Below are 57,671 nucleotides of genomic sequence, written 5' to 3'. Positions count from 1 at the left end.
AGTTTGCAGATAAGTAGCGAGTGCAGCCTCTTTTTGTTTGCTAATTTTCCCCCAAATATCTGCCTCCCAACTTAATGCTAAATTGGCATTATAATCTTCGATATGTGTAGTATTCAAAAATTGAGAGGCACTAATACCATTTAAACTGTTATCCGAGGGCCTACTAGAAGTGGCCGTAACTTGTAAATTGAGTTGTGGCAAATTTCCCATTTTGGCTCTGGTTAGCAATAAATTTGCTGCTTCAATATTTTTAATGGCAATTTGCAAATCCAGATTTCTTTCAATGGCACTATCAAGCAACTGCTGAACAGTTTGATGTGCAAAAAATTCTTTAACAGCAATTGATCCGATACTTGTGGTATCTGTGTTATTTGAACCTCGATATTGCGAAGGCACATCTTTGATTGGATTAAGTACGCTTTTCGGAATGCTACAGCCAAAAATCCCCAAAAGGAAGATGATAAAAACGCTATGGATAATATTTTTCATTATTTTTTATGTTGAAATAAGGCTACCTTAATGGTATTACGATAGCCTTAAAATTTTAATCTTGTAAAACTTCAGTGTGCTGGTTATTAATCACCGCAGCAGGTACGCCGGTAACTTTCTCCTGCAGATATTGAAACACCATAAACAGTACTGGAATTATAAATAAACCTAGTACTACGCCAGAAACCATTCCGCCAGCAGCACCAATACTGATACTATGGTTACCTTGCGCAGATGGACCGGTAGCAAACATCATTGGCACTAGTCCAACTACAAATGCCAGGGAGGTCATAATAATAGGACGCAACCTCAGCTTCGCAGCCTCCAATGCAGCTGCCAATAATGGTTTTCCGGCTCTTCTCCGCTGTGCGGCAAATTCAATAATCAGAATGGCATTTTTGGCCAACAAGCCAATAAGCATCACCAAGGCAACCTGCACATAAATGTTGTTTGCAATTCCGGCAAAGCCGATGGCCGCAAATACGCCAAACATACCTACAGGAATGGAAAGAATGACCCCAAGTGGAAGCAAGTAACTTTCGTATTGCGCTGCTAACAGGAAGTAAATGAACACCAAGCACAGTATAAAAATTACAGCCGACTGGCCTCCTGAAGAAATTTCTTCTCTGGTTTGTCCCGAAAATTCGTAGCTGTAACCTGCAGGTAATTCTTTTGCCGCCACCTCTTCTATCGCTTTAATAGCATCTCCAGAACTAAAGCCTGGCTTAGGTATTGCATTTACCGCAATAGAATTGAACAAGTTGTATCTTGATGCCGTTTCTGAACCATAAATTCGGCGTAGGCTAACCAAAGTATTAATTGGCACCATTTCACCCGTTCTATTTTTCACAAACACGCGGTCTATAGCCGATGGATCAGCTCGGTCTGCAACATCCGCTTGTACAACTACCCTGTAGTATTTGCCAAAACGGTTAAAGTCTGAAGCCTGTGCACTACCAAAATAAGCCTGCATGGTTTGTAAAATATCTTTCACATTTACGCCCAACTGGTCTGCTTTTTCGTGGTTGATATCCAGTTCCAACTGCGGGTAATCGGCTTTAAAACTGGTAAATGCCACTGCAATGGCAGGCTGTTTCATCAACTCGCCAATAAAGTGCTGTGAAATACCACTGAACTTATCTAGCTTACCGCCCGTTTTATCTTGAAGTACCAAATCCAGCGCCTCAACATTACTAAAGCCGGGTACCGTTGGGAAACTAAATACGAAGAAACTACCTCCCGAGATGCTTCCTAAAGCGCCTCTCACCTGATTCATAATTTCATCAATATTTTTCACTTTACCTCTTTGTTCGTTGGGCTTGAGCAATACAAAAACAACTGCTGCCGATGGGCTAGTAGAATTGGTTAACAAATTGAACCCTGAAATTGCGGTAACAAACCTCGATGATTCTAATTTTCGCAATGTATTTTCAGCCTCAGTCATCACCTTTTGCGTACCATCTAGCGAAGTTCCCGAAGGTGTAGATACCGAGATTGCGATGAAGCCCTGATCTTCGGTAGGGATAAAGCCCGATGGCGTTGTTTTTACCATCCAAACAGTAACCAAAGTAATTACCGCCAAGCCTCCTAAACTCAACCATTTATTTTTAATTAAAAACCTTAAACTGTTTACGTAACGGTTGGTCATTGCATTGAAACTGCTGTTAAAGCCGCTAAAGAATTTTTCTTTGAAGTTTCTTTGAACTGGTGCAGTGCTATTTTGAGCGTTTGCATGGTGATCTTTCAAAAATAAAGCAGCTAATGCCGGACTTAATGTTAAAGCGTTAATTGCGGATATCACAATCGCGATAGCCATAGTAAAGGCAAACTGACGGTAGAACAAACCCGTTGAACCTTCCATAAAACCTACTGGTAAAAATACCGCAGCCATCACCAAGGTAATGGAAATGATAGCACCAGTAATTTCGCTCATCGCTTCGTGGGTTGCCACTTTTGGTGGGAGGTGTTTATGTTCCATTTTAGCATGCACTGCTTCAACTACTACAATGGCATCATCTACCACAATACCAATGGCTAATATTAATGCAAATAGCGTTAACAGGTTAATTGAAAATCCAAATAACTGCATGAAAAAGAACGTACCTACAATGGCAACTGGCACTGCAATAGCCGGAATAAGGGTAGATCTAAAATCTTGCAAAAAGATGAACACCACAATGAAAACCAAAATAAATGCTTCAATCAAAGTGTGAATTACCTGATCAATAGATTGGTCCAGTGCCACTTTTGTGCTATAGAAAATATTATGCTTTATTTCTTTCGGAAAATCTTTCGAAGCCTTTTCCATCATTTTATTGATGGCAATTTGTATTTCGTTAGAGTTGGATCCGGCTAATTGAATCACACCGATCACTATTCCTTTTTGCCCATTCAAGCGGGTTAAGCTATTGTACGAATAAGCACCAAGTTCAACCCTCGCTACATCTTTTAAACGTAAAATAGAACCATCGCTATTTGACCTGATGGCAATTTGCTCGTAATCTTCTGGCTTAGTTAGTTTGCCTTTATATTTAATTACATACTCAAAAACTTCCTTGCTTCGCTCACCAAATTTCCCTGGTGCTGCCTCTAAACTTTTATCCTGAATAGCAGCCATCACCTCATTTGGCGTAACTTTATAGGTAGCCATTTGCGTTGGGTTTAACCAAACCCGCATCGAATAATCTTTTACACCACCAAAAATACTGGCAGCACCTACACCAGGTATCCGTTTAATTTCTGGTATGATATTAATTTGTGCATAATTGGCCACAAAAGTTTGATCATATTTAGCTTCATCCTCGGTATACATGCCTATTGCCATGATGAAACTGTTTTGCTGTTTAGCCGTAATAATGCCCTGTTGTACAACCTCCGCAGGTAGCTGACTGGTGGCTTGGGCAACTCTATTTTGTACATTCACTGCCGCCTGATCTGCATCAGTACCTAATTTAAAAAATACGGTAATGGCTAATGTACCGTCGTTACTTGCTGTAGAGGTCATATAGGTCATGTTCTCTACACCGTTTATAGATTCTTCTATGGACGGAGCTACCGAACGTAACACCGTTTCGGCATTTGCGCCCGGATATACGGCTGTCACCAATACAGATGGCGGTGCAATATCTGGAAATTGTTGGAGTGGCAATTTCGATAAGCCGAGTACACCCAGTATCACCAATAAAATGGAGATAACCGTAGCTAGCACCGGCCTTTGTATAAATATTTTAAACATTATGATGATGTTATTTTTTAGAAATTAATTGAGCTACTTTTTCTGTTTGTTTATCAGGCTGAATCAGCTGTCCCTCTTGGAGTTTATCTAACCCGCTTAAAACAATTTGATCTCCCGATTTTAACCCAGCTTTAATCAGGTAATTGGTGCCAGATTTTCCGTCGATGGTAATTGCAACTTTGCTCACTTTGTTGTCTTTATCCACTGCATAAACAAAGATTTTGTCCTGCATTTCTACAGTAGCTGATTGCGGTACCAATATTGTTTGTTGGTGTGCTAAGCCCATTCTTACCTTACCTGTATTGCCAGACCTAAGCAAGCCTTTGGCATTGGCAAATACGGCCCTAAGTGTAATGGCACCAGTAGTTTTATCAAACTGTCCGTTAACCATATCAACCTTACCTTTTACCGGATACACACTTTGGTCAGCTAATACCAAACTTACTGCTGGCAAATGACGAAGCCGATCGGCCAACGATTTACCTTCGTAATTTTCATTAAACTTGATAAAATCCGTTTCTGCTAACGAAAAGTAGGCATACACCTCATTCACATCAGATAATTGAGTGAGTGCTTCCACATCATTTGGACTTACCAAACTTCCTTGCTTTTTGGGAAGGCGACCAATGTAACCGCTATTTGGAGCTTTTATTTTGGTGTAACCGAGGTTAATTTGTGCTGTATTTACATTGGCTTTGGCTTGTTCCACATTAGCTAAAGCAATTTGATAAGCGGTTTTCGCAGTTTTCAACTGAAAGTCGGAAACTACCTTGCCCTGCACTAAAGGAGTAAGCTTATCCACTTCTAACTGTGCATTTAGCACTGCTGCTTTTGCCGCTTGCAATGAGGCCGTTGCATTATTTAATTGCGCCTTAAACGGCAGCTCAGAAATTTGGAATAACAATTGGCCTTTGCTTACAAGCTGTCCTTCGTTGACGTAAATTTTATCAATATTGCCTCCAACTTGAGGTCTAATTTCAACGTCGGTAGTTCCTTGTATGGCAGCTGGATAATCAATAAATGTATCTTGATTAGTATTTGCAACTGTTGCTACAGGCAATACAGGCGGTGGTGCTAAAGCCATAGGCTCCGATTTGCTTACGCAACTGGCTAGGAATAATACAACAGTTAAAATTAACAATATTATCCATTCGTTAAATAATTTAACACCGTTAAATATAGGTGCTGATGTGTACATATGTTTCATGATATTGGGATTTTTAATTTGAATACTTTACGTTAATAATTAATTTAACAGTGTTAAATACAAAAGCAAAAAAAAAGTTTTAGTCGTTAATGGTTTTTATAATGGCCTTAATGGCACTTCTTAAAATTTGTTGATTGATATCATCGTTTGCACCTTTCTGTACCAAATTGATGGATACCAAACCGTGAATCAGTGACCAGAAAGTGTAATACTTCAAGCATGAAGCATCCTCCGAAATAGGTTCTTTCAATAATTTTTCGATAGCGTCATAAAATAGGTCAGTAGTATATTCGGCCTCAGGCATTGTTTTGTACATCTCGCAACAGTTAACCTGCACACCGTACATCAGCTGATAGTATTCCTTTTCTTCAAAAGCAAAGTCCCAATAAGCAAGCCACATGGCCTCCAGTTGTTCCTCTGGATCTGTTTTGCTATCCCTTGCTTCTTTAACTTTTAAACCAAGACTAATGTAACCTTGCCTAGTTAACTCAAGTAATATACCTTCTTTATTAGGAAAATACTCGTAGATGATTGGCGCAGTATATTCGATTACATCTGCAATTTTTCTCATACTGAGCGCCGTCCAACCTTCCTGTTTCACAATCTGTAAAGCAGCAGCTAAGATACCTTTTCGGGTATCCTCTTTTTGTCGCTGTATTCTTTCTTTACTTCCCATTGTGACTACGCATTAAAAAATTTAACACTGTTAGACAAAGGTATAAAATGCTTTAAGTATCCGATATCATTTATTTGTCAGAATTTTTTTTAAGCAGCAAAAAGCCCCTTCTGTAAACAAAAGGAGCTTATAAAATATTAATCGTGATGTTTTTAAGCTACTCTTTTTTCGCCAATCAATCTTTTGATGCGAGTTTCGATATAATCCAAATCGAATGGCTTGTTGATGTAATCGTCAGGGCTAGACGCTTCGCTTAAAGCCTCATTTTGTACATTTGCCGACATTAATATTACTGGAATGTGCTTGGTAAATGTATCGTTTTTTAAATCCTTACAAATATCCAATCCATTACCGTCAGGCAACATTACATCTAAAATAAATAAATCTGGAATCGAGTCGTTTAATTTGCTTTTCAACTCTTTAAAAGTTGATGATACTTGAATCTCGTAACCTTCATCTTTTAAGAGAAACTCAATAATGAAAGCGATGTCTTTATCGTCTTCTAAAACGTGGATGCGTTTTTTCATGTGCTTAATTTAAATAGTTCTAACGTTGGCAATAATTAAATTTGCTGTGTTAGGTTAAAACAAGTGTTTCAAAAAAAAGTTTTAAAAATTTTTTAAAATTTAGATGTTGTAAATTAACAGCGCTCAAGATTTGGTTGAACGAAATTTAATCCAGCTTCAGCTTGCTAAAAAAGTAGGCACATCCAAATAGTAGAATGGTAATTGCAATCCAAAGTGTATTGTAGCCAAATTTATCGGCTATGTAAAATCCACTAGCTGGGCCTGCAACCTGAGCAACCGACCAGCTCAAAGTGTAACCTGCCGCGTAAAGCCCTCTGTTGTATTGATTGCTGCGCTTTACCACAAAGGTGTTAAAAAATGGCAGCGAAAACATCTCTCCAAAAGTAAAGAACAAGATACTGAGCACTGCAATTGCCACTGGGAAAGATTTAGGCAACATCAATACACCAAAAGAAAATGAAACTATAATTACGCCCAAAACGATGTAGTAAATTGGTGAGCGTTTATTTTCAATTTTACTGATCATCACCATTTCAAAAAGCGCAATTACAATTCCGTTGATTCCCAATATTAAACCAATTAGCGCTTCATCCAAATGCCATACTTTTTTGTAGAATACGGGCACCACCCTAAACATCATAAAAAAGCAAATGGTAAACATTACTGATAGTACCAAAAATTTGAGATAAGGGATGTCATTCCAAGGTTTTTGCACTTTCAAATCAGAGCGCTCAGCCTTTGCCTTGGCCGTAATTTTTCTAGCCGGTAGCAATAAAAATATCGAAGAGGCTACTAAAATACTTACGCTTCCCTCCACCACAAAAAGTAGTTTGTAGTTGTATGATGCAATGATTCCTGCCATGCTCACGCCAAAAGCCCAGCCTATATTGGTAGCCAAACGATTGAGCGAATAGGATCTTGTTTCCGTACCAGGCGCAGCGTAAGATGCTATTGCGGCATAATTCGCTGGTCTAAATGCTTCTGAAAAAAAGCTGATGATCAATGCTAAAACACAAATCCAAGTAAAATCCTGCACCACTGCGAAAAGCAGAAAGAACAGTCCGCTTATGAGCGCTGCTAAAATTTGAACTGGCCTAAAACCTAACAAATCTGTAAGTTGCCCGCCTACCGCTGCCCCCGCAATTGCACCAACGCCAAACAGTGAAGTTACAATGCCAGCATCCGACTCTGCACGATGCAGCGCTTGCGTAACGTAAAGGCCCATAAAAGGTGCAGCCATAAAACCGCAACGGTTAATTAATATGACGACACTTAAAATCCAGGTTTGGCGACTTAAACCAGAAAAAGATGTTTTATAGGCATTTAGGATACGATGTAACATGGGTTTGGTTTGATGTACGAAATTACTGAATTAACCGTACATGATTGTGCAATAAATCAATTTAATACCGATGGAGCCCTACCAATTGTAGCAATGCAGATATTATTGATGCATGTGTGCATAACAATGCTTAAATTTGATATTCCTTTCAAAAAAATACATTATATGCCAACTGAAATTAAGTGTCCTAATTGCAGCCACTCTTTTCCTATGGAAGAAGTGATGGTTGAAGAGTACAAAAAGGATTTGCGGGAGAAGATGCAATCGTTCACTAAGCAAAAAGAAGATGAGTTCCGTAAAAAAATGGAGGCTATTGAAACTGCAAAAAAACAACAGGAAGAAAGTTTTGAGCAGCTTAGAAAGCAACAGGAATTAGCTTTTGAGCAACGCTTAACCAAAGAAAAGGAAGCTTTACAAGCCAGTGTAAGTGAAAACTTACGCAAATCAATAAGTGCTGATTTTGAAAACAGGCTTAAGATTTTAGACGAGGCTAATAAAGAAAACGAAGAAAAGTTAAAAACTGCTAGACAAAAGGAATTGGAATACATGCAAATGACCAATGAACTGAAACGTAAGCAAGAAGAACTTGACTTGGAAATACAAAAAAAGCTGACCGAAGAACGCGAAAAAATGGCGCTCGAAATCAGAAATATTGAGAACCAGCGCTTGCAACAAGCTGAATTGGATTTCAAAATGAAGCTGGCAGAAAAAGATAAACAGCTGGAAGATCAGAAGAAATTGGCCGAGGAAATGAAGCGCAAAGCAGAACAAGGTTCAATGCAGCTTCAGGGAGAAATACAAGAATTGGCTTTAGAAGAACTTCTAAGAACCTCCTTCCCTTTTGATTTAGTGCAAGAAGTTGGCAAAGGTGTACGTGGTGCTGATTGTATCCAAACGGTTAGAAATAATTTTGGGCAGGAATGCGGCCACATTATTTATGAAAGTAAACGTACCGTTGCTTTTGCCAATGACTGGATTGAGAAGCTAAAAACTGATATGAGAAGCCAAGGCGCTGAAATAGCAGTGCTGGTTACGCAAAATATGCCGAAAGACATGAGCTGCTTTGGTTTGAAAGATGGCGTATGGATTTGTACTTTCGGTGAAGTACAGGCGCTAGCGGCGGTATTGCGAGATGGCATTCTCCGTTTATTTAACGCTGCAAAATCTCAGGAAAATAAAGGAGATAAAATGCACATGCTATACGACTATCTAATTAGCAATGAATTTGCAGAGCAATGGAAAGCTATTAGAGAAGGCTTCATGAGCATGAAATTATCGATACAACGAGAACGAGATGCCATGGAAAAACTATGGAAAGCAAGAGAAAAACAGCTTGATAAGGTGCTCTTGAATGCAGCTCACATCCGTGGATCTATTGAAGGCATATCTGGCAACGACAATATTCAACTGAGCTTAACCGACGATGATGATGATTTGTTTCTAGAATAACTAGCATCGCCCAATAAACGATTTAGATGGTTTTGCGTTTATGGAAACAATAAGTGCTAATCATCCATTAAGTGAAGCATTTTTAAATTAACTAAAGTTCTGACTAAAAAAAGCAATTATGAACGTAAAAATTAAACATTTGGCTTTTACATTTTTGGCAATCCCATTGGCTTTTAGTTGTACGCCATCTGGCAATAGTGGTGAAAAAGCAAGTACAAAAATTGTAAAAGATACCGTTAAACAATGCTATATCTCAAGCTTTGAAGGAGATACCGCAATGATGGACATTAAGATAATTGACAGTGTTGACGTTGAAGGTAAATTGGTAATTAAATACGCTAATAAGCCGCAAAATGATGGAATTGTAAGGGGAAAATTTAGCGGCGATACGTTGTTTGTAGATTACAGTTTTAAAACTGGCAATAACGATACTCAATTTTCAAATCCGTTGGCGTTCTTAAAAAAAGCTGATAGCTTGAAAATGGGAGTTGGCGTAATTCAAACTACTCTTGGTAGGTCTTATTTTGCTAAAGATAAACCTATCAATTTCGAAAAAGGAAAATTTAATTTCCAACCAACTGCCTGTAAATAAAAAAAGGGTTCCAAATTGGAACCCTTTCTTGTTTCATAGGAATTCGTTTTTCTGTAGATTAATATAAGGTGAATTCTACCCTTCTGTTTTGCTGACGACCAGCTGCAGTTTTGTTTGTTGCAATTGGTTGGTCAGGACCGTAACCAGTAGCTTCGATTCTTGAAGCGTTAGCACCTTGAGATACTAAGTAAGCTTTAACTGACTCGGCTCTTTCTTTAGATAAACGCATGTTTAACTCTCTAGAACCAGTGATATCAGTGTGACCAGCTAATTTCAAGCTAAAGTTTTTCTCTACCAATAAAGCAGCAACTCTATTTAATGTAGGGTATGATTTAGAACGGATGGTAGCTTTACCCAAGTCAAACTCTAGGTTATCAATTGCATCTTTTACTACTTTACGGTCAGCTTCAGTTACAATTACTCTCTCAGTTACTTGAGGTGCAGGAACTTTTAATGGACAACCAGAACCATCTACAACTGTACCAGAAGGAGTGTTAGGGCATTTATCCAATTTATCAGCTACACCGTCGCCATCGCTATCTTTTAACATATCAGCCATTTCGCTGCGCAACTTAGCATTCTCCGCTTTTTGTGCATCTAAGTCTGATTTTAGTGAGTTAGAAGTGTTTTTAGCAGCTAAAGCCTCTTCATAAGTAGCAGCTACTGGACTGTAAAAAGCTAACTGTTTACCTTTACCTAACGCAAACTCTAAACCAGCATAAGCATAGTTGTATTTATCGTTGTTACTTCTTGCAGCGTAGCCATCAAATTGATCTCCGTCAACAAAGTTGATTGTCCAACCTAAGTCGAAGTTAACACCTTCCGATAAACGGAATTTAGCACCAACACCTACTGGAATGATTAGCTTGTCTACAGCCGAACGAGTTGTTGAAGCACCTGAACCAGCAGCAACTGTAGTAGTTTCGTAGTTAACAAAACCACCACCTGCTAAAGCATAAAGCTGAGCATTGTTGTGTTGGTTAAACATACTCCAGTTTACCATGTTCAACTGTGCACTTAACGTAGCCGAATAACGTAAATCAGTTTCGAAAGATGAGATTGGGCTTGCATTTACAGTACCATCGTTAAATGGCTCAGCATTATCGCCTTTAACCGTTCCTCTTACTCCATCCAAACGCAAAGCGAATGCAGGACTAATTTGCTTTTTGATATAAAGGCCATAGCCTAAACTTGATTTCCAATTTGAGAAGTCGTTTTGGCCACCTAGTGGAGAAACACCAGTTAAAACACCGCCGTTTAATCCAATTGACCAAGTTTTGAAAGATGGTTTTTGCCCCATGCTATCTTGAGCTAAGGCTGCGTTTCCGATAAACAATCCAGCCATTGCAACTGGAAAAAGTTTTAAGAGATTTAGTTTCATAATATTGATTTATAAGCTTTACTATTTTGCCGATAGTTGGGCAATAGGTATACCAAAAAGGAGTATATTTCAGAAAAAAGCTACATAACAATCTATAAAACAATAAATTACAAAAACAGAAGAAAATTTGGCATAATATTAATAAAGTGTTCAGTTTGCTATACACTTTAAAAAATAAAGCCTAAATAAAACGCCAAAAACTGAATCTTATTTTAATGCCGAACCTAGGTAACGGAGCTTTTACTTTGCTAAAATTTCATGATAGCAGGAACATAAAAATAAAAAAACGAGGCTGTTTAAATTCAACCTCGTTTCTTCTAAATGGCAATAGGATTACCAACCTCCAGCGGTATCATCGCCTCGGGGATCAGCACCTGTTTGGAAAGTACCTTTTTTAGTGAGCAAGATTGCATCCACTCTTCCGATACTTCCTCTCCTATCAAACTTATATCCTTTAGCTTCCAATTTCTGCTGCGTAACCTCATTTAATGCCTCAGGTTCTAAATTGGTAATATCTGGCAACCATTGATGATGAAATTTCTTTGCATTAACCGCTGTCTGCATATCCATTCCAAAATCTACTACGTTAACGATAGTTTGAAAAACAGAAGTAATAATGGTTGAACCGCCTGGAGTGCCAACCACCATGGCTAGTTTTCCATCTTTTTCCAATATAGTAGGCGTCATTGAGCTCAACATTCGCTTTCTCGGTGCTATGGCATTAGCTTCGTAGCCAATCAAACCAAAATAATTAGGTGTTCCTGGCTTTACAGAAAAATCGTCCATTTCGTTATTTAAAAAGAAACCCGCTCCTTTAACCACCACGTAATTACCGTAAGAAGTATTAATGGTAGTGGTCAGTGAAACGGCATTACCATCTTTATCAACAATAGAAAAATGGGTAGTTTCTTCACTTTCTTTTTTAGCAAATTCGCCAGCTTGGATATCGGTACTTAGGGTTGCTTTATTCCAGTTTAAGTTCGACATTCTCGCACTATTGTAAGCTGGCTCTAATAATTCCTTCTGCGGTACTTTCCAAAAATCCGGATCGCCAAGATGTTTAGCTCTGTCTGCGTAAACTCTTCGTTCCGCTTCAATCATCACCTGCACTGTCGAATCAGCGTTATGTCCCCATTTAGACAAAGGATACTGCGATACAGATTGCAGCAATTGCACCAATGCAATACCGCCACTTGAAGTTGGTGGCATGGTAATTACCTTGTAACCACGATATTGACCAATGATAGGCGTACGCCAAGCTGCTTTGTAGTTTTTTAAATCTTCTTTGGAGATTAAACCACCGCCACGTTTCATTTCTTCGGCAATAAAATCAGCCACTTGGCCTTCGTAAAAACCAGCCCTACCTTTATCGCGTATTAAGCTCATTGTATTTGCAAGTTCCTCTTGAACTAACAAATCTCCTTCCTTCCACTCTTCATTTTTAACAAATGCTGTCCCTAGCGGATTGAACTGCTGAAACTTTTGCTTCAACCTATTCAATTCCCTTGCCTGCATTTTGGTAATTTTGAAACCATTTTTGGCCAATTGATACGCAGGCTCAACCAAATCAGCCCACTTCAACTTACCATATTTCCTATGCAGCTCAGCCATTCCGGCTACACTTCCGGGTACGCCAGCAGCTAAATGACCTTCCTTACTTTTTTCAGAAATGGCATTTCCGTTGGCGTCTAAAAACATATCTCGGTTTGCTAAAGCAGGTGCTTTTTCCCTAAAATCCATTGAGTTGATTTCACCTTTGGCAGAGCGATAAATTAGGAAACCGCCACCTCCAATATTACCGGCGTTTGGGTATACCACCGCTAAGGCAAACTGAACTGCCACCGTGGCATCCACCGCGTTTCCACCCTTTTTCAGGATAGCTACTCCAACTTCAGTAGCAGCAGGGTGCGCAGATACTACTGCTCCATTTTTAAATTCAAGTGCCTGTTTGGTCTGTTTATCTCCCTTACTTAAAAATTCAAACGCCTTAACGCTATCTACTTGAGCCTTTGCTTCATTACTTGCAGCAAGCAATAATACTAGCCCAATTAATTTAAATTGCGCTAGTGTTTTACTTATTTTCTGGATGATAATTTTCTGCATCTTTATATATCTTTTCTATTATTTCATTGTTTTTTTCCAAGATGATTTTGCGTTTTAAGCTCAATTTCGGCGTTAGCTCACCTCCATCGATACTCCACTCTTTAGGCAATAATGCAAATTGCTTTACTTGCTCCCATTTTCCAAACTCTTTATTCGCTTCGTCAATCAATTTTTGAAACTTGGCTTTAACTTCCTTGTTTTCTACTATGGTTTCATTGCTGCCAAATTCAATTCCTTTTAGTTTACACCAATTTTTAAGTGCTTCGAAATTTGGCACTACCAAGGCAGATGGAAACTTTCTATTCTCGCCCAACACCATGATTTGTTCCACCAATGGTGCCTCTTTAATCTTATTTTCAACCATTTGCGGCGCCACGTATTTACCACCAGCAGTTTTAAACATTTCTTTCTTACGATCGGTAATTTTCAAATAACCTTCGTTAAGCTCACCAATGTCGCCCGTATGGAACCAGCCTTCGCTATCAATGGCCTCGTCCGTTAATTGAGGTTTGTTGTAATAGCCTTTCATTAAGTTATGCCCCCTCACCAAAATCTCTCCGTCGGAAGCTATTTTCACCTCCACCCCTTCAATGGGCATACCCACACTGCCAAACCTAATGGCATCAAAGTGGTTTACTGTAATTACTGGCGATGTTTCCGTTAAGCCATAGCCCTCAAACACTGGCAAACCTGCTGCCCAAAACACCCTAGCCAAACGAGGGTTTAAGGCCGCACCTCCAGAAATGATCACTTGGATATTTCCTCCCAATGCTTCCTTCCATTTTTTAAACACCAATTTTCTGGCAATTCCAAGTTTGAAATTATACCACCAGCTTTTATTAATGTCATACTTTTCGGCTAAGGCTAGCGACCAAAAAAAGATTGCTTTTTTGATTCCAGTTAGCGCTTTGCCCTTTTCCACTATTTTATCATAGACTTTTTCTAACAACCTAGGGACCGTTGAAAAACCACTTGGTTTTACAAATTGTATGTCGGCAACAATTGTATCCATACTTTCGGCGTAATAAATTGCGATGTTAAGATAGGCATATAAATAGGAAATCATGCGTTCGAAAATGTGCGACAAAGGCAAAAAACTCAATGCATGAGTTACATTATCTGGCAAAAGCACCGCTGATTTCTTAAAATTTTGAACCAGATTATCGTGGGTGAGCATTACCCCCTTAGGCGTACCAGTTGTTCCTGAAGTGTAAATAATAGTTAGGATATCCTCAGGTGCGACCGCCTCTCGATAAGTCTCCAAATCTACAGTATTCAATGTAGCGCCAATTGCTGTAAGCTCCTCCCAATGTTTGGCTCCAGCAATTTGATCAAATGTATAGATATCTACTTGGTGAGTTAACTCGGCACATACCGTTTTAACCTTTTGATAAAGTTGCTCATCAGCCACAAACACTACACTTATTTCGGCATCACCCAAAATGAATTTCACGTCGTGCTCAGCAAGCGTTGGATACAATGGAATTTGATACGCTCCCAGCTGCATAATGGCATAGTCGCAAATATTCCACTCAGGCCTATTTGCCGACATAATTGCTACTCTGGATCCTTTCCCAATGCCAATAGAGGTTAACCCCCTACTTAAATTATCGGTAGTTTCACAAAATTTTTTTGTACTAAATTTGCGCCACTCGCCCTTTATTTTACCGCTAACAAACTCTTCTTTCGGAAATTTTTCCAAGTTATATTTTAGAAGATCAAAAACCCGTGTTACTGAAATTGACATACCTCGAAATTTATATTGGCTAAACCTATCAAATGGCCATTTAGAGCCATTAAACATCCTAATTTAGGTTTTTTAAACGAGCTTTATACTATGCAAGCATAATTTTTTTTCACGTTTACGAACCTCTAAAGCAAAACAAATGAAAAATTGCTTTGTTAACTTCTTGATAAAAATTAGGCATAGAAGTTGTATTGCCGACAATAATTACACAAAAACAATATAATTTTATGAAAAAACTACTTTTTACAATTATCGCTAGCGCAGCTTTCTTGACAATGAACTTATCAAATGCTAATGCGCAGTACAAAAATGCTCTGGGTTTAGGTATCGACTTTGGTAATGGCGCTACTTTAGTGGGACCATCGTTCAAACACTTCTTTAACAGCCAAGGTGCCGGACAATTAGAGCTTTTATTTGGAGGAAACAGCACACGTTTGCAAGCTTTTTACCAACATCACGGAAATATTGCCGGAGCTAACGGCTTAAAATGGTACGTTGGTGGTGGTCCGGGTTTAAACTTTTTCAGTGCTGGCCCTTATGATCAAACTAACTTTTTATTGATCCCTCAAGCTGGTTTAGACTTTAAAATTCCAGGAGCACCTATTCAAATGAACTTTGATTGGAGACCAACTGCTTGGATTGGCGACAATTCAGATTTTGAAGCAGGAAGATTTGGTTTCGGTTTCAGGTTTACTTTCTAACAAACACTACTACCTAACATAGAAAAGTCCCGACAATGTGCCGGGACTTTTTTTATTATTCTAATTTTCTGAGGATCTATTTTACACCCATCCACCTTTGTCTCACCGCTATCTGTTGTGGAGTCGCATCTTCTTGATACGATGCCTTGATTCGAATGTTAGGACTCTCCTTCAAGGTAAGAGAAATTTTTCTTTCCAAGCCATCTCTTCTAATTGTGATTTCTACTACATCACCAACTTGTTTTTTAGCAATAGAAGGCAATGCTTCCAGGGTTAAACCCGGACTTGGAAGTCTTACACTTCTCATCTCATCAACAATAGTAGAACCGTCAATCGCCAAAATATCATCGTTTACATTTAAGCCTTGTACCCACGCTGGAGAATTTCTGGCAACGCCACTCACAGTAACCATTCTTTCCACTTTTAAAGCTGCTCCTGTGTAAGGTTTGTTTGGCGATGCAATTTCTCTGGCAGCATTTATGCCTGCATATGCAAAATACTTTTCAAAATCTACATCATCAGTTCCATCAATGTATTTTGCCCAAAATTTGGTAAAGCTAACGCCACTGATTTTTTCAACCATCGCTTTAAACTCAGCATCGGTATAGCCACGTTTTTGTTGCTTTCCTTGTTCATACATGGCCTTCATCACATCATCTAAACTTTTTGCGCCCTTTGTAGCGTTAGCAATTTCTAAATCCATCAATAAACCAATAATTTCGCCTTTGCTATAGTAGGATATTGAGCTGTTTTTAGAGTTTTCATTCGGACGATATCCGATGATCCATGCATCAAAACTTGAAGAAGATGCCGATTGAACTTTTGAACCCGGCGTATTGATTACCGTTCCCAAGCCACCAATGATATCATTTAAAAAAGTACTCTGATTGGTAACGCCTGCTCTAATCAGCAATTTATTTTCGTAATAAGAAGTAAAACCTTCTGCAGTCCACAAGTTGGTGGTATAATTTTCGTTATCGTAATCAAACGGACCTAAAGCAATTGGGCGCAAACGCTTTACGTTCCATAAGTGAAAATACTCATGAGCTACCAATGAAAGGAATCCTTTATAACCTCTCTCGGTACCGTAGGCATTTCGGCTGGCACCTAACACGGTTGAGTTAAGATGCTCTAAACCGCCACCACCTTGCTCGTAATTATGTACAATAAAGGTATAATGCTTATTCGGATTTTCGCCGAAAATGGCTGTAGCTTGCTCAATTACTTTTGCCATATCAACCTTTAAGCGTTCCTTATCATAATTGCCACCACCATACATGGCAACTTCATGCTTAACGCCAGCAGCCATAAAGTCAAATACATCTTGGTTGCCTACCTCAATTGGACTATCAAATAAGATGTCAAAATCAGTAGCATAGTAAGTAAATTTCTGACCAGCTACAGGTTCTAAACCAGTACTAACTTTATCCCATTTACCAAAAGGAATAATTTTAACGGTACTTGGTGTTTTAAGCATGCCCGCTGGATACATGAAAATTCCAGCCGACGACAAGAAGGCATGAGAATCATCTATAAATGCAGTGCGAACAGAAATTTCAAATGCATAAACACGGTAATTTACTTTAATTGCAGCGGCTTTAGCATTGTAAACTCGCCAAGTGTTTTTGGTAACTTTTTGTACTTTGGCCGGTTTGCCATTAGCGGAAGCAGAAAAACTTTCCACATTCTTACCAAACTCTCTTACCAAATATGAACCTGGTGTCCAAACTGGCATTTTCAAATCTACATAATCCTTTGCGGCAATACCCGATAGGTTCATTTCCACCTCTGCATAATGCGCCTGTGGCTCTTTAAAAGAAACCTCAAAGCCAATTTTTACTTGCGATTTTGCTGCCATTGTTAACGTTAGCAATAATGCTACTCCTAGTATTTTTTTCATTGATTTTTTGTTTATACCACCAAGGCCCTAAGTCGCAAAGTATACTACAGTTTTAAAGGAGAACCCATTTATACAACTATTTTATACTTCGTGGCTTTGTGGTAAAATGTTTAGGCCTCGACACAAAAATATAATTTAAAATAATTTTTGTAAATGATTATGTTCATACCGCTGTAACATAGTTAGTACATCTTTATATATGGAAAAACAAATAGATATTTTTGTTTGTATACACTTGGTTGTTTTCCAAGCGTAGCGAAACTGTAAATATTGCAACCAATTATCAATGAAAAAAAGATATATATTCTACCTTATTTTGGCATTAGGACTTGCCTACTTGGTATATCACCGAATTTCTGAAAACAAAAAGATTGAAGGGCCAGGCGGTGGCGGCGGCAAAGGTGCAAAGGGTAAAGGTGGCGCTCCACTAAATGTAGATGGTATAGTGGTTAACTCAACCGATTTTGCCAGTAACCTAGAAATAACCGGAAGTATAGAAGCTAACGAAGCGGTTACATTACGTAGCGAAGTTGCGGGTTTGGTAACTGGTATATATTTTAAGGAAGGCAGTAACGTGAGCAAAGGAGCCACATTGGTAAAAATCAATGACAGGGACATACAGGCACAACTTAAAGAAGCTTTAACCAAGCAAAACCTTTCGGCAACCAACGAAAACAGAGCTAAACAATTGCTGGAGAAAGGGGCTATCAGTCAGGAAGAGTACGATACTTCACTAGCCGAACTTCAAACCTTAAAATCGCAGGCACAATTGATAAGGGCACAACTGGCGAAAACTACCATTGTAGCTCCATTTAGCGGAAAGGTTGGCTTGCGTAACATCTCAGTTGGTGAGTACCTTACGCCTAACACCACCATTGCCAACTTATTGAGTACAAATCCAGTAAAAATTACTTTTTCAGTTCCTGAGAAGTACGTTTCGCAAATTAAAACCAACAGCAATATTTCATTTAATATTGATGGCAGCAATAAAAACTACAGTGGTAAAGTGTTTGCTATTGAACCAGGAATTAACGAACAAACCCGCACCTTACAAATTAAGGCTTTGGCGCCAAATGCAAATGGCGAGTTGGTACCGGGATCGTTCGCTAAAATAAAACTGCCATTAACCACCATTAAAGATGCCATTTTAATACCAACCGAAGCAGTAATTCCGGTTTTAGAAGGAAAAGTAGTGTATGTTTCTAGAGGCGGAAAAGCACAACAGGTACCTGTTGAAACCAGTACACGTACTGCCGAGCAAATTTTAGTGCTATCTGGATTAAAAGTAGGCGACACAGTGTTGACCACCGGTGCAATGGCGCTGAAACCCGATGCTGAAGTTAAAGTGAAAATAGCTAAAAAGAAATAATGAGCATTTCAACCACCAGTATAAAAAGGCCTGTTTTGGCTATCGTGATGAACCTCATTATTATACTTTTTGGGGTTATCGGCTATAACTTTTTAGGGATTAGGGAATATCCATCTATCGATCCAACCATCATTTCAGTTCGTACCTCTTATCCTGGTGCCAATTCGGATATCATCGAATCTCAGATCACAGAACCTTTGGAGAAATCCATTAACTCTATTGACGGAATTCGAAATATCACTTCATCAAGCAACCAAGGTACAAGCAATATCACTGTCGAATTTAATTTAGGTAAAGATATTGATGAGGCAGCCAACGATGTTCGAGATAAGGTTTCGCAGGCAGCTAGGAATTTACCGAAAGATATTGACGGCTTGCCGACCGTAAGTAAGGCAGATGCCAATTCGGATGCGATTATTTCCATGACTATCCAAAGCGATAGCCGCGGGGTAACCGATTTAAGTGATTTTGCAGAAAACGTAATTGCAGATAGAATACAAACTATTCCAGGCGTAAGTAGCGTACAAATCCAAGGACAGCGAAAGTATGCCATGCGGGTGCGCATTGATCCTAACAAACTAGCATCTTACGGACTTACCTCACAAGATATTGTAACTGCATTAGATAGAGAAAACGTGGAGTTACCTTCGGGAAAATTAACCGGAGCAGCTACGGAACTTACCGTTAAAACGCTTGGAAAACTCACCAATGCAGAGCAGTTCAACAACCTAATCATTAAATCTGATAGCAACAGCGTGGTTAAGCTACAAGATGTTGCCATTGCAGAAATTGGTTCTGAAAACGAAGAAACCGTGTTGCGTGAGTCGGGCAAACCGATGGTTGCAGTAGGAATTATACCTCAACCAGGAGCCAATTACCTTGATATTAGCAACGAGTTTTACAAACGTTTCGATAAGTTACAGGCTGACATGCCGAATGACATTAAGCTTAAAGTTTCGTTAGATACTACGCAGTTCATCAAAAGATCAGTAACGGAGGTAGCAGAAACCATCCTCATTTCATTGGTATTGGTAATTCTCATTATCTATCTGTTTTTCAGGGATTGGGGAATTGCATTTAGGCCGTTAATTGATATCCCGGTTTCGTTAGTTGCCACTTTCTTCATTATGTACATTTTTGGGTTTTCCATCAACGTACTAACCTTGTTGGCCATTGTTTTAGCTACAGGTTTGGTAGTGGATGATGGTATTGTGGTAACCGAAAATATCTTTAAAAAAGTGGAGGAAGGTTTATCACCAATTGAGGCTGCAATTAAAGGCTCCAACGAAATCTTCTTCGCCGTAATTTCTATCTCTATCACATTGGCAGCGGTATTTTTGCCGGTAATATTTTTACAGGGATTTGTGGGCCGTTTGTTTAGGGAGTTTGGGGTTACCATAGGCGCAGCGGTTTTAATATCAGCTTTTGTATCTCTTACCTTAACACCGATGTTGAATGCCTATTTAATGAAAAAAGGCGGACATAAACCTTCAAAATTTTACAGATTAACAGAGCCTTACTTTGTTAAGTTGAACGATGGTTACCAAAGCAACTTAGAGAAATTTCTTAAACGCAGGTGGTTAGCGGCGCCTATCATTTTGGTTTGTGCCGGATTAATCTATTTATTTTGGAACATCTTACCTAAAGAAACCGCTCCTTATGATGATAGAAGTGCCATTAACATGAGCGTTTCCACACCTGAGGGCACGTCATTTGCCTATACAGACAGGTTCATGATGAAAATTAACCAAATGGTGCAGGATTCCGTTCCTGAAAAAAATGTGAACATTACCATTACTTCTCCGGGTTTTGGTGGCGCAGGTTCAACTAACTCGGGCTTTGTACGGATGGGCTTAGTTGCTCCAGATGAACGGGAAAGAAGCCAAAAGGAAATTGCAGACCAGCTTACCAAAATCACAAGAAAATATACAGAGGGCAAGGTAACTGTAACACAGCAACCTACCATTTCGGTTGGTCGAAGAGGTGGCGGCCTACCTATCAGCTACATTATTCAGGCCCAAAACTTTGAGAAACTTCGTGAAAAGGTGCCACAATTCATGGAGGAAGTAGCACAAGATCCTACTTTCACTACATCTGACGTAAACCTGAAATTCAACAAGCCAGAAATTAACCTTACCATTGACAGGGAGAAAGCCAAAAACTTAGGTGTTTCTATTGTTGATATTGCACAAACTTTGCAATTAGGCCTAAGCGGACAACGCTTCTCTTATTTCTTCATGAATGGGAAACAGTATCAGGTAATTGGCCAATTTGATGTAAGTAACAGAAAAGATCCACTTGATTTGAGCTCTGTTTACGTGAGAAACGATAAAAATCAACTGATACAGTTAGACAATTTGGTAACCACAAAAGAAGAAAGTAGCCCGCCGCAATTGTACCGCAATAACCGTTTTATTTCGGCAACGGTATCCGCTGGCTTAGCGCCCGGAAAAAGTGTTGGCGACGGAATTGATGCCATGGACAGGATTGCCGCCAAAGTGCTGGATGAAACTTTTACCACTGATTTAAGTGGTGAATCAAGGGATTTTAAAGAAAGTTCATCGAATACTTTATTTGCGTTTGGCCTAGCCTTATTACTAGTGTACCTTATTCTATCTGCTCAATTTGAAAGCTTCAAAGATCCAATTATCATCATTTTAACAGTGCCAATGGCCGTAGCCGGCGCATTTTTATCGTTGTGGTTATGCGGACAAAGCTGGAATATCTTCAGCCAAATTGGAACAATTATGTTAATTGGTTTGGTAACCAAAAATGGTATTTTAATTGTTGAATTCGCCAATCAGCTTAAAGAACAGGGAAAAACGGTGCAGGAAGCTATCAGAGAAGCTGCCGTTTCGAGGTTACGTCCAATTTTGATGACGAGTTTGGCCATTGCTATTGGAGCATTGCCTATTGCCATGGCTTTGGGCGCTGCCGCTAAAAGTAGAATGAGCATGGGTACGGTAATTATTGGTGGAACAATGTTCTCCTTAATCCTTACGCTATTTGTTATTCCTGCTATTTACTCGCTTTGGTCAAAAGAGCACAAAGAAAACACCGAGCTAAAACAATCTTTGGCGGCGGCAACAGCCGATGAAGAACAATCCAAAAACAAAAGCTAACATCAACAATGAAAAAGTATATTTTTAGGACGCTCACTTTATCGCTCACCATAACGGTCTCTTGCTTCCTATCCATTTCAATGGCTTTTGGACAAGAGAAATTGACACTACAAGAGGCCATTAGCTTAGCATTAAAAAACAACTACGACATCAAATTGGTGAAAAATGATGTTGCCATTGCCAAGAACAATGCCAACCTTGGTAACGCAGGTATGTTGCCTTTAGTTAGCGCTGATTTTAGTACGGGCGGCAGTAGACAAAACACAGTACAAACTCAAGCTAGCGGTACCGAACGCCGAATAGATGGTGCAAGGAACAGCAATATGGCTTATGGCGTGGGTTTAAATTGGACCGTTTTTGATGGCTTTAGCATGTTTGCCAATTACGATAGGCTTAAGGCGCTACAACTTCAGGGCGAAAAAAATGCCACCGCACAAATTTTTAACACCATAACCGACGTACTAAACGCCTATTACAATGTAGCCAAACAGCAGCAGCTAGTAATTGCCGCCGATAGCACTATTGACATTTCTGCCTTTCGTTTACGCATTGCCGATAATAAATTAAAACTGGGCAGAGGCTCTAAATTAGATGTGTTAGCAGCTCAGGTAGATTACAATGCCGACACTTCTGCTTATTTGCAGCAAAAAAACCTACTTAACAGCTACATGGTAACACTTAACCAATTGTTGGCACGAGACGTGAACACGAAATTTACCGTTGAAAATTACTTTGAAATAGATGGTGGACTAAATTACACCACATTAGCATCGCAATTGGAGCAGTTAAACCCAAACTTACAAAGTGCCGTGTTGAACAAAAAAATTGCCGAACTGAACTTGAAACAAGTGCAAGGTAATAGGTATCCTCAAATAAGTATAAACAGTGGCTACGATTTCAACAAAAGCGAATCGCCAACGGGATTTAACACCCAATTTAGGGCCCGTGGTTTTAGCTATGGCTTAACGGCAAGCATTAATATCTTCAACGGATTTTTGCAAAGACAGAATGAACGAAATGCAAAAATAAACATTAGTTCAGCGGAGTTACAAATAAGCCAAACAAAGCAAAATTTGAGCGCACAACTCACCACTGCTTATCAGGATTATACCACTTTTTTAGAATTGGCAAAATTAGAACAAGGAAACGTAAATATTGCGAATCAAAATCTGGATATCACCTTAGAAAAATACAGATTAGGAAATATTACGCCTTTAGAATTACGTGAAGCTCAGAAAAATGCAATTGATGCCAACAATAGGTACCTAGAAATAAAATATCAGGGAAAATTGGCAGAAATTTACTTAAAACAGCTTAGCGGCACGTTAAATTTGCAATAATTTTTTATTTTAGTTGCATGATTTTAGTTGCAGATAGCGGATCGTCCAAAACCGATTGGATGGCCTATAGTCCCGAACAAACTTTATCGTTCAACACCCAAGGAATTAACCCCTATTTTGCGAATGCGCAAGACATTGTAAGAATACTTTCAAAGCATAAGGATATTGCTTCAATTGCTAATGAGGTAAAAGAAGTTTACTTTTTTGGAGCTGGATGTTTAAACCCAGATAAGCACGAAATTGTATCCAACGGACTTTCGTCTTTCTTTAAAAATGCTTTCATTAGTGTTGATCACGATTTACTAGGCTCGGCTTACGCTACCTGCGGTGATAAAAAAGGCTTGGCCTGTATTTTAGGTACCGGCTCCAACATTGCCTACTATGATGGCGAACACGTTTTTGATGGCAAACATGGCTTAGGTTACATCTTGGGCGATGAAGGTTCAGGAACTTATTTCGGTAAAAAAATGTTGATTTCCTATCTACATAAAACCATGCCTGCCGATTTGCGAGAAAATTTCGCTATGGATTTTGATGTGAATAAAGACATGGTGATTGAAAACATCTATCAAAAACCATTTCCAAATTCTTATTTGGCAACTTTTAGCCGTTTTATGATAAAAAATAGGCAGCATCCATTTATCCAAAAAACATTACACGACGGTTTCCAAGAATTTATTGACACCAACGTAAAAGATTATAAAAACTATAAAACCTTGGAGTGCAATTTTGTAGGCTCTATTAGCTATTACTATCAAGATGAGCTTAGGGCTGTATTTGCTGAAAACAACTTGAAAATTGGCAAAACACTTCAAAAACCTATTGAAGGTATATTTGAGTATATCCTGAAAAGAGAAGGAATTTTAGAAAAAGCTAGCTAACTATTGGTTGGCTTTTTCTTTACTTGAATTATTACGTTTATCGTAAGCTTTCTTTAATCCGTAAGCAACACCCGCAGCAATAAGAATGCTGGCACCGCCATCAATCGGCACATCATCAGGGTTGTAGCCTTCACATCCGGGCTGCGGCGGTAGGAAAGGGTCGCAAGGAGTATCTGCTGCATTTACGTGCATACTAAATAAAAGAACTGATAAAACACAAATAAAAGTTGCCCTGTAAATTATCTCAGCTACGCTACGCCTCACGGTAAATGTTTATTTGAAACAAAATTTTTATTATACGGAATATTAATCCAATGCAATTATAGGTGTTTTTTAGCTCAAAAAAGAATTTTATTTTAAAAAATTTCTTTTTTACAACTCTAAAAATCAGAATATTACCCTCCTGTTATTCAATAATTAATATGCCGCCTTATAATTAACTTCAATACTCATTACTGACACCTTATTGCGCTCCACCTTCACCGCATTTATCAAACCATTTCCATCGAAACTATTGGCAAAAAACAGCCCATCTGGCTCCGAGGTAAAAACTGAATAAGTACCTTCAGGCAATTCGCAAGCAAATATTCCTTCAGTGTTTGATTTAACTTTTTTAACAAGCGTAGCGTTTATCTTTTTAAATAAAGGAGCTTGTCCCTCAACCTTATTAAAATTTACCGCTTCATAAATGAACAGTTGCCGTTCTACCCCTCTTCCCTTTGCTAAGTTAGGTTCCTCTGGAGATGGCATCATATTTCCTTCCAACCATTTTACCGTCCCTTTAATCCCTTGATTCACATTTTGAAGCCCGTCTTTTTGAGAAATGCAGCTTGTTAAGATCATTACAAAAAATAAAATTGTAAGCTTTTTTACAGAAGTCATCTAATTATGTTTAAAATTGCTTATAAGTTAAGAAACTATTTAAATTTCGGTAAAACTTTTTACTTGTCGGCACCACTTGTAGAATGCTTTTTATGCTGAGCTATTTCTATAAACTACCGGACAAAATATAATTGCTGGAAAAGCTTTAGATGGTTCTATCTATTATCTGAATTTATATGTGTAAGTCAAGGCATCATTTTTCAGTTTTGTTGTTAGCGCTCTTAAGCTTAGCTATAAGAGGAAGTGTTTTTGCACAAGCCAACAAACTTAACCAAACCAACACCTCATTTTTAAAAGAAAATGCCGTAGCGCTTTACGACAATGAGCAGAAAAGAGTTAGTAAAGCCATAGCTATGGCAGCGGAAAAAGGCTGGGAAGTTTTTGGAACTACTAAGGATGGAAGTACTTTTATTCTTTATGGGGTAGATGGCTTTGGGCTTCCCTTATACAAATACACGGAAAACAATAAGGTTGCTGCAGCCACAATAAACACCAATAAATTGTATGCTGGAGGTGGCCTGGGACTGAGTTTAAATGGCAGCACTTTACCTAACGATAAAATAGCAATTTGGGATGGTGGCGCTGTGTTAACTACCCACGTGGAGTTTCAAACCAACAGAGTGGAAGTAAAAGATGGAACAACAGCAACCTCAACCCACTCTACCCATGTTGCTGGCACAATAATGGCCGAAGGGAAGTACGAAAATGCTAGGGGCATGGCATACGGCCTACCCAAGCTGCTATCCTTCGATTTTAATAACGACAATTCGGAAATGTCGACCTATGCTGCTAATTTATTGATATCTAACCACTCCTACGGTACTATTGCCGGTTGGTACGAAAATACCGGCACTAACCCCAGTCGATGGGAATTTAGGGGGCAATTTGGCGCTAACGAAGATTATAAATTTGGCTATTATGATAGTGACGCTAAAGAATGGGACAGGATTTGTTACAATGCCCCATTTTACTTGCCGGTTAAATCGGGAGGTAATTATCGAAATAGCAATGGCCCAGCCGTGGGCGAACTTTATTACCGATACAATGCCAGCGGCACTATGATTAATGCCGGAGCCAGACCTGCGGGAATTTCAAACAACGATGGCTATGATATCTTGGGTACTTACGCGGTGGCTAAAAACATCATGACTGTTGCCGCAGTTAACCCTCTTCCCTATGGCACAGTAACACCTAATGATATCACTATTTCATCCTTTAGTGCTTGGGGACCTACAGATGATGGTCGTATAAAGCCTGATATTGCAGCAGATGGCGTAAACGTAACCTCAACTAGCAGTGCTGGAAATGGCGCCTATACTACACTATCAGGTACCTCTATGGCTGCTCCAAGTGTGAGCGGATCATTAGCGTTGCTACAGGAATTGTACTTCCAGAAAAACAACAGCTTTATGCGGGCTGCCACTTTGAAGGCCCTTGCATTGGGCACAGCAAGTGAAGCAGGGGCTTTCCCCGGACCAGACTATATTTTTGGTTGGGGATTAATGAACACCGCAAGTGCCGCTAAAGCTATTTTAAATAAAGGTGGCAAAAGCCTGATCAATGAAAAATCACTTACGCAAGGCGGTACAGAAACCTTTACTGTTACTGCCTCAGGAGATGGGCCTTTAATTGCCACAATTTGCTGGACCGACCCGGAGATTGACATTATCCCCATAGCGAATGCACTAAACAACCGCACATTACGATTAGTAAATGATTTGGATATGAGATGCATTTCGGGTACTAACAGTTATTTACCTTGGATATTAGACCCCAATAATCCAGCGGCAGCTGCAACAACTGGCGATAACTTTAGGGATAATGTAGAGCAAATTTACATTGCTGATGTAGTACCTGGCCAATCATATACCTTTACCATATCTCATAAAGGCACCTTGCAACGAGGATCACAGGCGTTTTCTGTAGTGGTTACGGGCGTTGGCGGAAAACCTTATTGCGCCTCCGCACCTAGCTCGGCCGCAGATTCGAAAATTACTAGTTTTAGCTTGTCTGATGTAAACTATACGGCAACGGCCGGATGCACCACCCTGAGTGATTTTAGCAACCGAACAGTTTCGCTCGAGATAGCCAAAACCTATCCTTTGACTATCTCATTAGGCACTTGCGGCAACAACTTTAATAAGGCTGCAAAAGTTTACATCGACTGGAATGCTGATGGAGACTTTGATGATGCCAACGAATTAACAGCAACAACAAACATAATTAGTGGCAACGGAAATTATACAACCAATATTACGGTACCAAACAATGTAAGTGTCAATACTTTTACCTTGTTAAGAATTGTACTTGCCGAAACTAATGATATAAGCACTATAAACGCTTGCGGCAGCTATGCCAAAGGAGAAACGCTAACTTACCGCGTAAAGCTCATCAATTCGAGCACTGATGTAGGGATATCAAACATTATCCAACCGGTAAATAACTGCGCCAACATTCAGCAAACGGTAAAGGTGATGGTGCGCAACTACGGATCACAGGCAGTTGCCAATGTGCCAGTTACAGTAAGCGTTTATGACGGTACAAACTTGATCAGCACCCTTTCCGGAACTTACACCGGCACACTCCAACCAGCAGAGGAAAGGGAGTTTTTGCTGCCCGGAAGTTTTATCGCCCAAGCTGGAAAAACCTATAACATTAATGCTAAAACTACATTAAGTGAGGATGTAATTGCTGCTAATAATGAGTTTAACGCCAGTCAACAAATAGCACTAGCTACCACACTTAGTAATGCAAATGCCATTTATTGCAACAACAGCAACCAATACCAGTTGTCGGCGGCTAGTGATGGCGTGGTATACTGGTACAAGAGCGCTACCGATGTAAACCCTTTCGCTTACGGCAATAACCTTAGCACGGCTAATGCACCTACAGGTGGCAAATACTATGCAAGCGTAAACGATTACAGCAGTGCTTTGGGACCAAAAGATAAATATGACACCCGATTAGGTACAGGAACCTACTTGCAAACTACAGGTGCGGTTAATGTAACGGTACTTGCTCCTATGCTATTGGAAAGTGCTAAATTGTATATTGGCCATGCCGGAACCATCAGGTTTTATGTACAAAATAGTGTGGGCGTAGAGGTATCAAGTACTACGCTACAGGTAACCGCCACAAGAAGTACGCCTGTACTTGGCACGGCTACCAACGATTTAACCGACCAAGGACAGGTGTATACTTTGAACTTGAAGTTTCCAGAAGCGGGCAACTATACCATTTACACCGCCTATGAAAATGATGCTACCATCTTTAGAAATAATGCCTTGCCAAGCTCAATTTATCCTATCAGCTCGGCTTTAGGTATTTTTAATATTGTGGGCAATAATGCTACCACGCCTGGTTCTTTTTACTATTATTTTTATGATATGAAGATAAAGGCTTTAGGTTGCGCCTCCGCTGCCCGTATCGAAGTGCCTTTTGCCAACGCAGGAATTACCCAAATTGGTGATGAACTTGTATCTAATTTCAGCAACAATAACCAATGGTACTTAAACGGCGAAATAATTACAGGTGCAACTTCGCAGCGATACAAACCACTAAAAGCGGGAAGATATGCGGTTCAAACCAATATTCTCTCTGGTTGTACGGTGGTATCAAACGAGCTTTTATATCTTCCAAAAGATAAAGGCGAAAGCAGCTTGAAACTGCAGGTATTCCCATTACCAACTACAGATCGTTTAACTGTTGCTTTTGAAATTACTGAAGAGAAAAATGTCCAGCTTACGCTATTCAACATTGTTGGACAAAAAGTTTTGGAAAGCAAAAAAGATGCACAAAAAGGGGTTATCATCGAAAACTTAGATGTATCTAGGTTACCTAGCGGTACCTATGTGTTAAAAATAAAGGTTGGCGATGACACCTACACGAAGAAAATCATGGTATTGTAGGTCATGGATTGTTAGATTTCGTGCCTTTTTAATATCAGGAACACTTATTTAACGTTCCGTTGCGCTTGTTTAACCCGCGGTTGCGCTTATTTATCGCAACGTTGGCATCCGGAAGCGCAACGTTGGCATCTTGAAGTAATAATTTGCGCTTCCGAAGCGCACCGTTCCGCTTTTAGACCGCAAAGTTCTGCTTCGGAAGCGCAACGGAGCATTAAATTAATGGGTCGGAGCATTGCAGCAGCTCGTTGTTGCGTTAAAACTACTGGACATCACATTAAAACAATACGCCATTTCATTAAAATATTGCTTGATATCCTTAAATTAATGGTTGGGAGCATTACAATAGCTTGAAGTTTGAGTTAGCCTAGCATATTGAGCAAAGGAGGTCCCGAATTGTCCATGCGTCCTTATTGTTCGGAATAAGGTTTTGCATGCGATAGCGCTTCGAATCTTCGCTTCAGCTAATTTTCGGGGCTTTATTTTTTTGCAATCAAAAAGCATTTCGATGATTAGAGATGATTTTTTAATTTGACCTTTGGTTGAGTTAATTGATGCCCAATTAAAACATCAAAACCATTGGGCTTTAAAAAGCAAAAGGGGCTGCAAAAACCACAGCCCCTTTTCTATTTCTTAAAATGAGATTTATTGCTTAGTAACTTTAATTTGCCCTACTCGCTGAGTGCCATTATCGTAAATTTCAACAACATAGGTACCGCGTTCGTAACTCGCAAGGTTAAGGTCATATCCAGCTAGGAGCTGCTCTTTAGCCACTGTTTTGGTAAGCAACACTTGACCACTTACGTTAACAACCTTTAAAGTTTGTTTTGCCCCAGCTAACACCCCATTAAATCTGATGGTTACATTAGCAACTACCGGGTTTGGATAAGCGCTCACTTTTTCAGCGTTATCGCTTACACCACCGCTATAATTAATCACCTTTGGTTCGATTTCGGTCAGTTTGTTATCGTTATCAACTTGAACTAGCTTATAGTAGTTATTTCCAATTAAAGGACTTCTATCTATGAAAGTGTAAACCCCTGCCGTTCCTTTAGAAAGTTCAGTGTATAGCTGCTCATACTTCTGATTTTCACCAGCTCTTTTCAATTCAAATCTATTATTATTGGCCTCATTTAAGGTGGTCCATTTTACCAATACCCCTTGCGCAACTTTAGTTGCCGTAAATGATTGATAAGTTACCGGAAGTGTAGTTGGCGCCTCAAAAGAAACGCTAAACCTATTGGTGCCATAACTTGCGGCTTGCGTTTTATCAATTGTAAATGCATGTACGTAACCCGATGAAACCGCTGTTGAAGTACCTAAGAAACTGTCATTAAGTTTTACCAAATACCCAGACGGTACATTTTGATAATCTACAAATAGCTGATAGTTTCCATTCTTATTGCTTTCGCTTACGTTAAGCTTAACACTTGAACCATTTGCTACTTCAGGCATGTAGTTGATGGTTAAGTTTCTATTATCGCTCGAAAGACTTGACAAAAATAGCTTCTGCTCAGAGGCATCTGACAAATAGGTAGCATCTTCAGTTACGTTGTACGCTGCAGATTTACCCGCTTGGAAAACTACAGCAGTTTCCTCTTTGTAAGGCAAGCCATTTCCAGTTATCGATAAACGCACCAAAGTAAATGGCGTTGATTGAATGCTTGGTGAAGCAACATTAGCTACCGCCACATTTTCTAGCGAAAGTGTATTGTCAACAGGAGTAGACATCAATAAAGGCGATGCTTGAGTGCTGATTTTTGCACCTTCAGTAAATGTTAAACTACCTGAACCACTAGTCTGAACAAAGAAGCCTTGCCCTGCCGGGATGATATTACTTGCCACACCAGCTGGTACGCCAACTGCACCATCATAAGTAGCATAACTTCTAGAAGCTGGGTTCCAAATTCTGATAATATTATTTGTTAATCCTGATTTGGTGATGCCAGCCGAGTTCCAATCAATACTTGAGGCGTAAGGATTACCCACCAAATTTCCGCCGCTTGACAATGAAACCGCAACATTTTGTTGGTTCAATACGCCCACAAAATCCAATACTGAATTTTCTGGATCAACATATGGCGAAGTAAGTTTCCCTGAAATGTTTGACCTATCTCCCCTGTAATAAAGGTATGAGCCTTTCCCTACATTAACTGCGGTATTGATATTTGTAACAGCTACGAAACCTGCATTATAAGTCCACGCACTTGCAGAGTTTACCGAGCTGTTATCGAAGCCGTTGATGCTACCTCCGGTTCCCGTTACGATCATATCATCAATAAATTGGTTGAAACTGTAGGTCCTATTGGAAGGGTTGCCATTATCATAAACTGGCGATGAGAACATTCTAAAAGTTCTATAAGGATCTTGAGTACCTCCGGTAACAAAACGCTGTACAGTAACATTTCCAGTAATTGCTGCCCCTGAGGGGATAGCCGCTACCCTACCCGTACCAGAAGCGCTAGACAGTATGGTTAGGTTACCGTTTGCATTTAATGTAGTGCTTGCCCCCATATTTAATACCCCATCAGTCGCAATGGAGAAACTTCCACTAGTTAGTGTTTTTGTACCACCGTTAGTAAAAGTAACATTACTGAACTGAATTTCTGTACCAGCGTTGCTTAAGCTTTGCGTGGTGCCATTGTAGGTAATGTTTACGGTACCTGCTCCCAAACTGAAAGCACCGCCATTTACCGCAAAGTTTCCAGCTACATTTAAATTTTGAGTGCCGCTAGTTTTGTTCACCACTACTGAACCCGTAGTTTGGGTATAATCTCCTGTGATGGTTGCGGTACCGCCAGTTGACGCTAGGTTTAATGCACCACTACCAGTTGAGGTTACTGTGAAATTTCTGGCAGTAAAATTATTTACCAAAGCAGGCGTACTCGCTCCTGTTTGAGCAGTGTTATTCCACACAAAATCTGAAAACGTTTGATTACTTCCCAGTACGTCACCTGCAAAAGTAGTATAGCCAATTACCTCGCAAATAGCACCCGTGTTCCAAGTAGCAGTAGGGATAGTTCCAGCAGTGGTGGTGAAATTATGTTGATATTTTCCTCCATTATCCACTTGTAGCACACCGCTAACAGTAATTGGTCTGCCGTTATTTCTTAAGGTACCTTGTACAATAAATGCCGGACCGCTAGCTATTGTTAATGTTCCACCAGTAAGGGTAAGCTGGGCATTACTTTCAATTAATACATCGTCCACGGTTGCATTAGCAGTAACACTAATGTTATTTCCCGAACGTACAGTAACCCTAGAAGCCGTATTTGTAGGCACTAAGGTAGACGGTTGCCAGCCCGATACTCCATTAGCGGATGTTTCCCAACTGGCAGATGTATTCCAATTGCCTGTTGCAACGGCACTTCTGAAATAATCAGTAGCGCTACTTGCAGTGACCACCAATATGCCACCAGTAGTGTAGGCCGTTTTAGTGCCGTCGGTAATATCTGTGGCTGTTAAAGTATTGCTATTGCTAATGGTATTTAACCTTACCGTGAAGTTAGCTTTTACACCACTTGCCAAAGGCGCATTTGCTGGCATCACCCCAATAGCATCAGTTGAGGTTATTCCCACCACATCAGTAACAGTTGTTACGGTGTTGAAGGCAGCATCAGTTGCCCTAACCGTGATGTTGAAGTTTACCCCAGCAGCTTGATTTGAAGGCGTACCAGTTTTTCCATTTGGATGTCCAGCAACATAGGTTTCTCCAGGCAAAATAATCAGCAATTTGCTAAAGGTATTGATATTGACCGCGAACAAAGCACTTTGGCTTGCGGTTTTAGTATTGTCTGTTTGATCAGCTACAGTTAATCTTTTATTCACCGTGGCAGCGCCTATACGATAAGTAACTGACGTTGTTAACGTTCCCGCCGATAAAGCAGTAGCAGCCGGAAGCTGTGCATAAGCATCATTTGTAGCTGTAAAATTAACTACATCAGTAACCGTATTTACAATGTTCCAAGCAGCATCTACAGCATTAATGGTGACATTAAATGGCGTACCCGCAAGTTGAGCAGTTGGTGTACCTGTTTTACCTGTAGTTGTACCAGGTGCCGCAGTTTCGCCCGGTAATAAAAGCTGTAACTTCACAAATGCTCCGGTAGCCACATTTACGCTTGCACTGTTAGCCGAACCGCCAGCAGTAACGTTAGTTGCGGTAATTGTTGCAGCTCCAACCGATCTTAAAGTAATGCTGAAATTGTTTTTTGTTCCTGCAACTAAAGGAGCATTAGCTGGAAGTACCGCATTCACATCACTTGATGTAATTTGTACCGTATTAGTATTGGTAGTAATTCTGTTCCAATTAGCATCCACAGCGTTAACTGTAATATTAAACGCTGTACCAGCAACTCTCGCTGTTGGCGTACCCGTTTTTCCGATAAGTGTACCAGGTGCAGCAGTTTCGCCAGGCAGCAACACTTGCAATTTTGAATATGCGCCTACGTTTACCACAACAGTAGGGCTAGTGCTAGCTGTTTTTGTTGGATCAGTAATATCAGATGCCGTAAGGGTCCTATTTCCAGCAGTAACTAAACTCACATTAGTAAGTACCACCTCACCTGAAGGATCCATGGCAAAATCTGCCGGCATGGTTGCATTGGCATCAGTTGATGTTAAGCGAATAGTATGTGAAATTCCTGTAGCAAGATTCCATGCAGCGTCTACAGCTCTGACCTTAACGGTGAACGGTGTTCCCGCTACTTGAGCTATGGGCGTACCCGTTTTACCCGTAGTAGTACCCGGTGCAGCGGTTTCTCCAGGAAGTAATATTTGTAGTTTTGTGAACACCCCACCAATTACGCTAATGGTTGATGAACCGGCACTCACCCCACCAGGATTAGTGGTGTTGGTAGCGGTAATGCTTATCGAACCAGGGGTAACCAAAGTAACATTAAACGCTCTGGCACCATTGGCGGCAAGTGTATTGTTAGCCGGCAAAGTTGCTGATGGATCACTAGAAGTGATATTAATGATATCTGCGTTACCTGAAACCCTATTAAAGTTAGCATCTACGGCATACACCGATGCTAAAACAACTGCCCCTGCATTTACAGCATTAGGCGTACCTGTTTTACCCGTAGCCGTTCCAGCAGCTAAAGTTTCACCTGGAAGTGTTACCAGCAGTTTGCTAAACGTACCGGCAGCTACCACAACAGCTGGGCTGGTGCTTGCCGTTTTTGTACCATCAGTAAAATTGGTAGCAGTAATGGTTCTATTGCCTGCAGTAACCAAGGTAACGGTAGAAGCACCGGAGAAGTTAGCCACACCATTTACCATATTAAGGTTGGCCGGCATGGTAGCATTGGCATCGGTGCTCGTTAAACGAATTTGATCAGTAACTGTAGTAATGATATTCCAAGCCGCATCAACCGCGTTTACTGTTACGTTAAAAGATGTACCAGCAACCTGACCAGTTGGCGTACCAGTTTTACCGGTGGTTGTACCAGGGGCAGCAGTTTCGCCAGGTAAAAGCAACTGCAGCTTAACAAAAGGCCCTGCTACTACGTTTGCCGTTCTGCTATTTGCTGGCGTGCCTAGTGTAACATTACTTACATTCAGCGTAATGCTTCCCAAACTACGTAGGGTAACATTAAACGCTCTTGTACCAGCGGCTAGGGTATTGTTGGCTGGCATAGTACCATTCACATCATTTGATGTAATTTGTATGGTATTGGTATTGGTTGTAATTCTGTTGAAATAGGCATCAACGGCATTAACCGTAATGGCAAACTGCGTACCCGAAGTTCTGTCCGTAGCCGTACCCGTTTTTCCGGTAAGTGTACCGGGAGCAGCAGTTTCACCTGGCAATAATACTTGCAATTGTGAGTAGGCTCCCGTAGCTAAAGCGAAAGTTGGACTAGTACTTGCTGTTTTTGTACCATCGGTGATGTTAGTAGCAGTAACTGTTCTATTGCCTGCAGTAAGCAAAGTAACGGCAGAAGCACCAGAAAAGTTAGCCACACCATTTACCATATTAAGGTTGGCTGGCATGGTAGCATTGGCGTCGGTGCTGGTCAAGCGAATTTCATCAGTAACTGTATTTACCACATTCCAGCCTGCATCAACCGCATTAACTGTTACGTTAAACGCTGTACCTGCCGTTAAACCGATAGGCGTACCAGTTTTACCAGTAGTAGTACCAGGAGCGCCTGTCTCGCCCGGCAACAATAACTGAAGCCTAGCGAAAGGCCCCGTAACTACGCTAACGTTACTACTTGCATTGGCAGGTGCCCCAAGTGTTACATTAGTAGCGCTAACCGTAGATGTGCCAACGGTACGTAAAGTAATATTAAAGTTTCTTGTTCCCGCCGCTAAAGTGTTGTTAACGGGCAAAGTTGCGTTAGCATCACTTGAAGTAATTTGGACCGTATTTGTATTGGTAGTAATCCTGTTCCAATAAGCATCAACGGCGTTAACTGTTACCGCAAATTGAGTTCCTGAGTTTCTATTTGTTGGCGTACCTGTTTTACCCGAAACCGTACCAGGTGCGGCGGTTTCCCCGGGTAGCAAAACCTGTAGTTGTGAGTAGGTGCCCGCAACTTCTGATAAATTGGCTACTACAGTGTTGTTTACGAAACCAGCGATGGTGCCGCTATTGGCACCTGCAGTAGTGCTGCGTCTTAATGTGGCTATCGTTGCTTCATTTAAAGTTGTGGTAGATTGTACTGCAATACCTGAAATGGTAATGAAGTTATCATTTGCGGTAGTTCCAGTTACCGAGTAAGTAACCGTTACCAAATTACTTTGCACTAAGATAGATGCTGCTGTAATATTTGTACCACCAAAACTCACCGAACCAACACCTGGCTCAATTTGCCAGTACGTTTGGGATGGCACCAAATAAATTTTTCTGTCTGTACCAGGTTGGAAATCTCCGGCAGTTTGGTCGGCAATAATAATATCGCCTATGGCAGTATATCCTGCTGAATTACCGCCAACTGCCTTATCTGTTGAAATACCTACGCCACCTGTTGGCTGTGTTATCGTTACCTGCGCAAAAGTGCTTTTAACACTTACAAATAAAAATAATAATAATAAAAGGGTTTTTACCTTAGTAAAAATTTGCATATTCTCCTGTTTAGCTCTCTTCTGTTAGTTGATTTCTTTAAACCTTATAGCTCTGAAAATCAAATAATTTGGCTAAAATCGAAAAATTACGCAATTAAAACAATACCCAGAAATGGTTATAAATGCCTTTTTTTTACAAAACCGCATTTAAACGCAAAAAGAGTACTTTTTATTTCAGAAAGTAAAAAAATTTCTGAAATAAAATTTAGTTAAGTAACGGACTTAATCTTTCGAACCAGCCTAAAGCAGCTCGCTCATTTGCAGAAATAAATCCTTTTTAACCAGGCACTAATACCTTCGACTTACTTCTTAATGAGTTTAGCTGCTCCTATTTTTTTACTCGTTGCAGTATCTAACAAGGTAACAAAATAAACACCCGTAGGAACTGTGGAAAGTTCACCTTTAGCTCCGTTGATTATTTCTTCTTTCCCTGCTTTGATGCTGTAAACTTCTTTACCGCTCGCGTCAGTTATGTTAATTAGGTAGTTGTTAGAAGTTAAACTTCCGTTATATTTCAAGGTAAATGTAGATTGTACTTGCGTAGGATATACGACAACATCACTTGCCACAGATTTGTTTAAATCAAATTTAATGGCAACACGCTCAGTGTAGGTAGTTGCTTTACCATCCACATCAACTTGTACTAGCTTATAATAATTGTTACCGGCCAAAGGCGATTTATCTAACAAGTTGTAGTTACCAGAACTATTAGGCATTACCTTACCAATGCTGATGTATTGCTGCGTATCATCCGCTCTGAAAATTTCAAAATAGCTATTGTTCGACTCCGAAGATGTTTTCCAGTTTAAAAGCACACCTTCAGTTTTTTTAAGGCCTGAGAAATTACTGATCACTGCCGGCAGGGTTGTTACTGGAGCAAGCAACACTTCAAACCTTGTATTTCCAAAACTTGCGGCTTTAGACCTATCTACCACAAAGCTATATTCTACACCTTCACTAATATCTGTAATGCTATTAAGGTAGTTATCTTTCAGCTTCGCCTCGTAACCAGTAGGCAAATCTTCCAGATTAAAAGTAAAAGTATAGTTACCATTGTTAGCAACATCTACCCCCAATTTTAGTGATGGAACTTCAGAAACTTGAGGTAAATAGTTAATCGCCATTTTTTTGCCTTCGGCCGATAGGCTAGATAAAAACACTGCTTCGCCACCTGATCTTTCCACGTCGTAACCGGCAACAGTTGCCAATTCGCCACGTCTCAAAATCACCAATGTTTCGTCGCTATTTTCGGTATTATCTCTAGATAACTGCACTCGCATTTTAGTTGCTGGCTCAACAACAACTGGGTTGTTGGTGCTTTCCATAGTGCGGGTATCTAAATTTCCTGAACCTACTGCCATCAGCCTATTGAAAGATGCGGAAGATTGATTGGCTGCGCTAACTTTTGAAGCTTCGGTAAAAGTAACTGATGCGGCAGCGGTATTGGTTAACTGAACAAAAAATGCCTGACCAGAACCAATATATCTACTCCCATCGTTAATACCATACTCACCATTAAATACAGAATACTGTCTGTTTTTTGGATTCCAAATTTTAATTACACCACCTACATTTGTGGTTTTAGTTACCGCTAACCAATCAATAGTAGCAGCATAAGGATTTCCCAACAGGGTTGCACCAGTCAGCGGCACTGTAACATCCTGCTGAGTTAAGTTTCCTTTAAAAGTCATCACGGTTGATTCAGCATCCACGTAAGGTGCGGTAAACTTCCCTGTTACATTGCTTCTATCGCCCCTGTAGTAAATAAATGCACCTCTCCCTACGTTTAACGAGGTGTTAATGTTAGGTATTGGCGTAAACGCACCAATATAAGTCCATGCACTAGTTTCATTAGTCGTATTTACATCAAACCCATTTGCAGCACCACCAACACCTGTAATCAACATATCATCAATAAACTGTGTGAAACTATATTTACGACCGCCATCAACATTTGCATTAGTGAACGCAGTGGTGTTATCGTAAACCGGAGAAGAAAGCAACCTATTCGTTCTCCACATATTTTTATTTCCGCCTTGAATGTATTTTTCTACCGTTACCAATCCTCTAATAGAAGAAGTAGAAGGAATTGTAGCTACCGAAGCCGCACCATCTGCACTTGATTTTAACGTTAGTATGCCAGAGGTTTGCAATATAGTATTAGGGCCAACAGTGAGGAATTTGTTAATCGCAACGGCGAATTTTCCAGTACCCGAAAGCGTTTTAGTAGCGCCACCTGTAAACGTTACGGTCCCAAACATTACACCATTGCCAGCATCAGATCCATTATCTTGGATCAGCTGATCATTGGCACTATTGAAAGTGACACCTACCGTACCAGAAGTTAAATTGATTTTACCACCACTTGTAGTCCAATTACCAACCAATACTAAATTTCCAGAACCGCTAATATTGGAAGCTCTAGAATTAGTGAAGGCGCCATTTACAGTAAGTGTAACGTTAGAGTTAACAGTGATTGTAGGCGTATTGCCGTTAGTACCGCCAATAGTTAGGTTACCAATAGCAGTGCTAGTAGCAATTGTTGGCATTTGAGTATAAGTTTTGTTAACACCAATACGTACAAAATCATTAGCGGTAGGCGCTGTAGCGGGTGTAGAGTCGTCCGAAAGGCGCCAGTTAGTGTTGGAGCTCCAAACTGAAGTAGCACCTATCCAATCGTAAACTTTACCAGAAGCCGATGCCGGAGTAGTTGGGTTAACCACTGTACCTGAAGTGCCTGAATAATTTGAGCCGCTGCTTGCCCCTTGAAGAAGCGGAGCCCCGGTAACTGCAAATGTATTGCTGTTATTGGCAGTAGATAATACGTTAGCAGATAAGAACAAATATCCGCCGTTACCAACTGAACCATCGGCAGCACCAACCGACCAAAAACGGGCAAAGGGATTACTGGCACTTCCATAATACTGGATTGCAGCATCAAAAACATCGTTAGAAGCTAGGCTCACCAATTGCGTATCATCAGCATTTCCAAAAAAACTATCAGTAGATTTTTTAATTTTTACGGTTGCACGGTCAATGATGGACGTGATACTTCCCGATAAATCTACTTTGAATTGGTAGATATCAAAATAGCCTCGGGTTTGAAATTGAAGTCCATAAATTACAGCATTTTGTTGCCCAGCATAAAGCGGATTGCTAATACCATTAGATGAAGCGTTAGCACCAACAACCTGTAATTTCATGCTGTACATTTTCAATTCATCGAAAGCAAATCTACCAGCAGAAGCACTAGTTAGCTCTATTAAAGAACTATTGTAGGTTGCACCTCCACTTGGGTACCAACCAGTAGCCACTCTTTGAGTATAAGCACCATCTACCGCCAAAGCTGCATCGTCCATGTAAATTACCCAGCCACCATGTTGTTTTAAACGTTGTACCCTAATGGCATAGGTTTTATTTGCAACTAAATCCACAGGAACTTGAAAGCTCCAAGTATTATTTGCATTTAAGTAGAATATTAAAGATAACCTGTTGCCAATTTGAGTGATGTAACAACCAGAAGAACTGCTTTGATCGCTTTCTCTTACCAACCAATATTTCCAAGTATTACTTGCGTCAACGGTACTTTGGGTGTTTTTATAGTTGAAAGTCCATTCCCAGCCGAAGGTTTGATCACCTAAGGCTGTGCCACTATTTACCGCCGCTATTTTATAAGTACCTGCGCTACCATTGCCAGTACTTGATAAAGAATAGGTTCCAGAAATTGGCGAACTGTTTGAAACGGCTAATGAAGCGCTGGTGCTAGTTTGGGTAATTCCAGTACCCAACTGACCACCATCAAAATTATTGTAATAATAATCGGTTGCAGTATAAACTTGAGCGTTAACACTGAAAGCACAAACCGAAATAAAGAAGGCAGATACGGCTAATAAAAATGGGAATTGTCTTTTCATCGTTAGTGAAAAGACAAAACCTAAGCCATAACATGCCATATGCCTTATATCACATTACAACCTATATTTTTAAAACAAACCGGAATATCTTTAAATATATCACTGGAATAAATTCCACAACTTGAGCAAATTAATTCCCATACTTTTATTTAAATTTCAGTTCTTTTATTTCGAAAAAAGCAATTATAACCGTCCCTATTGCTTGATTATCTTCTTGCTCAAAACTATTTCGCCTACTTTTAAATTCTCTATACTTAGAATATACACCCCACTATTTAAACCTAAAACATCTAATAAAATCCCCTTATTAAAATCATGATCTGATGCCATTAAATTTTTAAGCACTTTGCCAGTTACATCTGATAATGTTAACAAAAACGTTCCTTTCAACGTAGTAGCTTTAACAAACAAATGATCTGTTACTGGATTGGGATAAACCTTGACCTCATAGTCACTCACGACACCAAAATCTGCAACCGCAAAAACAGTTTGAACTTCTTCTCCGTTGCGGTTCAGCAGCGCTAACTTATAGTAATTTTTGCCTATTGACGGTGCCGAATCCAAGAAAGTTTGATTTTTATTGACGTTGTCAGCGAAAGTTTCCATCAGGTGATAGTTTCCGCTCAAATCCATTCGATAAAGCAATAATTGCGCAGAAGGCTCTGAAATTTCGGTTGTCCAACTTAATGCAACGCCTTCTGTTTTAACTTTAGCGGCAAAGCTTTTGATTAGCAATGGTAATACAGCTGGCGGCTCAACTAAAATACTAAACCGGTTAGCGCCAAAGGTAGATGCCACATTTTTATCTATACTAAAATGATACAATTTACCTTGGCTGATGGGTGTAAAGGTTTGCAAATAGTTATCCTTCAGCTTCAGCTGATGAGAACCTGTAAAATCCTCCAAATTAAAATTCAACAGATAATTACCCGAGTTAGCTGCTGCAACATGTAAAGGAATTTCAGTAGATGAAGGCGGAAGCGGCATAAAGTTGATTGCCAGTTTTCGAGTACCTACCATGGTTGATAAATTGACCACTTCACCATCCAGATGTAGCGCATCGTCTGGAGTATAGGCTGGGTTAGCGCCATGTTTGAAGGCCAATACCGTTTCATCTTCACCAAAAGAAGCTAAAGGTTTAAACTTGACACGAAGCAACTGGTTCAGCAAAGGAATTGCATTTTCATTTTCTGCCAATGCCAAGTCATCGGTTTTACCATTTGACGACATGATTAATGTAGGCTGACTAACCGGAACAACTTTAATGGCTTCTTTGAACTTAATAGATCCCGCAGCGGTAGTCTGCACAAAAAACGATTGCCCCGACTGTATGTACCTGCTCCCACCAAGCGAACCTACCCCATTCGTGTAGGTTGCATAGCTTCGAGTTGCCGGATTCCAAATCCAAATGGCATTGTTTACATTCACTCTATCGGTACCCCAACTAGCTGCATCCCAATCAATTACTGACGCATACGGATTGCCCAATAAATGTCCACCTGTTGGTAGTGTAACGGTAACATCGCCTTGATTTAACACACCATCAAAGTCAATTACTGTATTTTCAGGATCAATATATGGGGCGTTAGTTTTTTGCTGGAAGTTTTCTCGGTTACCTCTAAAATAAATATACATTCCCTTACCCGCATTAACCTGAGTGTTGATGTTAGGAATAGGCACAAAACCTGAACTGTAAGTCCAAGCACTGGCATCTCCGCTGGCCGTAACGTCAAAGCCCGAGGCGCTACCTCCCGCTCCCGAAATAATGACATCATCAATGAGCTGAGCAAATTTGGCACTTCTATTTCCCTCGATATTCGTGTTGATGAAACTTGTAGTATTATCGTAAACCGGAGATGATAGCATCCGATTTGTACGGTAAGGATTTATACTGCCTCCCTTTAAAAAGCGCTCGACCTTCACCAAACCCTGAATGGAAGCGCCTGATCCTATAGGAGCAACATTTGCAGTGTTACTCTCACTGGATGCCAAGGTTAAAAATCCGTTGGCGTTAAATGCCGCAGCTGTTGCCGTAAGCAAACCAGTAATTCGTAAACTGCCATTTAAAGTTACACCTGCACTATTGTTAAACTCAACATCTTTGATTGTATTTGAAGAGAAAATATTAGCCGGGATAATTTGTGCAGCAGCACCATTTAAAGTGAGCTTACCGGCAGTAACGTCAATAGAATTTGTACTGGTCAAGGTGCCTGATACGCGTAAATCACCACCGCTATTTATAGTTAAGGTGCGGCCTGATTGCACTGTTAAGTTATTTGCGTTTACTGCAGTTGAAACTGTTGGGTTGTAGGTGGGCCCGGAAGTTGGAATAGTAACATTGACCGTATTTGTTGGCGCCACCAAGCCGCACCAGTTAGTTTGGTTGCTCCAGTTGGCATCTTTTCTACCTGCCCAAAGCCCCATATCGGTTTCTAAAGGACTTACTCTCACGGTTGAAGTTAAATTACTACATCCGCTGGGCGCAGTTAAGGTTACTGTATATATACCGATTGTATTTGCATTGAGTTCGATACCCGAAGGATTTTGTTGAGTAGAGGTAAAGCCATTTGGACCAGACCAAGAGTAAGTGGCCCCAACCACCAAAGGAGCATTTAAATTAAACGTGTAGCCAGCACATATCGGCGCTGTAGTGGTTGCTACAAAAGTTGGCTGATAAAGATTGGTAACTTCGGCTGCCGACAAAGCACGGTTATAAATTAGTACATCATCAATTGCGCCGTTAAAGTAAGCCTGTGTGCGAGCGTTAGATGGCCAATCTGTCCAACTATTATCCATCCTATCGTATCCAACCCGCCAGTAACCTGTATAAGTTTGTGCTGTAGTTACGGTATTATTGCTGGCAGATAAAACACCATCAACATATAAAAAAATACCTGATGCCGATAGGATACCCACCACATGGTGCCAATTGCCATCATTATAAGAAGTAGTTGAATTAATGGTTCTCACCACATTGGGATAAACTCCAAAATACAATCGCCCGTTGGGCACCATGTAAATATGGCGGTCGTGTGCGGTACTAGTTCCCGTTTGCGCATCACCGAAACTAATTAGCTTGCCACCATCTGTAGTAGTAGTTTTAAACCAGCATGAAATGGTAAACACCGAAGGTGAACTATAAGCATTACTGGTAGACATGTAATTACTTGTTCCATTTAGGCTATAGGCCCTGTTAGTATTGCCAAATCTATCTGTAGCAAAACTGGCGGTACCACCATTAAATTGCCCGTTATTGGTAGCAAGTTCATCATTTGCATTGCTATTATATCTATAATTCACTAAAATACCAGAGGGATAAGTTTGTGGGCAAGCCGTGGTGGCTGCATCTCCGGTTAGGGCTGTACTTAGTGCCTCTCTTAATGCAAAAACTTTATAGTAATAGCGTGTACTAGGCGAAAGACCTGTATCAGTATAGCTAGTAGCGTTAGCACCCAAAATAGTTCCAATTTGCTGAAATCCGGTGCTTGCGGATGAAGAGCGATAAACGACATAACCAGTGTTATCAGCTGAATTGTCGAGCCAGTTTAGTGTAAGGCGCTCAGGTCCTATAGCGCTGAAGGACAAATTAGTTGGAGCGGTAACTATACTTGCAAAATTGAAGTTGTCGTTTGTTGCTGGCTTTAGCACCACACCAGTGTTTTCAACGCTATAACTAACCGAAGATGCACTATTGGGCGAAGCTACGGTAACCGAAGCAAACTGATTGGCACCTCCAGAGATACCAATTGATGCACCCGGGCTTAAGGTAGGGGCAATATCATTAATGCGGGAGTAGCTGAAACGAATTACCCCATTTTCTTCGTACAGTTTTACCTGAAATGATATTCTTGATGCAGATGTAGCCGACCATTCCATATCTCTCCATTGAACAGTCAATACCCTAGTTCCCTCCGCACCTGATAGCGTGTAGCCAATATCACCTGCCAACAGCAAATTTATTATGCCCGGCTGTATTCTCAAATCATCCCATAAAGGAGCAATATATGGTCTATTATTAGCCAAGCTATTGTTTGGTAGCGAATTGCTGACATCTGCCTTCAATGCTATCCACCCGTTAGTGCTAATGGAAAAAGAAGTGTATTTAGCTCCCATGTACCAAAAATCAAATCCGATGGGGATACCGCTATTGCCATTATTGTAATAGCCATCATTAGTAGTACCCGTTAATGTAGGGATGGTAGGTGAAGACAGACTTACATAAGTTGCAGTTGGCTTAGTAAAGATATACTTAGAGATATCTTGAGCAGAGATGCCACCGTAAAAAAACAGAAAAAAGGAACATAGGGCCATTGCCCTGCGGATGGGTAATAGAGAAGCTGCCATAACATTTTATATTTAGTTGTACGGCATCTACACTTAATGAGTAAGCGCAACAGATAAGGAGCATCAATAGCATGCAAAAACCTAGGACCTGTTAAACAAAGTCACTAAATGCAAATGCATTAAAATAAAAATCACAGCACCTGTGCTTATAAATAAATTAGAGTTGAGAGACCGAGCATTAATTTTAAAGCGGACGGCATTTTTAATTCATTTTTAAACTCAAATGCTTAACACAATTTAAAAATATTACACGCTATTATGAAGCCAATAAGCTGATTGCAAGCCAAATTGGGTATTAACACAGCATATTCAGTATTTATACGTCGGATGATATTTACACCAAGTAGAAAGCCCACAAATCAGCACTGGGGAGTTATGGCGAGGAAGAAAATATAGAAGAATTACAAAAATTTACGCTACTCCCCTACAACGAAATGATTTCAATATAAATAGTTGGGCAGCCTATTTCTGTCTAGAGAATATCTAGCTTTCTAAAAACAACAAATTTCCCAACTCCGCTCCCAACTTTTTTGGGGCTCCAATTGTTCTATCCCTTCTTTCTCTTCTAAATTTCCATTATGATTAATGCCGTCGGCTACGCCACACCAAGGCTCTAAGCAAACAAAATCGGCATCAATCGCAGCCCATATCCCGAAATAGGGAAAGCCTTCAAAATGGAAATTAAGGCCGTTATAATTTTTAGTATTTAGTAACCGAATTTGATTGCTCTTAAGATTTTTGAATACCAGCGCATCTCCATAAAAAAGCTCGTGTTGTAGCGGCAAAATCTTATCTTTTAAATCAACGGTAGTCGTTTCATCGGCAATTAGATTTGATACGATGTGATGATAAGTCAATTCATCATCGTTGTTAAACTGCAAATAATAGTCGGTGTACACGCCTTGGTTATTTAACGGAGCGGCAAAAGCCGGATGCCCGCCAATGGAAAATAGCATTGTTTTGGTATCCAAATTCAACACCTTGTAGGTACATTTCAAACTGGCTCCGTGTAAGTGATAGCTGATGTTTAGCTCAAACTTGAAAGGATATTTCGCCAGTGTTTCTTCGGTATGATTCAGTTTGAAAGTTACTGCATTGCTACCAGTCACTTCATGTGAAAATTCCATGTCTCTGGCAAAGCCATGTCTTGATAAGTGATAGGTATTTCCTTGATAGTTGTAGCTATCGTTTTTTAATGCACCAACAATAGGAAAAAGTACCGGACTAAATTTCGCCCAAAAATTAGCGTCGCCATTCCACATATAGTTCACCTCACTGTCAATACCCACCACACGCTGCAACTCGGCACCTTTAGTAGAAAATTCAACTGCTAAATGTTCATTTTTTATAGCAACTATCATGAAATAAAAATAGACTTTTTAAGAATAGCATCCATCATTTTTAACAAATGCTAACATTTATCTTCAAGGCTTTGAATAAACACTAGGATCAATAATTTGTGGCATTTGTTTACCACTTAGCGCCGCAACCAAATTTTCCGCTGCCATTACAGCCATTTTCTCTCTGGTTTCTTCAGTAGCAGAACCAATATGTGGCAGCACACAAACATTTTCCATCTGTAATAAAGGATTATCTTTTTTCATTGGCTCCGGATTAGTGACATCCAAACCAGCACCCCAGATGATTTTATTTTGCAAGGCGTCAATCAAATCTATCTCATTGTGTATAGCACCACGAGCAGCATTGATAAAGATAGCGTTCGACTTCATTTTTTCGAAAGCACTTTTATCAAAAATACCTTTAGTTTCGCCGCTCAGGTTAGCATGCACACTTAACACATCACTTTTTTCCAGTAGTTCATCAAAAGATACATATTTGGCCTGGAGCTTTTCTTCGGCATTGTTGTTTCTGCTCCTATTGTGATAAATGATATTCATCCCATAAGCATACCTTGCCTTTTTAGCCATTTCAAACCCAATTCTTCCCAGGCCAAAAACACCTAGCGTTTTGCCATAAATTTCTTGCCCAAGGTTTTTCAATGGGTCGAAGAAAGTCCACTCGCCACGCTCAATAGTTTTGTGCATATAAAATGCTTTCCTAGCAACCGATAACATCAGTAAAAAAGCTATATCTGCAGTGGCTTCATTTAGCACCTCAGGCGTATTGCTTATTGGAACACCAAATTTGTTAGCTGCTGCAATATCTACTTTATCGTAACCAACACTCATTAACGCAATGGCGCCAATTTGCGGGCAAGATTTAAAAAAGTTAGCATCAAGTTGATTTGGACCCACACTTAGCAAAGCACAATGCCCCTTGCACATTTCTATAAGCTGTTGCTGGCTAAGATCCTTCGACTCCGTATAAACCGTGACATCAAAGCCTGCGTCATTAATCAATTTAATTGCATTATCGCTAATACGACGGGTAACTAAAACTTTCTCCATAATTTAAAGGCTTATAAAAATAACGTTTTCTTTGCGCCATTGTTTATTTTTTGCCACATTGCAATTAAACTTTACCCAGCAATAACCATCTATCAATTTATGAAACAACACCTTGTACTAAAATTGAGCACCTCGCTAATTTTGTGGTTTGTAGCTACAACCATCGGCTTTGCCCAAGAAACGTTAAAAACAATGGAATGGACGGTATACGGCCAAACTCGCAAAGCACTTGTGTATATACCAGCCACGGCAAGTAGCAAAGCAAGTCCGTTGATATTTGCTTTTCACGGCCATGGTGGCACTAGCCTTAACATGTATAAAACCCATCGTTTTGACCAGCTTTGGCCCGAAGCAATTTTGGTTTGTCCGCAAGGGTTAAATACGCCCGGCATGCTTACCGATCCAGAGGGTAAAAAAAGTGGCTGGGTGATGAACGACCAAACGAACAACAATAGAGATTTGCAGTTTTTTGATGCGATGTTAAGTACCCTGAAGAAAACTTACCGAATAGATGATGCCCGAATTTACGCCACAGGACATTCTAATGGTGGTGGTTTTACCTATTTGCTTTGGGCAACTCGTGCCAATGAATTTGCCGCATTTGCGCCAACAGCTACGGCAGCAGGCAAACTTATTAGTAAGCTTACTCCGAAACCAGCATTGCATTTAATGGGCGAAAATGATCCCTTGGTTAAACCGTTTATGCAAAAAATAACCTACAATGCCGTACTTAAAATCAACGGATGTGCTACGGAAGGGGTAAAAATAGATAGTAATCTCATTAAATACGAAGGCAAGAATGGTAATGACGTGGCATTGTACATCCACTCGGGTGGGCATGGCTATCCGCAATCTGCAAATCCGGCTATTGTCAATTTTTTTCGAAACTATGTAAAAAAATAGTCGTCACAAACCAAATCCATATCTTAGGGTTTGTAAATTATGGCGAAAAAAATTCTACTTGCGGGCGCCACTGGCTTGGTTGGCGAACAGCTAATTGCCCAATTGCTCAATAAGGGCTATCAGGTTAGTCTATTGGCTCGAAATGCGGCACAAAAACAGGTAAAAAACGTACAACTTTATAACTGGGACGTTTATCAGCAGACCATTGACGAAAAAGCTTTTGATGGCGTAGATACCATCATTAATTTAACTGGCGAAGGCATAGCCGATAAGCCTTGGACAGCCCAGCGTAAGCAGCAAATTATTGATAGCAGGGTAAAATCTGCTGAATTGATATTTAACGCAATTAAATCTGCCAACGCTACTGTAAAACATTATATCTCTGCCTCGGCGGTTGGCTATTATGGAGATCGTGCCGATGAGATTTTAGATGAAGATAGCCTGCCCGGAACGGGCTTTTTGGCAGATTGCTGTGTAGCTTGGGAAAAAGCGGCCGACCAAGGCATTGCCCTGGGTATTAGGGTAGTTAAAATTAGAATTGGCATTGTACTAAGCGCTAAAGGTGGCGCATTGCCTACTATGGCCAAACCAGTTAACATGTTAGTTGGCGCAGCCTTAGGATCGGGCAAACAGTGGCTTCCTTGGATTCATATTGATGATTTGGTGAACATGTTTATTAAAGCTGTAGAAGATCATCAAATGTTTGATGCATACAACGGTTCTGCGCCATCTCCAGCTACAAATCAAACGTTCACTAAGGTACTTGGTAAAGTGTTGCACAAACCAATTTGGCCGTTTAATGTGCCTAAATTTGTACTTAAAGCCATACTTGGTGAAATGAGTATATTGCCGCTGTTAAGTAGCAATACTTCTGCACAAAAAATATTGAATACTGGCTTCCAATTTAGATATTTGGATTTGAAAGAAACCTTAGAAGCAATATATGAGCACAAAAAATAGTGAATCTCCTATTAACATTTGTTGGCTGAGAAGAGATTTAAGATTAGCCGATAACGCCGCACTTTATCATGCTTTAAAAGCTGAAGAACCCGTACTGTTGCTCTTCATTTTTGACAAGGAAATTCTTGATAAATTGACTGATAAAAAAGATGCAAGGGTTGATTTTATTTATCAGCAGCTCAACGAAATAAATGAGCAATTGATTAAACTAGGTTCGTCTATTTTAATTAAACACGACACCCCTGAAAATGCTTGGAAAGAGGTATTGAAAGAATACCAAGTAAGCAAAGTGTTTACTAACCATGATTATGAGCCTTATGCAAAACAGCGTGATGAGGAAATAGCCAAGCTCTTGAAAAAAGAAAATGCCTCATTTAACACTTTCAAAGATCAAGTGATTTTCGAAAAAGATGAGGTGCAAAAAGCCGACGGCAAACCTTACACCGTTTTTACGCCATATTACAAGCAATGGTCGCAAAAGCTAAACGCTTTTTACCTCAAATCTTATCCTACCGAAAAGTATTTCAAAAACTTACACCAAACCAAAGCTATCGCATTTCCTTCACTTTCTAGTATCGGCTTTCAGGCTAGTGATGTAAAATTTCCGTCTTCAAATTTCAAATCACACCTTAAAGATTATGAAAATGACAGAGATTATCCAGCGAAGAATGCTACTACACGTATCGGTATGCATTTGCGCTTTGGAACAGTGAGTATTAGGCAGGTAGTAACAGAGGCGCTAGCGCAAAAAGCAGATAAGTGGGTTTCAGAATTAGCTTGGCGAGAGTTTTACATGATGATCCTTTGGCACTTTCCACATACGGTAAATAAAGCGTTTAAACCTGATTACGACCGGATACAATGGAAAAATAACGAAAAAGAATTTGAACGTTGGTGCAAGGGCGAAACTGGATACCCCTTGGTAGATGCAGGCATGCGACAATTGAACGAAACTGGATTTATGCACAATAGGGTGCGTATGGTAGTTGCTAGTTTTTTATGTAAACATTTGCTGATTGACTGGCGTTGGGGCGAAGCATATTTTGCTGAAAAACTGTTGGATTATGAGCAAGCTAGTAACATTGGTGGTTGGCAATGGGCATGTGGTAGTGGCAATGATGCCGCTCCTTATTTCCGCGTTTTCAATCCGGAGCTACAGCTCAAAAAGTTTGATCCAAAGATGGAATATGTTTTTAAATGGGCTCCAGAATACAAAAAGGCAATTGCACCAATGCCAATGATAGAACATGATTTTGCCCGAAAGCGAGCATTAGACACTTACAAAAAAGCACTTCAATAAAAAGTCCCGATTGCTCGGGACTTTTTGTTAATTGTTAGTTACGCTGGTAACTTCAATATCAAAATCTAAAGGTCGTGCACCGTAAGCCAAGTGCGACGGTACGATAATTCTAATTTTCCCGCCAGCTTTTATCCTTCCCGGTAAAATTAACTGCCAACCTTTAATTAATTGGTCTAATCTAAATGTTACCCCAGTACCTTCATCGAATACAGTTCCATCCAAATATCGTCCGGTATAATTTACTACTAAGGTAGAAAAATCGCCAATAGCATCAGCTCCTGTTCCAACTGTGGAAACGTTATAGCGAATCCCATTAGCATCCGTACTAAAGGTTAGGTTATTACGAGTAATGAATGTTCCAATTTCAAAGGCGTCAACCTGATGTCTTTTCTCGTAAGTGTAAATTCCAAGCTCCACTACTAATGTTTCATTGGAACCTATACCAAAGTTAGTTAAGCCATTTTTTCCAAATGCCATCCTTGAAGGCAATAACAAAACAGCTTTACCTCCTCTTTTTAGCTTTGCCAAAACCTCTCTAACAGGCTTGAAAGCATAGGTTACACCGCCAATATTAAATTGATCTGTGTAGCCCAAGAAAGTCCCTGGTATCATTAAATCGCTGGTTTGAGTATAAACTGTGCCAGTTGTAGATTTGAATGTGTAGGAATAATATACGGAGTCGGAGTTTTTTACATCAGTTCCAGTGCCAGCATTAATAATACTATAGCTATACCCATCTACATCAGTGAAAGACAAAGAGCTATTAGCCCTTTTATATTCTGCAATATTTCTATTGTCTAAATCTGTTACGCTTTCGTATTCCTTATCACAAGAACTTAAAAAAATGATTGCACCGAATAGTGCAGCTAAGTATATGGTTATTTTACGCATTTATATTTTTATTGTGCTTGAAGTAAATCAATAGTAAAATCTAAAACTGAATTTTTTGGAATAGATGGACTTGGCGAATTATTTCCATAACCCAATTTGGATGGAATAATAAGCCTAATACGGCCACCAACCTTGATCAAAGGAACGCCGATAGTCCACCCTTCTATTACGCCTGTTAAGGGAAAAGTAACTGTGGATGTAGACTTATCGAATTGTGTGCCATCGAGCAATTTACCCGTATAGCTTACACCAACTGTTGATGCTGAAGTAACGCTTGCACCAGTTCCAGGGGTAATAATTTGATAATATAAACCCGAAGTGTGCCTAATTGCCGGAATATTGTTCTTGGTTACAAAATCAACAATGGCAGCATCATCTAACCTCGCCTGTTCTGCTTCGTCGAATTTATCCTTACTACACGAACCCAGTACAACAATAACCGCTGTAAGCACCAGCAAAAGCCTAGTTTTTAACTTCATTCAGCAAAAATAAACTTTTAAAGCCGTTGCTACAATTTTTAACCAAATTTAACAGTTAGGGGTTAGGGATTAGGTCGAAATGCTTTTCAACTTTATTGTTTATCCTGAGTTGGATTATTGCTTATTTGATTTACGATACTTCCTAGCTAGCTGACCCTGAAATAAATTCAGGGTGACGGCAAATTGGCGTTTCGTCATATTGTCCCGAATGTTCGGGATCAGTATCGGTTTTAAAAACTAATCATTAATGGACTAATAGTCGAACTCGGATTTTTAGCAAAAAAATCTTTACTAACTTGAGTGTCCAATTTATGCCCGATTTCCAATAAAAAAGGTTTAAAGCTCGAATCAATAACTATTCAAGCCTTAAACCTTAACACTAACGCCTAATACCTAGCCACTAATACCTAAAGTCTGAAAATTCACAATTCAAACCTTAATACTAACTCCCTAATACCTAGCTGCTAACCCCTAGAATATATATTTATTAGCGTCAATAATTTGTGCTGCCACGTTCTGACGGGCTTGCTTTACATTGAAAGGTTCCATTTTCGTAAACCTGCGTAATCCCACCAGCATCATGCGTAATTCATCTCCCTCACCAAAAGCCCAAAGCGCCTCTTTACCTGCCTTTGCCACACCATCTACTGCTTCCACAAAATAAATGCGTGTCAAATCTAATTGGCCTTTGCAGGCCTCTTCTCCCCTCATGCTCACCAACTTTTCAGTACGCAACAAAGCTGATTCGGCAACGTATACATAACTTGCCATATCGGCAATATTCATCAAAATCTCTTGCTCTTTGCTTAAGCTCATCATCAATTTCTGAACTGCTGCACCCGCAACCATCAGCGTTGCCTTTTTAAGATTTTGTAATATTTTTTTCTCCGCAGCAAATAGGGTATCGTCTTCTTCACCAAAATCTGGAATAGACATCAATTCATTTGCTACTGCTGTAGCTGGTGTCATTAAGTCTAGTTCTCCTTTCATGGCACGTTTCAACATCATATCCACCGTTAGCAAGCGGTTAATTTCATTTGTACCCTCAAAAATACGGTTGATACGAGCATCGCGATAGGCCCTGTCCATTGGTGCATCTGCACTAAAGCCCATGCCGCCATAAATTTGCACGCCTTCGTCAACTACATAGTCTAACGCTTCTGAACCCCAAACTTTCAAAATAGCGCACTCTACTGCAAACTGCTCAACGGATTTTAGCTTTGCTTTTGCAGGCTCCATTCCATCGGCAACTAGTGCATCGTAAGTATCGTCAATGTTTTGCCCAGCACGGTAGTTAGCCGCATCAACTGCATAAACTTTTGATGCCATTTCTGCTATTTTGTAACGTATAGCACCATATTTTGAGATTGACCTACCAAACTGCTGACGTTCGTTAGCATAATTTACCGCGGTGTTAATGGTTGCTTTAGATGCACCAATTGCTGCCGCAGAAAGCTTGATACGACCAATATTCAGAATGTTAACTGCAATTTTAAACCCGTTCTGACGATCGCTAAGCATGTTTTCAACCGGAACTAGGCAGTCGTTGAAGAATATTTGACGTGTTGACGAACCCTTGATTCCCATTTTATGCTCTTCTGGGTTCATAGTAATACCACCAAAATCGCGTTCTACAATAAATGCAGTTAGGTTTTCATCATCATCAATCTTTGCAAAAACGATAAAGATATCTGCAAATCCACCATTGGTAATCCACATTTTTTGCCCGTTGATGATGTAGTGCTTACCATCCTCGCTCAACTTAGCTTTAGTTTTGCCTGAGTTGGCATCAGAGCCTGAATTTGGTTCGGTTAAGCAATATGCCGCTTTCCATTCACCTGTACCTAATTTTGGGATGTACTTTGCTTTTTGTTCTTCGTTACCGTAGTATAAAATTGGCAACGTTCCAATACCAGTATGTGCTGATAAAGCCACTGCAAACGAATGCCCCGCTCCAACTACATCGGCCACTAGCATTGAGGTGTTGAAGTTTTTACCGAAGCCACCGTACTCCTCTGGAACAGAAACACCTAATATCCCCAATTCTCCAGCTTTGGTTAAAAGGTTAGGCATTAGCTCCGGGTCTTCGTGGCTATCTAGTTTTTCTAAATTAGGATAAACTTCAGCTGCTAAAAAATCGCGACAAGTTTGCGCAATCATTTGCTGCTCTTCATCAAATTCTTCCGGAATAAATACATCGTGATAGGAGGTTTCCTTAATTAAGAATTCTCCGCCTTTGATAGCTTTTTTGTCTGTTGTTTCCATTTTACTTTGGATTATGGCTAAAGGAGCTGGGAATAAAGACCAAGCGCCTTGACCGAAATTTTTTATTTTAAATATCATTTATTGTCGTCATTGCGAGGCACAAAGCAATCCTAAAATGTTGTTATAAGTTGTAAGATTGCTTCGTACCTCGCAATGACGATGTTTGTTAACCACGCATCAATTGCTTGCAGTGATTCATTTCTAAATACTAAATACTAACATCTAAATACCTAAAACACCTCAAAAATCCCTGCGGCGCCCTGACCAGTACCTACGCACATCGTTACCATGCCATATTTGCTATTTCTACGTTTAGCTTCATTAAAGAGCTGCACTGATAGTTTAGCACCTGTACAACCTAGTGGATGTCCTAAAGCAATTGCACCACCATTCACATTAATCTTGCTCTGATCTAAACCTAACGTCCTGATGATAGCTAAAGATTGAGAAGCGAAAGCCTCATTCAACTCAATGAGGTCGATTTGATTTTGCTCCATTCCTGCCATCTTCAAAGCTTTTGGAATCGCCTCAATTGGGCCAATTCCCATAATACGTGGAGGTACGCCAGCCACGCCGTAGCTCACCATACGGGCAATAGGCTCCACCCCTAACTCTTTCATTTTCTTCTCCGAAACCACTAGAACAAAGGCCGCACCATCAGAAGTTTGGGAAGAATTCCCCGCAGTAATGCAACCGTTTGCTGCAAAAACAGGCTTCAATTTCGCTAAACGCTCCAAAGTGGTATCAGCTCTTGGGCCCTCGTCCGTATCTACCACATATGATTTTGTTTTCTTCTTCAGCTGCTCATCCAAATAAGTTTCGTTAACAGTAATTGGCGCTACGCCAGCTTTCAAATGACCATTTTTAATAGCCTCAATAGCTTTCATGTGCGATTGAAACGCAAATTCATCCTGATCTTCCCTACTTACTTGATACTCCTTCGCCACCGCTTCAGCAGTTAAGCCCATGCCCCAATACCAATCAGGATTGTTCTTTGCCACCTCTGGATTTGGTACTAACTTCCACCCACCAAAAGGCATCCCCGACATCACCTCCACTCCACCTGCAATAATACAATCGGCCATGCCAGCTTTAATTTTAGCTACCGCTGTGGCAATGGTTTCCAAGCCTGATGCGCAGTACCTGTTTACAGTAACCCCAGGCACTTTATCGGTATCCAAGCCCATTAAGCTAATCATACGACCAACATTTAGGCCTTGCTCCGCCTCCGGGGTAGCATTTCCAACAATTACATCGTCAATTTGCTCCTTATCCAAATTAGGAACCGATGCCACCAATTGCTTAATTACATCGGCGGCTAAATCATCAGCTCTCGTAAAACGAAATACGCCGCGAGGCGCTTTTCCTACAGCTGTTCTTAATCCTGCTATTATGTATGCTTCCATTTTTCTTTAGTATTTAGTAGTTAGATTTTAGTATTTAGAGACCTTAGTTTAGACTGAAATGAGTAACTCATTTTCTGCCACTCGTTTATTTTATCTGTCAATACATCTAACTCTTCTGCTAATAAATAATTTAAATTATGCGATATAATTAATTGTGTTTCGGTTTCGTAGGATGAAGCATGGGCAACGGACAAAAAATATAAAAACTCCTTATCTGAATTTCTACCTGCACCTTCTGCAATGTTAGATGGAATTGAAACTGCTGCTCTGTTAATCTGACTAACTAGCCCAAATCTTTCTTTATCTGGAAATTTAGCCGTAGTTCTGTAAATATCAGTAACCAACTCAATTGCTTTCTGCCAAACTTTCAATTCTTTGTACTTATGCATTTCTAAATACTAAATACTAACATCTAAATACTCCCCCTTAATTCCTCAACGGCTTCCCTTTAGTCACAATGCTTTGTATGCGCTCTAAAGTTTTTCTTTCTCCGCATAGCGATAAAAATGCCTCACGCTCCAAATCCAATAAATACTGTTCTGTAACTTCCGTTGGCGCCGACAAATCGCCGCCGCACATTACCCAACCCAATTTCTCTGAGATTTTTTTATCATGTTCCGAAATATAATTTCCGGCGTACATGCTATTTGCACCTGCGTAAACAATACCCAAACCTTGCTTGCCCAATACCCTGATATTTTTGCGCTGTACTGGTTTAGTGTAACCAGCTTCGGCCAATTCAATAGCTTTAGCCTTTGCATCAGCAATTAAACGACTACGGTTCATGCTAATTGAGTACTTATCTTTCTGCAGATAACCCAACTCAAATGCCTCCACTGCCGAAGTTGAAACCTTTGCCATACCGATAGTCAAAAACCGATCTTTCAGCGTGTTTTGAACAATCTGATCATCCTTGTATTCATCAGCAGCTCTTAATGCAAACTCCTTAGTACCACCACCGCCTGGGATAACACCAACGCCAAACTCCACTAAGCCCATGTAAGTTTCAGCGCTAAGCTGTACGTGATCAGCATGTAAACTAAACTCGCAACCACCGCCCAGTGTTAAATTATGTGGAGCAACCACCACCGGTACAGAGGAGTAACGGATACGCATTGAAGTATTTTGGAACATCTTCACAGCCATATTCAACTCGTCCCACTCCTGCTCCACGGCCATCATAAAAATCATGCCCACGTTAGCTCCAGCCGAAAAATTAGCGCCATCATTACCAATCACCACGCCACGGTAATCTTTCTCTGCCATGTCAATCGCTTTATTGATTGCCGTTAGCGTATCACCACCAATGGTATTCATCTTCGAGTGGAATTCCACATTCAAAATACCATCGCCTAAATCAATAATAGATGCACCAGCATTTTTATACAGCACCTTTCCGCTAGATTTTAAGTTTTCTAGCACAATGAAATCGGCTGTGCCAGGAATTTCTTTATAGCTTTTTGATGGAATATCGTAATACTTCTTAATGCCGTTTTCAACTTTATAAAAGGATGTATGTCCTGCCGATAGCATTTCAGTTACCCAAGCTGCTGGTTCGTTGCCATACTTTTGCATTCCCTCAATTGCATCGGCTACGCCAACAGCATCCCATACTTCGAAAGGACCAAGTTCCCAAGCAAAGCCAGCACGCATGGCATCGTCTATCTTATAAAGTTCATCGGCAATTTCAGGAATGCGATCTGATACGTACTCAAACAGCCCGAAGAAAGAAGTGCGGAACAATTCGCCAGCTTTATCTTTACCTGCAGCAAAAACTTTCATTCTATCGGCCACCTTTTCAATGCTCTTCGTCATTTCAAGCGTTGCCGATTTTACTTTTTGCTGAGGTTGATATTCCAATGTTTTCAGGTCAAGCGCTAAAATTTCGCTTTTACCTTCTGCATTTTTAATTTTTTTGTAGAAACCTTGTTTAGTTTTATCGCCTAACCAGTTGTTCTCCGCCATTTTTTCAACGTAAGCAGGCAATTTGAACAAGTCATGCGCTTTATCATTCGGCACATTATCGTACAGCCCCTTCGCTACTTTAATCATCGTATCTAAACCCACCACATCCGACGTACGGAAAGTAGCCGATTTTGGCCTACCCAAAGCTGGCCCGGTAAACTTATCCACCTCCTCAACCGTTAAATCCAGCTTTTCAACCGAATGCAGCAAGGCCATGATGGAATAAACCCCAACCCTATTGGCAATAAAAGCCGGTGTATCTTTACACAACACGGTAGTTTTTCCCAAAAACTTATCACCATAGTGCATTAAAAAATCAACTATATCTGGCTTGGTGTGTGGCGTAGGGATAATTTCCAGCAACCTTAAATAGCGTGGCGGATTAAAAAAGTGCGTTCCGCAAAAATTCGCTTTAAAATCTTCGCTGCGTCCCTCTGCCATTAAATGGATGGGAATGCCCGAAGTATTAGATGTAATTAAAGTACCCGGCTTACGAAACTGCTCTACCTGCTCAAAAACTTTTTTCTTGATATCCAAATTCTCCACTACCACCTCAATTATCCAATCACAGGTGGCAATTTTCGACATATCATCCTCAAAATTTCCGGTGCTAATTTTTTGTACCACCGTTTTCGAATATACAGGAGAAGGATTGCTTTTCACCGCAGCTTGCAGTGCATCATTTACAATTTTATTCTTATCATGCTTTTGCTCAGTGCCTTCAGGCGCCTTTGCTGCAATATCCAACAACAGTACTTCAACCCCAATATTGGCAAAATGACAGGCAATACGTGAACCCATAATGCCCGAACCTAAAACCGCTACTTTCTTAATGCTTCTGTTCATACTATTTTTTTGATGGCGCATAAGCCAAGGTTAACTGGTTAATTTTTTCTAAAGTGGCTATCAGCTGT

At 40.1% G+C, this 57,671-nt stretch carries 35 protein-coding genes (2 of these 35 only partly in view); 11 read left to right on the top strand and 24 right to left on the bottom strand.

Annotated elements, in window-relative coordinates:
- The 6 genes from DUT68_RS08030 to DUT68_RS08005 form a co-directional block, all read right to left on the bottom strand.
- Positions 1-489 carry the start of an efflux transporter outer membrane subunit gene (locus DUT68_RS08030; protein ID WP_113637325.1) on the bottom strand. The gene continues 921 nt to the left of window position 1, outside the view, so the window shows 489 of its 1,410 coding nt (coding positions 1-489); the start codon lies at positions 487-489; the stop codon falls past the left edge of the window.
- Between the two features lie 55 nt (positions 490-544).
- Complete coding sequence (locus DUT68_RS08025; RefSeq protein WP_113637323.1) at positions 545-3,724, bottom strand: efflux RND transporter permease subunit; 3,180 nt, start codon at positions 3,722-3,724, stop codon at positions 545-547.
- 10 nt (positions 3,725-3,734) lie between these two features.
- Entirely contained in the window at positions 3,735-4,931 is a 1,197-nt protein-coding gene (locus tag DUT68_RS08020; RefSeq protein ID WP_113637321.1) for an efflux RND transporter periplasmic adaptor subunit, read from the bottom strand.
- 79 nt (positions 4,932-5,010) lie between these two features.
- A complete protein-coding gene (locus DUT68_RS08015; RefSeq protein WP_113637320.1) occupies positions 5,011-5,607 on the bottom strand; it encodes a TetR/AcrR family transcriptional regulator in 597 nt (198 codons plus the stop codon).
- 152 nt (positions 5,608-5,759) lie between these two features.
- Entirely contained in the window at positions 5,760-6,134 is a 375-nt protein-coding gene (locus DUT68_RS08010; protein ID WP_113637318.1) for a response regulator transcription factor, read from the bottom strand.
- Positions 6,135-6,279: 145 nt separating this feature from the next.
- Positions 6,280-7,476: an MFS transporter gene (locus DUT68_RS08005; RefSeq protein ID WP_113637317.1), complete on the bottom strand. Its 1,197-nt coding sequence runs from the start codon at positions 7,474-7,476 to the stop codon at positions 6,280-6,282.
- A gap of 165 nt (positions 7,477-7,641) precedes the next feature.
- Between DUT68_RS08005 and DUT68_RS08000 the strand changes: the two genes are divergently transcribed.
- Both DUT68_RS08000 and DUT68_RS07995 read left to right on the top strand, forming a co-directional pair.
- On the top strand, positions 7,642-8,925 hold the full coding sequence (locus DUT68_RS08000; protein WP_113637600.1) for a DUF2130 domain-containing protein: 1,284 nt from the start codon (positions 7,642-7,644) through the stop codon (positions 8,923-8,925).
- A gap of 118 nt (positions 8,926-9,043) precedes the next feature.
- Positions 9,044-9,517, top strand: coding sequence for a hypothetical protein (locus DUT68_RS07995; RefSeq protein WP_113637315.1), 474 nt, complete (start codon positions 9,044-9,046; stop codon positions 9,515-9,517).
- Between the two features lie 58 nt (positions 9,518-9,575).
- On the opposite strand, the gene DUT68_RS07990 is transcribed toward DUT68_RS07995, so the two are convergent.
- From DUT68_RS07990 to DUT68_RS07980, 3 genes are all read right to left on the bottom strand, one after another.
- Positions 9,576-10,898 carry an OmpA family protein gene (locus DUT68_RS07990; RefSeq protein WP_113637313.1) on the bottom strand — a complete coding sequence of 441 codons (1,323 nt, stop codon included), beginning with the start codon at positions 10,896-10,898 and terminating at the stop codon, positions 9,576-9,578.
- A gap of 333 nt (positions 10,899-11,231) precedes the next feature.
- Positions 11,232-13,001: a gamma-glutamyltransferase gene (gene ggt, locus DUT68_RS07985; protein WP_113637311.1), complete on the bottom strand. Its 1,770-nt coding sequence runs from the start codon at positions 12,999-13,001 to the stop codon at positions 11,232-11,234.
- A complete protein-coding gene (locus DUT68_RS07980) occupies positions 12,970-14,748 on the bottom strand; it encodes an AMP-dependent synthetase/ligase (protein ID WP_113637598.1) in 1,779 nt (592 codons plus the stop codon). Before DUT68_RS07980 ends, ggt begins: the two co-directional genes overlap by 32 nt.
- Positions 14,749-14,975: 227 nt before the next feature.
- Between DUT68_RS07980 and DUT68_RS07975 the strand changes: the two genes are divergently transcribed.
- On the top strand, positions 14,976-15,449 hold the full coding sequence (locus DUT68_RS07975) for a hypothetical protein (RefSeq protein ID WP_113637309.1): 474 nt from the start codon (positions 14,976-14,978) through the stop codon (positions 15,447-15,449).
- Between the two features lie 76 nt (positions 15,450-15,525).
- Here DUT68_RS07975 and DUT68_RS07970 read toward each other — a convergent pair whose 3' ends face one another.
- On the bottom strand, positions 15,526-17,349 hold the full coding sequence (locus DUT68_RS07970; protein ID WP_237088291.1) for a M61 family metallopeptidase: 1,824 nt from the start codon (positions 17,347-17,349) through the stop codon (positions 15,526-15,528).
- A 286-nt stretch (positions 17,350-17,635) separates the two neighbouring features.
- On the opposite strand from DUT68_RS07970, the gene DUT68_RS07965 reads away from it, so the two are divergent.
- The 4 genes from DUT68_RS07965 to DUT68_RS07950 are packed head-to-tail and all read left to right on the top strand — an operon-like array spanning position 17,636 to position 24,061.
- The gene (locus DUT68_RS07965) at positions 17,636-18,718 is read left to right on the top strand and encodes an efflux RND transporter periplasmic adaptor subunit (RefSeq protein ID WP_113637307.1); all 1,083 of its coding nucleotides are present in this window, start codon (positions 17,636-17,638) and stop codon (positions 18,716-18,718) included.
- Positions 18,718-21,840 carry an efflux RND transporter permease subunit gene (locus DUT68_RS07960; RefSeq protein ID WP_113637305.1) on the top strand — a complete coding sequence of 1,041 codons (3,123 nt, stop codon included), beginning with the start codon at positions 18,718-18,720 and terminating at the stop codon, positions 21,838-21,840. Before DUT68_RS07965 ends, DUT68_RS07960 begins: the two co-directional genes overlap by 1 nt.
- A gap of 8 nt (positions 21,841-21,848) precedes the next feature.
- Positions 21,849-23,180 carry a TolC family protein gene (locus DUT68_RS07955; RefSeq protein ID WP_113637303.1) on the top strand — a complete coding sequence of 444 codons (1,332 nt, stop codon included), beginning with the start codon at positions 21,849-21,851 and terminating at the stop codon, positions 23,178-23,180.
- Positions 23,181-23,197: 17 nt separating this feature from the next.
- Entirely contained in the window at positions 23,198-24,061 is an 864-nt protein-coding gene (locus DUT68_RS07950) for an N-acetylglucosamine kinase (RefSeq protein ID WP_113637301.1), read from the top strand.
- Here the strand turns inward: DUT68_RS07950 and DUT68_RS07945 are convergent, their stop codons facing one another.
- A complete protein-coding gene (locus DUT68_RS07945; RefSeq protein WP_113637299.1) occupies positions 24,062-24,253 on the bottom strand; it encodes a PID-CTERM protein-sorting domain-containing protein in 192 nt (63 codons plus the stop codon).
- A gap of 225 nt (positions 24,254-24,478) precedes the next feature.
- Positions 24,479-24,904, bottom strand: a complete 426-nt coding sequence (locus DUT68_RS07940) for a carboxypeptidase regulatory-like domain-containing protein (protein ID WP_157960799.1) — start codon at positions 24,902-24,904, stop codon at positions 24,479-24,481.
- 215 nt (positions 24,905-25,119) lie between these two features.
- Here DUT68_RS07940 and DUT68_RS07935 point away from each other — a divergent pair, with 215 nt between their 5' ends.
- Positions 25,120-28,851 carry a S8/S53 family peptidase gene (locus DUT68_RS07935; protein WP_113637296.1) on the top strand — a complete coding sequence of 1,244 codons (3,732 nt, stop codon included), beginning with the start codon at positions 25,120-25,122 and terminating at the stop codon, positions 28,849-28,851.
- 642 nt (positions 28,852-29,493) lie between these two features.
- On the opposite strand, the gene DUT68_RS07930 is transcribed toward DUT68_RS07935, so the two are convergent.
- From DUT68_RS07930 to DUT68_RS07910, 5 genes are all read right to left on the bottom strand, one after another.
- Positions 29,494-35,922: a T9SS type A sorting domain-containing protein gene (locus DUT68_RS07930; protein ID WP_113637294.1), complete on the bottom strand. Its 6,429-nt coding sequence runs from the start codon at positions 35,920-35,922 to the stop codon at positions 29,494-29,496.
- A 302-nt stretch (positions 35,923-36,224) separates the two neighbouring features.
- Entirely contained in the window at positions 36,225-39,836 is a 3,612-nt protein-coding gene (locus DUT68_RS07925; protein WP_113637293.1) for a T9SS type A sorting domain-containing protein, read from the bottom strand.
- Between the two features lie 195 nt (positions 39,837-40,031).
- Positions 40,032-44,180, bottom strand: a complete 4,149-nt coding sequence (locus DUT68_RS07920) for a LamG-like jellyroll fold domain-containing protein (RefSeq protein WP_113637291.1) — start codon at positions 44,178-44,180, stop codon at positions 40,032-40,034.
- A 491-nt stretch (positions 44,181-44,671) separates the two neighbouring features.
- Entirely contained in the window at positions 44,672-45,541 is an 870-nt protein-coding gene (locus tag DUT68_RS07915; RefSeq protein WP_237088290.1) for an aldose 1-epimerase family protein, read from the bottom strand.
- A 63-nt stretch (positions 45,542-45,604) separates the two neighbouring features.
- A complete protein-coding gene (locus DUT68_RS07910; protein WP_113637290.1) occupies positions 45,605-46,588 on the bottom strand; it encodes a 2-hydroxyacid dehydrogenase in 984 nt (327 codons plus the stop codon).
- Between the two features lie 99 nt (positions 46,589-46,687).
- On the opposite strand from DUT68_RS07910, the gene DUT68_RS07905 reads away from it, so the two are divergent.
- From DUT68_RS07905 to DUT68_RS07895, 3 genes are read left to right on the top strand one after another with little or no spacing between them, the layout of a single operon-like run.
- Positions 46,688-47,491, top strand: a complete 804-nt coding sequence (locus DUT68_RS07905) for a CE1 family esterase (RefSeq protein WP_157960798.1) — start codon at positions 46,688-46,690, stop codon at positions 47,489-47,491.
- 39 nt (positions 47,492-47,530) lie between these two features.
- Positions 47,531-48,451, top strand: coding sequence for a TIGR01777 family oxidoreductase (locus DUT68_RS07900; RefSeq protein ID WP_113637285.1), 921 nt, complete (start codon positions 47,531-47,533; stop codon positions 48,449-48,451).
- The gene (locus DUT68_RS07895) at positions 48,435-49,751 is read left to right on the top strand and encodes a cryptochrome/photolyase family protein (RefSeq protein ID WP_113637283.1); all 1,317 of its coding nucleotides are present in this window, start codon (positions 48,435-48,437) and stop codon (positions 49,749-49,751) included. The genes DUT68_RS07900 and DUT68_RS07895 overlap by 17 nt, the downstream gene beginning before the upstream one ends.
- Before the next feature lie 27 nt (positions 49,752-49,778).
- Here DUT68_RS07895 and DUT68_RS07890 read toward each other — a convergent pair whose 3' ends face one another.
- The 7 genes from DUT68_RS07890 to DUT68_RS07860 all read right to left on the bottom strand — a co-directional run.
- Positions 49,779-50,642 (bottom strand): FKBP-type peptidyl-prolyl cis-trans isomerase, encoded by an 864-nt coding sequence (locus DUT68_RS07890; protein WP_113637281.1) that lies wholly within the window; start codon positions 50,640-50,642, stop codon positions 49,779-49,781.
- Between the two features lie 8 nt (positions 50,643-50,650).
- Complete coding sequence (locus DUT68_RS07885) at positions 50,651-51,121, bottom strand: FKBP-type peptidyl-prolyl cis-trans isomerase (protein WP_113637279.1); 471 nt, start codon at positions 51,119-51,121, stop codon at positions 50,651-50,653.
- Positions 51,122-51,592: 471 nt separating this feature from the next.
- The gene (locus DUT68_RS07880) at positions 51,593-53,386 is read right to left on the bottom strand and encodes an acyl-CoA dehydrogenase family protein (protein ID WP_113637592.1); all 1,794 of its coding nucleotides are present in this window, start codon (positions 53,384-53,386) and stop codon (positions 51,593-51,595) included.
- Between the two features lie 230 nt (positions 53,387-53,616).
- Positions 53,617-54,792 carry an acetyl-CoA C-acyltransferase gene (locus DUT68_RS07875; protein ID WP_113637277.1) on the bottom strand — a complete coding sequence of 392 codons (1,176 nt, stop codon included), beginning with the start codon at positions 54,790-54,792 and terminating at the stop codon, positions 53,617-53,619.
- Between the two features lie 20 nt (positions 54,793-54,812).
- Positions 54,813-55,181, bottom strand: coding sequence for a four helix bundle protein (locus DUT68_RS07870; RefSeq protein WP_113637275.1), 369 nt, complete (start codon positions 55,179-55,181; stop codon positions 54,813-54,815).
- Between the two features lie 37 nt (positions 55,182-55,218).
- A complete protein-coding gene (locus DUT68_RS07865) occupies positions 55,219-57,603 on the bottom strand; it encodes a 3-hydroxyacyl-CoA dehydrogenase/enoyl-CoA hydratase family protein (protein WP_113637273.1) in 2,385 nt (794 codons plus the stop codon).
- A gap of 1 nt (position 57,604) precedes the next feature.
- Positions 57,605-57,671, bottom strand: partial view of a MarR family winged helix-turn-helix transcriptional regulator gene (locus tag DUT68_RS07860; RefSeq protein ID WP_113637272.1) — the final stretch only. Its footprint extends 371 nt past the window's final position; the window shows 67 of its 438 coding nt (coding positions 372-438); its start codon lies off the right edge, out of view — the gene reads right to left on this strand; its stop codon occupies positions 57,605-57,607.

The sequence above is a fragment of the Pedobacter zeaxanthinifaciens genome (assembly GCF_003313335.1).
Lineage (GTDB): Bacteria > Bacteroidota > Bacteroidia > Sphingobacteriales > Sphingobacteriaceae > Pedobacter > Pedobacter zeaxanthinifaciens.
This window is presented reverse-complemented; position numbering and strand designations above follow the sequence as displayed.

Bases quoted from the DNA above. Each gene is read 5' to 3' on its own strand.
- DUT68_RS08005 (WP_113637317.1), bottom strand. From the start codon at position 7,476: ATGTTACATCGTATCCTAAATGCCTATAAAACATCTTTTTCTGGTTTA.
- DUT68_RS08020 (WP_113637321.1), bottom strand. From the start codon at position 4,931: ATGAAACATATGTACACATCAGCACCTATATTTAACGGTGTTAAATTA.
- DUT68_RS07910 (WP_113637290.1), bottom strand. From the start codon at position 46,588: ATGGAGAAAGTTTTAGTTACCCGTCGTATTAGCGATAATGCAATTAAA.
- DUT68_RS07975 (WP_113637309.1), top strand. From the start codon at position 14,976: ATGAAAAAACTACTTTTTACAATTATCGCTAGCGCAGCTTTCTTGACA.
- DUT68_RS08015 (WP_113637320.1), bottom strand. From the start codon at position 5,607: ATGGGAAGTAAAGAAAGAATACAGCGACAAAAAGAGGATACCCGAAAA.
- DUT68_RS07900 (WP_113637285.1), top strand. From the start codon at position 47,531: ATGGCGAAAAAAATTCTACTTGCGGGCGCCACTGGCTTGGTTGGCGAA.
- DUT68_RS07895 (WP_113637283.1), top strand. From the start codon at position 48,435: ATGAGCACAAAAAATAGTGAATCTCCTATTAACATTTGTTGGCTGAGA.
- DUT68_RS07925 (WP_113637293.1), bottom strand. From the start codon at position 39,836: ATGAAAAGACAATTCCCATTTTTATTAGCCGTATCTGCCTTCTTTATT.
- DUT68_RS07885 (WP_113637279.1), bottom strand. From the start codon at position 51,121: ATGAAGTTAAAAACTAGGCTTTTGCTGGTGCTTACAGCGGTTATTGTT.
- DUT68_RS07965 (WP_113637307.1), top strand. From the start codon at position 17,636: ATGAAAAAAAGATATATATTCTACCTTATTTTGGCATTAGGACTTGCC.
- DUT68_RS07980 (WP_113637598.1), bottom strand. From the start codon at position 14,748: ATGTCAATTTCAGTAACACGGGTTTTTGATCTTCTAAAATATAACTTG.
- DUT68_RS07940 (WP_157960799.1), bottom strand. From the start codon at position 24,904: ATGATCTTAACAAGCTGCATTTCTCAAAAAGACGGGCTTCAAAATGTG.
- DUT68_RS07865 (WP_113637273.1), bottom strand. From the start codon at position 57,603: ATGAACAGAAGCATTAAGAAAGTAGCGGTTTTAGGTTCGGGCATTATG.
- DUT68_RS07955 (WP_113637303.1), top strand. From the start codon at position 21,849: ATGAAAAAGTATATTTTTAGGACGCTCACTTTATCGCTCACCATAACG.
- DUT68_RS08000 (WP_113637600.1), top strand. From the start codon at position 7,642: ATGCCAACTGAAATTAAGTGTCCTAATTGCAGCCACTCTTTTCCTATG.
- DUT68_RS07880 (WP_113637592.1), bottom strand. From the start codon at position 53,386: ATGGAAACAACAGACAAAAAAGCTATCAAAGGCGGAGAATTCTTAATT.
- DUT68_RS07915 (WP_237088290.1), bottom strand. From the start codon at position 45,541: ATGATAGTTGCTATAAAAAATGAACATTTAGCAGTTGAATTTTCTACT.
- DUT68_RS07950 (WP_113637301.1), top strand. From the start codon at position 23,198: ATGATTTTAGTTGCAGATAGCGGATCGTCCAAAACCGATTGGATGGCC.
- DUT68_RS07960 (WP_113637305.1), top strand. From the start codon at position 18,718: ATGAGCATTTCAACCACCAGTATAAAAAGGCCTGTTTTGGCTATCGTG.
- DUT68_RS07920 (WP_113637291.1), bottom strand. From the start codon at position 44,180: ATGGCAGCTTCTCTATTACCCATCCGCAGGGCAATGGCCCTATGTTCC.
- DUT68_RS07970 (WP_237088291.1), bottom strand. From the start codon at position 17,349: ATGAAAAAAATACTAGGAGTAGCATTATTGCTAACGTTAACAATGGCA.
- DUT68_RS08025 (WP_113637323.1), bottom strand. From the start codon at position 3,724: ATGTTTAAAATATTTATACAAAGGCCGGTGCTAGCTACGGTTATCTCC.
- DUT68_RS07905 (WP_157960798.1), top strand. From the start codon at position 46,688: ATGAAACAACACCTTGTACTAAAATTGAGCACCTCGCTAATTTTGTGG.
- DUT68_RS07875 (WP_113637277.1), bottom strand. From the start codon at position 54,792: ATGGAAGCATACATAATAGCAGGATTAAGAACAGCTGTAGGAAAAGCG.
- DUT68_RS07935 (WP_113637296.1), top strand. From the start codon at position 25,120: ATGTGTAAGTCAAGGCATCATTTTTCAGTTTTGTTGTTAGCGCTCTTA.
- DUT68_RS07870 (WP_113637275.1), bottom strand. From the start codon at position 55,181: ATGCATAAGTACAAAGAATTGAAAGTTTGGCAGAAAGCAATTGAGTTG.
- DUT68_RS08010 (WP_113637318.1), bottom strand. From the start codon at position 6,134: ATGAAAAAACGCATCCACGTTTTAGAAGACGATAAAGACATCGCTTTC.
- DUT68_RS07995 (WP_113637315.1), top strand. From the start codon at position 9,044: ATGAACGTAAAAATTAAACATTTGGCTTTTACATTTTTGGCAATCCCA.
- DUT68_RS07890 (WP_113637281.1), bottom strand. From the start codon at position 50,642: ATGCGTAAAATAACCATATACTTAGCTGCACTATTCGGTGCAATCATT.
- DUT68_RS07930 (WP_113637294.1), bottom strand. From the start codon at position 35,922: ATGCAAATTTTTACTAAGGTAAAAACCCTTTTATTATTATTATTTTTA.
- DUT68_RS07990 (WP_113637313.1), bottom strand. From the start codon at position 10,898: ATGAAACTAAATCTCTTAAAACTTTTTCCAGTTGCAATGGCTGGATTG.
- ggt (WP_113637311.1), bottom strand. From the start codon at position 13,001: ATGCAGAAAATTATCATCCAGAAAATAAGTAAAACACTAGCGCAATTT.
- DUT68_RS07945 (WP_113637299.1), bottom strand. From the start codon at position 24,253: ATGCACGTAAATGCAGCAGATACTCCTTGCGACCCTTTCCTACCGCCG.